Origin of the sequence: uncultured Cetobacterium sp. (genome assembly GCF_945952365.1) — a bacterium.
In the GTDB taxonomy this organism is placed as follows: Bacteria; Fusobacteriota; Fusobacteriia; order Fusobacteriales; family Fusobacteriaceae; genus Cetobacterium_A.
The window spans coordinates 1-49144 of record NZ_CAMFHX010000018.1 but is presented as its reverse complement, the minus strand read 5'-3'; the positions used below and the strand labels follow the sequence as shown (position 1 = coordinate 49144).

Below are 49144 nucleotides of genomic sequence, written 5' to 3'. Positions count from 1 at the left end.
AACTTAGTTTAATAGTAAAATCTATAAAAGTCAAAACTTATTTTTGAATTTTATAGATTTATTTCAACTGTTAAAAGCCCCCTATATATTTTTTTCTAAAACTGCTAGAAACTCATCTCTAGTGAAATTTAAAGGTATATCAGAGTACGCAGCTGAATCTAAAATTTTATCTATAACAGCATCTTTTTTCTTTAGATACTCCTCTTTTATAACTATCTCATTTAACTTAGTTGGAAGTTTAATTTTTTCGTAGAAAGCTTTTAGTTTTTCCAACTCTTCAAATTTTTTCTCAAGCTCTAGTTGAACTAAAATTCCAAAAGCTACGACTTCGCCGTGAAGATGCTCTTTTTCAACTCTTTTAATCTGAGTTAGAGAATCAAAGATTGAGTGAGCTAAAGCTCCATTATATTTAAAATCGATAAGATTTGAAACCATCCCTGTAGTTACTAAGATAACTCCTGCTACCTCTTTAAAATCTTCAGTGACCTCTGTGGCTAAAAGAGCTGAGGAACCGTAGTTAATCATAGATTCTTTGCAAAGGTGAGATAGCTTTTCTCCCATAGTTGTATTGAAGTTAAGTCTTTCACCTTCGGCTTTCATATTCATCTCGTAGTACTTAGCAAGAGTGTCGCCAATACCAGCCCAAAGATATCTTTTAGGAGCTGTTAATATGGTTTCAAGATTTATAAATGTCTTATGTGGGGGTCTTTTCAAGAAGTATAGCTCTTCGAATACATGTTTTTCATTATACATAACAGAGATATATGAAACCGCAGCACAAGTAGATGCTATAGTTGGAACCGTGAAAAGTGGGATGTTTAACTTATCCATTAAAACTTTTGAGGCATCGATGGATTTTCCACCACCAACTCCGATGATAAGATCGTAGGTGTTCTCTTTTAGATTGTTTAAGATGGAGTCTATAATGTCATGACAACACTCATCTCCGTAGTGAACAAAGTGAAAATTTTTATTTTCTAAAACTTTGAAAAAATCATCTTTAATCGCGAGTAAAGATTTGTCACCATGGACAATTAAAATATTTTTATAATTTTCAATCTCTTCACTAAGGCTCTTCCAAATAGAAGTTTCCATATACACATCTGTTAAAATCATGAATCTTACCTCCCCAAAAAATAAAATTAAAATTTAAATAGTTATATCATAAAACGAAGCATATGTAAAAGAAAAATTAAAAAAATATTTTTTTAAAAAATAAAAATGAAAAAAAGATTGACAAAATTGCAGAAAATGATTATCATTTTCTAAACATTTGTTGAGGGGGCGGTTTCGTGAAAAGAGCACTATTACTGTTATGTTTAGTTTCAAATTTAGCTTTTGGAAAAGATGTGTTTAAAATTGGAGCTACTCCAATACCAGCGGGGGAGATACTGAATGAAATAAAGGGGGATTTAGCAAAAGAGGGATTGAATATAGAGATTGTAGAGTTTACGGATTACATAATGCCAAATTTAGCCTTGGCTGATAAATCTTTAGACGCTAATTTTTTTCAACACAAACCCTATTTAGCTAACTTTGTGAAAGAGAAAAACTTGGATTTAGTACCTTTAGAGGATATCTATGTACCACCATTAGGGGGATATTCTAAAAAGTACAAATCAATAGAAGAGCTGAAAACAGGGGACACCGTAGCTATACCAAATGATCCTACAAATGGTGGAAGAGCCTTAATTTTACTTCATAACAACGAAGTGATTAAGTTATCTGATCCAAATGATTTGATGGCTACAGAGTTTGATATTGTAGAAAATCCAAAAAAATTGAAGGTTGTTTCACTTGGAGCAGCACAGCTACCAAGAGCTCTAGATGATGTAGATTTAGCTATTATCAATTGCAACTATGCTTTAGATGCAGGGCTTTCGCCTCAAGAGGACTCTCTAATCGTAGAGGGAACAGAGAGTGCTTACGGGAATGTGGTAGCAGTTAGAAGAGGTGACGAAACTAAAGAGGAGATAGCAATTCTAATGAAAGTTCTAAGGAGTGATAGGGTAAGAACATTCATATTAGAAAAGTATCAAGGTGGAATTATACCACTATTTTAAATTCTTTGGGAGGTCGTTATGAAAATTTTAAAAATGAAAAAGGTTATGAAGGGGATTTTTTTATTATTGATTGGAATTATTATGTTTAGTTGTGGAAGCAAGAAGGAATCTGCAAAGAGTGATAGAGTTTTTGTAATAGGAACGAATGCAGAATATCCACCATTTGAATATCTTGAAAATGGAAAAATATCAGGATTGGATCCAGATATAATTGAGGCTATATTTCAAAAGTTAGGTTATCAGTATAAATGGGCAAACATGGAGTTTGGAGGGCTTATATCTGCACTTCAAACAGGAAAGATAGATATTGTTATAGCTGGGCTGAGTATAACTCCTGAAAGAGCTAAGATGGTTCAATTCACAGCACCGTATTTGACATCAAATGTAGCAATTATAACAAATACAGTAGCTCCAATTAAGGGTATGGACGATTTGGAAAATAAAAAGTATGGAGCAGAACTAGGAACAACAAAAGAAGCGACAGCAAAATCGATAGCAGGAACAACAGTAGTTCCATATCAAAATAATACTTCAGCACTATTGGCCTTAAAAAATGGTCAGATAGATGGGATTGTTTTAGATGAAAGTGTGGCTTATGAATATGTAAATAATAACTCGGAACTATCTTTAGTTGGTGTTTTGGAGGGAGAGCCAAAAGCTATTGCTTTATCTAAAAATGATAAGGATTACGATAAGATAAATACAGCTCTATTAGAGCTTATAAAAGATGGGAAGATTGAAGAGTTAAAAAAGAAATATAATGTAAACTAGATTGAAGTATGAAAAATGAGAGCCAGATAATGACTCTCATTTTTTTGATGAGATTTTTAGAATATGATATAATATATAAAAAAAGGATGTGATAGTATGTGTACAGTTTTATTCAAATTGATGAGTAGAGACCCGAAAGAAGCAGAGTACTATAGATTACGTCAAAACGCTATGAGTGAAAGAATGAATGCTCTTTTAGAAGCTGAGGATAAAGGTGTAGCAAAGGGTGAAAAACTGGCGAAATTAGAGATAGCTAAAAATGCTCTTCAAAATGGATTGAGCTCTGAAATAATATCAGGTATAACAGGATTAAGTATAGAAGAGATAGAGTTACTGAAGTAAAAAGTTGTAGACTAAAAAAGCTAAATAAAAAAACTCCTTAGATTTTTAAGGAGTTTTTTTTTATAAATATTTTGTAGTTGTATTAATAGTGTTAAGTTTATTGGCTCCGATTTCGAAAGCTCTTTTTTCTATAATGTCATGAACCTTAGAACTGTTGTAAAAGTCAATAACTATAACATCAGAGTTAATCTTTTCATCACTTATAATAAGGTCATACTTCTCATACTTTGTTATAATATTTTTTTTATGGAAAAAAGTTGCTTCAAGTTCGAAATTTACATGTGGAACTAATTTTGTTAATGTTTTTTTGAATACATTGTGGTCACTTGCACTCACTTCATTAAAAAGAAGCAGTACATTTTTTATATTTGTAAAATTTTCCTCTATCAATGCTCTTCGAAGAACAAAAATAATAGAAAACTTATCTATTAGATATAAATCACAAGAGTGATCAGAAAGTATAGTTTCTAATTTATGTAAAATAATTTTTTGTGTTTTATCAAATTTCACACTTTTTAGTTTTAAGATTTTATTTTCAAATTTAAAGAAAGAAAGATAAAGCTTGCTAAAGAGCATTTTTTCCAAATCAGGATTTAAGAATTTAATTCCAAACTGCTCTTTTAAATCTTTCATAAAGTTTAGTGTTTTATCTCTTAGGCTATCCTCTAAAATATTGTCATTACTATTTAAAGCACTTAGAAAAAATGCTAACTCCTCTTTATATTTAGGTGTAAAATCTTTACCATATTTGTTTATAAGAGACATAAGATTTTTGAACTCAGATGTATCTCGATACTTTTCCTTTTGAAAATTTAAACCATCAAATAGGTCTGTACAGACCTCTAAAGAACATATAAATGATAATAGGAAATAGTTTATAGAAATCTTAGAGAACCTTAATATAGGATATAGTTGACTTAGCCTAACTTTAGTATCGAATTTCTTAATACTTTTCAACAGAGCTTTAAGTGGTGGAACAAGAATATCCTCTTCAATAAAAAGTTTCATAACTTTTTTATAAAATAGATGTTTATCAAGTTCACTCAATTCAGTTATAGATAAACCTTTCCCATGTAGATATTCATATTTAGAACCATTTTTAGCAAATGTATCTTTAACACTTTGAAAACATCTAAGGATAGTGCTTCTAGAAATATCTAAAATTTCTGTTTCTTTCTCTAAATTTAAGAAACCATGTGAAATAAACTTTATATAAAGATAATCAATTTTTTCTTCGGATGTTAAAACATTGAAGTTTTTAAATAAAGTTTTCCACTCATCTTTAGATAAGACGAGATTAAAAGCGTCATCTATCTTTACTATAGTTGGTAAGTTAAGTGAAGCTAAAAAGTCATTGATTTGAGTAATGGTTTTTAAAATTGAACTCTTTTCTACTTTTAAATACAGGTGCATATCTTCTATTGACATCTCACTTTGAGATAGAATCTTTAAAATATTAGCAGCTGTGTTATTCATTCAGCATCCCCCCTTAATATACTTCTTCTAACATTATAACTTTAGAATCTCGGTAAGTCAAAAAAATTTATTTCATCTGTGGAATTATTCACAAGGTTAATTAATTTATTATATGACTAGCATACATCACGGATTCCTGTTATAATATTAGGAAAATATATAGATAACGGGAGAAAGAAAAATGGCATTAGAAGGAGTTATAAAAAAATCAAAGGAGAACACTAGGCAGTATATATATAGAGTCCTTAGAGAAAACATAATGACTTTAAACTTAAAACCTGGAGAGTCTATAGGAGAGATAGAGTTAAGTAAGGTTTTAAATGTAAGTAGAACACCACTTAGAGAAGCGATAGTTCAATTGATAGAGGAGAAGCTTTTAGAAGTTTTTCCACAAAAAGGTTCGTTTGTATCAAAAATTAATTTGAACTTAGTTGGTGAGGCGATATTTGTAAGAGAGACATGTGAGAGCAGAATTTTGAAGATGGCTTGCCAAGATGAAAATGAGGATAATGTTGATGAATTGATTAGTAAGTTAGAGAAAAACATAGAGTATCAAAAGATAGTTTTAAATTTTAATGAGGATTTACATGAGTTCTTTACTTTAGATAATGAGTTTCACTACATTCTTTTCGATCACTACAATAAAAAGAATAGCTGGAAAGCTATAAAAAGACTTTCGACACACTACGATAGACTTAGACTTTTAGATGCTTTAGAAAAAACAAATATTAAAGCAACTTTAGATCAGCATATAGAGTTAGTAGAATTAATAAAATCAAAAAATATAGAGAAAATAGAGAGCTCAGTTGAAAAGCATCTTTTAAACTATAAAGATATGATAAAAAAATATGAGCAGAAATATCCAGAATATTTCTGTGATAAATAAAAATTTAAAAAAATAAATAATTAAAGACACCTGAAATTCGATTGAAAAATCTGAGTTTTCAGGTGTTTTTTATTTTAAAACGAACGCTAAAGTTCTAAAATAGAACGAAAATTTTTGTTGACAAAATAAAAAAAACTAGTTATCATACTTGCATACAACTAATACAAAATGTTTGAAGGAGTTTCCTATGAGAAAATTTATGGACTCAGACTTTTTATTAAAAAGCGATGTTAGTAAAAAGTTATATGAATATGCAGAAAAAATGCCAATATTCGATTATCACTGTCACCTTAATCCAAAGGAGATAGCAGAGAATAAAAGCTATGAAAATATAACTCAAATCTGGTTATACGGAGACCACTATAAGTGGAGAGCTATGAGAAGTAACGGAATCGATGAAAAGTATATAACAGGAGATGCAACTGACTTTGAGAAGTTCTTAGCTTTTGCAGAGACGATGGAGTATGCTTACGGAAATCCACTTTTCCACTGGTCACATTTAGAGTTAAAAAGATACTTCGGAATAGAGGAAGTTTTAAATAGAAAGACAGCAGAGGTTATCTGGAATAAAGCAAACGAACTTTTAAAAACAGAGGATTTCAGAGCTAAAAAACTTATTGAAAGATCAAATGTAAAAGCTCTTTGTACAACTGATGATCCAATCGATACATTAGAGTACCACCAAGAGATTTTAAAAGATGAGAACTTCAAAGTTAAAGTTCTTCCAACGTTTAGACCTGATAAGGCTATCTACTTAGAGAAAGAGGATTACCTAATCTGGCTTAAGAACTTAGAAAAAGTATCAGAAGAGAAGATAGAAACTTTTGAGAAGTTAGTAGCAGTACTAGAAACTAGAGTAGAGTATTTCAAAGCTAACGGATGTCTAGTTACAGACCACAGCTTAGAAGCACCATTCTTCACTAGAGATAGTGAAAATAAAATTGAAGAGATTTTCAAGAAGAGATTAGCAGATGAAAAGCTGACTAAAGAGGAAGCAGATATCTATAAAACAGAGATATTCCTAGCTCTTGGAAAGATCTACTACAAAAATGATTTAGGAATGCAACTACATATGGGTGCTCTTAGAAACAACAACGAAAGAATGTTTAAGAGATTAGGAGCAGACGTTGGTTTTGACTCAATAGCGGATAATAACTACGGAGAGGTACTATCAAAGTTATTAAATAGCTTAGATGTAAATGGAGAACTTCCAAAAACAATCCTTTACTGTTTAAATCCAAAGGACAATGAAGTTCTTGGAACGATGATTGGAAACTTCCAAAACAGTGATACTCCAGGAAAGATTCAATTTGGATCTGGATGGTGGTTTAATGATCAAAAGGATGGAATGATTCGTCAAATGACAGCTCTATCTCAACTTGGACTTTTAAGAAGATTCGTAGGGATGTTAACAGACTCAAGAAGCTTCCTATCTTATACAAGACATGAGTACTTCAGAAGAATACTTTGTAACCTTGTAGGAACTTGGGTAGAGGATGGAGAGGTTCCATATGATGAGGAGATTTTAAAAGCTATGATTGAAGAGATATGCTTCATCAATGCAAAGAACTATTTTAAGTTAGAAATTTAATTAATATATAGATATTTTAAGGAGGCAAAAGTGAAATTATCATTTAGATGGTATGGAGAAAACGATCCAGTTAAACTGGAATACATAAAGCAAATCCCTACAATGGATAGCATCGTAACAGCTATATACGACGTTCCAGTTGGAGAGGTTTGGCCAATGGAGAAAATATTAGCTTTAAAGGAAACAGTTGAGAAAGCTGGATTAAAGTTTGATGTTATAGAGAGTGTGCCTGTTCATGAGGATATCAAATTAGGTATCGGAAGAAGAGATGAGTTAATCGAAAACTACAAGCAAAACATAAGAAATTTAGGAGCTGCTGGAGTTAAAGTTATATGCTACAACTTCATGCCAGTGTTTGACTGGACTAGATCACAGTTAGATAAAGAGTTAGAGGATGGATCAACAACTCTTGTTTATTACAAGGACCAAGTTGATGCATTAGATCCATTAAACAGTAACCTATCTTTACCAGGATGGGATTCAAGTTACACAAAAGAGCAGTTAGCTGAGCTATTTGCTGGATATAAGAGTATTGGAGCAGAGGGGTTATGGGCTAATTTAGAGTACTTCTTAAAAGAGATTATTCCAGTTGCTGAGGAAGCGGATGTAGATATGGGTATTCACCCGGATGATCCACCTTGGCCAATCTTCGGTCTTCCAAGAATCATAACTTCTGAGGAAAGTATCGATAGATTATTAAATATCGTAGATAGTAAAAACAACGGATTAACTCTTTGTACAGGGTCTTTAGGATGTGCTAACTTCAACAATATGGAGAAATTAGTAGATAAGTACAGTGCAATGGGAAGAATCCACTTTATTCACGTAAGAAACGTAAAGCTTCTTGAAGATGGTGTAAGTTTTGAAGAGTCAGCTCACTACTCAGGATGTGGATCGTTAGATATCGTTGATATTATAGCAGCACTTCATAAGAATAACTTTACAGGATATTTAAGACCAGATCACGGAAGAATGATTTGGGGAGAAACAGGGAAACCAGGATACGGATTATATGACAGAGCTCTTGGAGCAAGTTATATCACTGGAATCTGGGAAACTCTTTCTAAGTTAAAGTAACATTTATTAACAAAAGGAGATAGGACATGAAATTAAACTTAAAGGATATAAAAAACATAGATGGTTCATTAGGGGTAATCGTACCAAAATATGATATTGAAAAAGTAAAAGAAGCAACATTAAAAACGCCAAAGTGGTTACACTTTGGTGCTGGAAATATCTTTAGAGCATACATGGGGAAAGTAGCACAAGTTTTAATTGAGAAAAATCTAGAGAACACAGGGATTATTGTAGCAGAAAGCTTTGATACTGAGATTATTGAAAAAGCTTATACACCATTTGATAACTTAACTATCTTAACGACGTTAAATAAAAATGGAGATTTCAAAAATGAGATTTTAGGAAGTATAGTAGAGTCAATAGAAGCTACAACTGAAAACTTCTCAGCTTTAGAGGCTATTGTAAGCAATCCATCATTACAAATGGTAAGTTTCACAATAACTGAAAAAGGATATAACTTAAAGGATCCAGCTGGAAACTACTTCGGTGTTATTTTAGAAGATTTCAAAAATGGGTACCACTCTCCAAAACATGTGATGACTTTAATTACAAGATTACTTTATTCAAGATTCAAAACTAATGGAGCTCCAATAAGTTTAGTTAGTATGGATAACTGTTCTGGAAATGGGGACAAGATAAGAGCGGCTGTTTTAGAGATAGCTTCAGCTTGGAACACTAACGGTGGAGTTGAGACTGAGTTCTTAACTTACTTAAAAGATGAATCTAAAGTTGCTTATCCTGTAACGATGATAGATAAGATAACTCCAAGACCAGCTGAAGAGGTAAAAGTAGCTCTTGAGAACTTAGGGTTTGAAGATATGTCACCAGTTATCACAAATAGAAATAGTTTCGTAGCTCCTTTTGTTAATGCAGAGATTCCTGAGTACTTCATAGTTGAGGATAAATTCCCTAACGGAAGACCAAAGTTAGAAGAAGCAGGAGTATTTTTAACAGATAGAGAAACTGTTGAAAAGACAGAGAAAATGAAAGTTACAACTTGTTTAAATCCATTGCATACAACACTAGCAATATTTGGATGTATTCTAAATAAGAAATCAATCTATGATACTGCAAGTGATGAAGATTTAAATAGATTAATAAAAGAGGTTGGTTATAACGAAGCTTTACCAGTTGTTGAAAGCCCAGGGATAATTGATCCAAAAGCCTTCATAGATGAGGTTATAAATGAAAGATTCTTAAATCCATATATTCCAGATCAACCAGAAAGAATAGCTACAGATACTTCTCAAAAGATAGCTATCAGATTTGGAGAGACTATAAAGTCATATATGGCTGATGAAACTTTAGATGTTAAATCATTAAAATATATTCCGCTAGTTTTAGCTGGATGGTTTAGATATCTTTTAGGGGTAGATGATAAAGGATTAGAAAGATCAATTAGTAGCGATCCAATGTTAGAGATGCTTAAGAACGAATTAAGTGGAATCGAGTTTGGGAAACCAGAAACTTATACTGGACAACTGAAGAATGTACTTACAAATGAAAGAATATTTGGAGTAAATTTAGAAGAGGTTGGTCTTTCAGAATTAATAGAGAATTACTTTGTGGAAATGTTATCTGGGGAGGATGCTGTTAGAAACACTTTACACAAGTATCTAGAATCAAAGTAATTTAAATTAAAGGGAGTTTAGAAAGATGAAAGTAATGAAAAAGGTTTTAACGGGGACTATGGTACTTGCTATGGCAGCTCTTTTCACATCTTGCAATAAAGGAGATGCAAAAGAGATCATAAGAATTTCCCATAACCAAGCTGCAGATTATCCAACAAATACAGGACTACTTGCCTTCGAAAAATATATCGAAGAACACTTAGGTGATAAGTATGACGTTCAGATATTTCCAAATGAGCTATTGGGTTCACAGGTAAATACAGTTGAGTTAACTCAGACAGGGGCTATTAATTTTACAGTTGCAAGTAATGCAATATTAGAGAGTTTTGATAATATATATCAAATCTTTAACTTACCATATCTTTTTACAAGTACAGAGCATTATCATGCTGTTATGGACAATAAAGATATTATAGAACCTATATTTAAATCTACAAAGAAATCAGGATTTGAGGCAGTAGCTTGGCTAGATGCAGGAACAAGAAACTTCTACACAGTGAAGAAACCTATTCTTACACCTGATGATTTAAAAGGTATGAAAATTAGAGTTCAACAAAGTGCTTCTAATATTAGAATGATGCAACTATTTGGTGGATCAGCAACTCCAATGGGGTTTGGAGAGGTTTATACAGCCCTTCAGCAAAGTGTTATTGATGGAGCAGAAAATAATGAACCAGCATTAACAAGTAATAAGCATGGAGAGGTAGCAAAATATTACTCTTATAACATGCACCAAATGGTACCAGATATTGTTATAGGAAATGAAAAGTTTTTAAGTTCTCTTTCAAAAGAGGAGAGAGAGATTTTTGATAAAGGATTCCAAATCATATCTCAAGTTCAAAGAGAAGCTTGGGGAGCATATGTAGAGAAGTCTATCAAAGGAGCAAAGGAGATGAACGTACAGTTCTTCCATCCTGATGTGTTGGCATTCCAAGAGAGAGTTTTACCACTTCATCAAGAGGTGTTAGTAGCTAGTCCTAAATTAGAACCTATATACAATCAGATTCAAGAGATTGGAAAGTCTATGATAGGAGGAAAAGAGAATGAGTAATACTAGAAAAGTTTTAGATAGAGTTATCTTAGGAGCTTGTGTAGCACTATTTATGTTTATGACAGTGATAGGAACTTATCAAATCTCATCAAGATATATTTTTAAATCACCAAGTACAGTTTCAGAGGAGCTTATATCGTACTCTTTCGCATGGATGGCAATGCTAGCAGCGTCGTACATCTTTGGAAAAAGAGATCATATGAGAATGGTTTTCTTTATAGATAGATTAACTCACAAAGCTCAAGGGTTACTTGGAGTTTTCAGTGAAGCTGCAATATTTCTATTCTCATTAGGAGTTTTAGTAAGAGGAGGGTCTTCAATAACAACTTTAACTATGACTCAAACAACTCCAGCTCTAAGAATATCTATGGGATATATATACGCTGTTCTTCCAATTTGTGGAGTAATCATCTGTATGTATTCTCTGCTAAATATAAAAGATATCTTAGAACATTTAAAGGAGGAAAAGTAGAATGGTTTTAACAACAGCTCTAATTATGTTTAGTGTTCTGATAGTTACACTAATTTTAGGATTCCCAATAGCTATAAGTATAGGTATCTCATCTATACTTGCTATTTTACCATCACTGGCTTTTGATAATACACTTATCACAGGAGCTCAGAGAATATTTTCTGGAATATCTAACTTTACATTGATAGCGATTCCTTTCTTCATCTTAGCTGGAAACATTATGAATCAAGGTGGAATAGCTAAGAAACTAGTTGCGTTTGCACAGTCTTTAACTGGAAGAGTTCCAGGATCACTTATGCAAACAAATATACTTGCAAATATGATGTTTGGAGCTATATCAGGGTCTTCGGTTGCAGCATGTGCAGCTATGGGTGGAATATTGCTACCTATGGAAGAGGAAGAGGGATATGACCCTAAATTAGGTGCTACAGTAAATATAGCCACAGCACCAACAGGACTATTAATTCCTCCTTCAAACTCACTGATAGTTTACTCTTTAGTAAGTGGAGGAACGTCGGTTGCAGCTCTATTTATGGCTGGATATATTCCAGGTGTATTATGGGGACTTGGTTGTATGATTTTAACGTTCTTCTTAGCTAAAGGAAGAGGAATGAAAGGTAAATCATCAACAAAGCTAGCAGTAGTTTTAGCGACGTTTGTAGATGCAATTCCATCATTAGCTTTAATAGTTATTGTTATAGGTGGAATTATTCAAGGGATATTTACTCCTACAGAGGGGTCGATAGTTGCAGTTGTATATAGTTTATTGCTTTCTATGCTTTTCTATAGAAGTATCAATTTAAAGCAGTTAGTGACTATATTTGAAGAGAGTGCAAAAATGACAGGAATAATTGTTTTCCTAATTGGAGTATCTACAATTATGTCGTGGGTAATGGCCTTCACAGGTGTACCTCAAGCAATCTCTAACTTGATTTTAGGAATTACAGACAATAAATATATAATTCTTCTACTTATGAATATTTTACTGCTGTTCGTAGGAACTTTTATGGATGTAACTCCAGCAATATTAATATTTACACCTATATTCCTTCCAATAGTTAAAACATTCGGAATGACACCAGTTCAATTTGGTATTATAATCGTATTTAACCTTTGTATAGGAAATATAACACCACCAGTAGGAAACACGCTATTCGTAGGTGTAAAGGTAGCGAAATTAAAGATGGAAGATGTTATGAAAGAGATGATAAAGTACTATGCAGTAATAATATTTGTGTTACTATTAGTAGTTTATGTTCCAGAGCTTTCAACAGCATTACCAAGATTAATGGGATTAATAAAATAAGATAGATTTAAAGACTAAAGGCGATCCGATTTGGAATCGTCTTTTTTGTACTTTTATTGAAGAATAAAAGACGAAATACATATCAAATTTGCAAGTAGAAAAATAAAAAATGGGTTATATAATTAAAAATACAAATATGTTATTATAAATTAATATAAATAACTAATTCTAATATTAGAATTAATTTTTTATATTTATAAAGAGATTTGTAAATAAGTTGCCTAATCCTAATAATATATACAATTGACAAGGTGGATTTAAACCACCTTGTCTCTATTTAAGGCTAAATATTGTTGCAAAAATATGCTAAATGAGTTATAATAATACCGAAAGATAAATAGGCAAAGTAGAGGAAACTCTATGACGCAAAGCTAAAGGGCCTTTAAAATGGCAGCCAGTTGCACTTAGTTATGAAAAACTCATAATGTGGGTGTTTTTTTTATTCATAAAAATACATCTGTTTTATAGAGTGAAAAACTTTTAATATTAGGGGTGTTACTATGTGTAAAAAGATGGAAATAAAAAATGAATTAAAGAAGTATCATATTAATTATACTCAAGAAGAGATATTATTTACGATAAATGAAACTCCAGGGATAACATTATGTCAATTGACAAAATTAATGCATTTATCAAAAGGAGCGGTTTCTTTATGTTTAAAAAAGTTAGAAGAGGAAAAGCTTATTCAAAAGTTTGAAACTTTTGATGACAAAAGAATTTTTAAAATTCATCCAACAAAAATTGGAAAAGATTTATATAATAAAATTAAATTTATTAAAATTATAAAGATATAAAATTATAAAGATAAAAAATTATAAAGATAAAAAAACTCCTTTCTTATGAAGGAGTTTTTTATGATACTGGTAGTTTACAAATTTTTATAAAAGGGTATTTAGAATCTGAATATAACTTTTCAAAAGTTATAACACAATTAATATCTGAGTTTGAAAGATGAGTTTCTAACTCATAAGGCTTTATAAAATCAAGAATATTCATATTTTCTTTTAAAAGCAATCTATTTTTTATAATAGGAAAAAGAAATGTAGGAATACGATCAAAGACCACAAGGGTATTTTTGACACTGCTTAAACTCTCTTCATGAAAACTCCAGATATATAAAAAGATAACATTTGAAAACTGTATATTTTGATAGATTTTTCTTAGAGTAAAGAAAAGTTGAACACAATTCAATCTATCTTTTTCAGGCAGATTAAACTGAAGGAACTCTAAATCACAAACTTTTAAAAGAATACTTTTCTGATGAGCTAAACGTACTTTATTGACAAATTTTTCTAAAAAATTTGTTTTAGTTATTGTAAGAGAAAGATTTTTAAAAACCATAGCTTTAATTTTATTTACCTCTTTTGAGAGAAATTCATGCTCGGGATATAAAATTCCATCACAAAACTTTAAAGTATCTAAAAATATATTTAAATTCTTTAAGAGTATCTTACCAATAAAGGATATTTTTAAAAAGTTATAGCACGATTTTAATTTAGATGTAGCAATAATTTCTCCGAAATGAACTTTAAACTCTTCAAAACTTAAAGAATCTATTGTAGGTTTTTCAGAATCAGCTAAATTTCCATATATTATAAAAAATGCCTTTAGAAGATCTTTGTTTTGAGAGAAATGATCAAAACTATATTCTATTATAAAGGTATCGATATCAGTGTTTAATTTTTGGTGAAATTTATTATCAAAGAACTCTAGATAATCTTTTGTGATTAGACTAGGAAGATCATCAAACTCAACAAATAGTTTATAAAGGTATGATAAACTAGCTAATTTTAAATTTTTCTCACTTCCTGATACAGATATTCCTTTTGCATTTGAACTATTAACTTCAACATTATATATAGCTAAAGCTTCTTTAACTAAAATTAAGTCACATCCAATAACCCTTCTAGAGATTTGAAGTAGATTAGCTAAGTTATTTAGATTAGCATATCTATCTCTTAAAAGAATCAATATCAAATAAAGAACTCGATTTTCTTTTGTAAAACATTGCTCTTTTTTTAATAGAGACAAAATATTTTTATCTTTATTGATACAATCAATCATACTTTGTATCGAGAGCTTCGAGTCTTCTGAGTTTATAAATGAGTAAATTTGTTTTATATAAAGATTAACATTTTGCTTGTTCATTTTTAAAAATTCGGCTATAAAATCTGTTGTTTTATATGTGGTATATCCTAATAATTTACAGATTCTTATATGCGTTGTATTGATATTTATTTTCATATTGAATCGCTCCTTAAAATTATTATTTCATCGGGGAATATTATACCACGAAAAAAGTATCAAATCAAAAAAAGTCTTAACTATAAGTTAAGACTCTTTAAAACCTCTTCTAAAATATGATTATCAACAAGGTTTAAGATATTTAAATAATTATATGAGTTTAAAAGTTTTACATTTTGATAGATATAACTTTCATCACTTAAAATTAGATTATATTTACGGTTATATATGGTTGTATTCAATTTATAAAGAAATCCAGGTTCAATGTGGAAATTTATATCAGGAGCTTTAACTTTTAAATTATTTTTTAAGTAATAGTCGTCAGATATTGTAACTTCATTGAAGAGCAGAAGAACATCTTTTACCATATCTTTATTATGTTCAATCATAATTTTCTTTAAAATACTTACAATTGAGATTTTATCGTGAAAGAAAAGTTTAAAGTCTAACTCTTTCAAAATATTATCTAAAAGAGATAATAGCTTTTCATCAGATTCTCCAATAGGTATATTTTTAACTTTTAATATTTGATTCTCATATTTAAAGAAAGATATGCATATTTTTCTTAAAAGAATTGTTTCTAAATTAGAGTTTAAATTAGTGATATTTAATCGTTTTTTGATTTTTGATACAAGCAAATTCCCTTTATTGCCAATATTTTTTTCAAAAAATGAAAGGTTATTTTTAATATTTACAACGAAGGTGAAAAGCTGATTTTGGTAATCTTCATCATAGTCGTTCATAGTTTTGCTTATAAACGATCTCAAATCATTATAATCATTATAATTTAGAGTAGAAACTTTTAAGTCAAATCCTCCAAGAGTTTTATTTAAAACAAATAGAGTTGATAAAAAAGAGATAATAAAGTTTGTGCTCGAGACACCTCCCTTTTTTAAAACTAGGTATAACTTTTCAAAAAGTTTCATAAAATCATACTCTGCTAAAACTGTTGTTAAAAGAGAATCTTTTTTTAAAGTAAAATCCCCATTGATAAAAAATTTGACAAGTTTTTTACAAAATATATATTTACATTCATCAGAGATAAATGTCACTCTGATCCCTTTTCCACTTTGATATGTATAAGTTGTATCTGTATTATCTAAGATTATTTTTATCTCTTTAAAGTATCTGACAATAGAGCTTCTAGAAAGATTTAGAATTTCTTTTTCTACTTCTAAGTTGATAAATCGATTGTGTATAAACTTTATAAAAAGATAATCTGAAATTTCATTAGATGTGATAAAATCTTTCTGAGAAAATATATTTTCCCATTGTTTTCTAGTTAAATTTAAAGAGAATTTCCCCTTTTCCACTTGAATAGTGTTAAAAGAGTTGTCTTTTAAGAACTCATTTATTTGAATTATATTCTTTTGAATAGAGTTCTTTTCAACATTTACATAAAGAGCAAGTGAGTCTGATGAAAAATCTCCTTGCGATAAAAGTTTTAAAATATTTACATTTGTAGAATTCATAGTATTCCCCCCTTTTTTAGTAATACTAGCACCGTTACATAGTAGCATATAAAATGCAACAGGAAAATATGAAGAATTTCATAAAAAATGAAGAAAAATGGGTAAAAAAGTTCATATTAAATAAATAAAAAAGGTATAGAATGACCTATACCTTTTAGAATGATGGGGGATTTGAAACCCATAAAACTTTAGCAATACCCTTTCCACAATTAGAAAGATAGTGATTTTTTCCAGAACTATAGTAAAAAGATTCTCCTTTTTTAGCTTTAAAAATTTTGTCTCCTAAGTGGATATTGATCTCTCCCTCTAGAATATATCCAAACTCTTGACCATCGTGAGCTATCTCCTCTTTGTATCTTCCACCCTCTTCTATAGTTAGAAGAATAGGTTCCATCTGATTTTTTTGAGCATTTGGAATAATCCATTCAACTTTATACTTTAACTTTGAGTCAATAACTTCAAATGCATCATCCTCATCAAAGACGATTTTCTCTTCGCCATCATCACTAAAGAAATCTTTTAAATTTGTTCCAAGACCCTCAAGAATATCTCCTAGATTTGCAATAGATGGAGATGTTAAATCTCTTTCTACCTGAGATATAAAGCCCTTTGAAAGCTCGCAACGACTAGCTAACTCATCTTGAGTAAGATATTTCTCTTGTCTCAGTCTTTTTATTTTTTTTCCGATTTCCATTCAAATCTCTCCTTAAATTATCGATAATTACAGTATATTCTCTTTTTTAAAAAAAAGCAATTGACAAAAACATTAAAATTTAATATCATATTGTAAAAGTTAAAAATATTAAACTTTAAATATATTTTTTTAAACAAAAGTTTAATATTTTAAGAATTTAATTTAATTTTTTGTTAAAATAATGTAAAAAATTTGTTAAGAAACTGAATTGGGGAGGAAAAAATTGAAATTAGAAACACTTGGAAGACACATTTTAATTGAATTTTACAACTGTGATGAGGAGATACTAAAGGATCCTGTTCTTGTTGATAAACATATGAATGAGGCAGCTAGAATAGCTAATGCTACGATAGTAGAATCGGTATTTCATCACTTTAATCCATACGGAGTATCGGGAGCTGTAATTATATCTGAATCACACCTTGCTATACACACATGGCCAGAATATGGATATGCAGCTGTAGATGTGTTTACTTGTGGAGATAAAATAAATCCATGGACAGCCTTTAAATTCTTAGAGGATGTATTTAAGTCAGATAGAAGTGAATCGATAGAGGTACCTAGAGGAATGGTTGAAAAAATTAGAAACTATTCTAGTAAAGAGTTAGGAAAGATTACCTTCAAACCAGAGGAGGAGTAAAATATGCTAGATTTATGGTTTACAGAAAAATGGTCAGAGAACACAAAGTTTTCTATAAAAGTTAAAGAGCATCTATATTCAGAGGAGACACCTTTTCAAAAGATAGATTTCTTTACATCGGATGAGTATGGAAGATTTTTCACATTAGATGGAATGGTTATGATAACAGAGAAAGATGAGTTTATATATCATGAGATGATAACTCATGTACCTATGTGTACAAACCTTAATATAAAAAAAGTTTTAGTTATCGGTGGAGGGGATGGAGGAACTGTAAGAGAGCTTACAAGATATAACTCTATTGAAAAAATCGATATGGTTGAGATAGATGAGAGAGTTGTAAGATTGTCTCAAAAGTATCTGCCGTTCACTTCAGATAAGTTAGAGGATGAAAGAGTTACTTTGATTTTCGACGATGGATTAAAGTTTGTTGAAGAGTGTGAAAGTGAAGCTTACGACCTTATTCTAGTTGATTCAACAGACCCAATATCTGTTGGAGAGGGACTGTTTACAACTGAGTTCTATAAGAACTGTTTCAGAGTCTTAAAAGAGGATGGGATTTTAGTAAATCAACATGAGTCACCTTATTATGAGAGATATGCAAACGAGATGAAAAAAGCTCATGAGAAGATAAAAAATATCTTCCCAATTGCAAAGGTATATCAGTTCCATCAACCGACTTACGCTTCGGGGCATTGGTTATTTGGATTTGCTTCTAAAAAGTATGATCCAACTTTAGATTGTAATGAGAGTGCATGGAACACTTTAGGATTAGAAACAAACTACTACAACACAGATATTCAAAGGGCAGCTTTTGCACTGCCAAATTATGTAAAAAAGCAGTTAGAAAAATAAATAAAATTTATATATATTTAATAGAGGTGAAGGTAGAATCTTTCATCTCTTTTTTTGAGGATTTTTAGCCAATATATTGTATAATAGACAAAGAAGTAATCAAGATTTATAGGAGGAATTTATATGATTTTAATAGTTGTTTTAGTGTTGTTAGCATTATTAGTAGCTTATGGAGTAGGGATTTACAATAAGCTTGTAAAAGAGAGAAACTTTGTGGAAGAGGCATTTTCAACAATTGATGCTTATTTAAAGAAAAGATATGATTTGATTCCAAATTTAGTTGAGACAGTAAAAGGTTATAAAGATTATGAAGGCGGAGCACTAGAGAGAATAATAGCTGCTAGAAACAGATATATGAGTGCTACAACAACAGAGGAAAAGATAGAGAATGAAAATATGATAACAGGTGCACTAGGAAGATTGTTCTCTATAACAGAGGCTTATCCAGAGTTAAAAGCCAATCAAAACTTTATGAAGCTTCAAGATGAGCTAGTTAAAATAGAAGAGGACATTTTACAGGCTAGAAAATATTACAATGGAAGTGTAAGAGTTTACAATACTATGTGTGAGACTTTCCCTAGCTTAATAGTTGCAAACAACTTTGGATTTAAAAAGTATCCGTTCTTTAAAGTTGAAGAAGAGGAAAGACAAAATGTTAAGGTACAGTTTTAGCTTATTTCTACTTCTAGTTACTTTAACAAGTAATCTGTTTGCAGATTCTGGGTATGTTATAGATAACTATCGAGTGGATATAACTATAGATGAGAAAAATATATATAAAATAGAAGAAGATATAAATGTAGATTTTAAAGAGCCAAGAAGAGGTATATACAGAGTCATTCCTGAGGTGTTTAATGGACGTGAGATAAAAGTTAATGATATAAAAACGAATGTTCAGACTCATGCTAAAGATGAGGGTGATTATATCTATTTGAGAATGGGAAACCCAAATCTTTATGTAACTGGAGCAAAAAATTATCTTATAAAGTTTAACCAGAACTTAGGATGGGATAGAGAATCAAATTTTGATGAGGTCTATTACAACTTAATTGGAAATGATTGGGATACAGCTATAAAAAAGTTGGAGTTTAACATAACTCTTCCAAAAGAGTTTAATGCTAGCAAAATTAATTTTACTTCAGGAGTACGTGGTAGTAGGAACAATAAAGGTGTGAAATGGAGTGTTTCAGGCAATACAATTTCTGGATATACATTAGAACCTTTAGGACCTAAAGAGAGTGTAACGATAGCTCTGTCGCTTCCTGAAGGGTATTTTGATTTTAGTGCAGAGAAAACTATGTTTTACATTTTGAAAACTTTACTGTATATAATCTATATAGCTGTTCCAACAATAGCTTTTGTAGTTTGGAAAAAGTTTAGAGATGAAAAGCAGGTTATTCAAACTGTAGAGTTTTATCCACCAGATAATCTAACACCAACAGAGGTAGGCTATTATATAGATGGAGTTATTCATAGTAAAGATATGACAAGTTTAATTTTCTATTGGGCTGATAAGGGATATCTGAAATTGAACGAGATAAAAGGTAGTGGACTTTTCTCAAAAGATGATTTTGAGATAGAGTTTTTAAAATCTAGCAATGATATTTCAAAAGAGTTTGAAAACTATATGTTTAGAGCTTTGATGAGCTTTAAAAATAGTGATGGAAAAGTAAGGATATCTAGCTTGAAAAATAGATTTTATAAACATATAGAAAAAGCTGCAGAAGTTTTAGAGATAGATTTAATTATGAGTAAGAAAACTCTTTATGATTCAAAATCTTTAAGAATAGGAAACAGCGTAAGAGCTTTAATATTTGTGGTGATTTTTGCTACTATTGTATATTTAAACTATTTTAAAATTCAGAACCTAGTAGAGTTAGGATTAACTATAATTTTAGCGTTTGTATCGATTTTGATAACAATAGGTATCAGTGGAAAGATAAAAAGTCGAACTGATTATGGTCGAGAGATTCTTGGGCGTGTAGAAGGGTTTAAAAGATTTTTAGAAACTGCTGAAAAGAGAAAGTTAGAGATGTTAATACACGAAAACCCAGGATATTTCTATAATGTACTTCCTTATACAATAGTTTTAGGTGTGAGTCAGGTTTGGGCTGATAAGTTTAAAGACCTTCAGATTCCACCACCGCAGTGGTATGGAGGAAGTAATATAGGTAACGCCTTTATGATGGCTTCGTTCATGAGAGGCATAAATAACTCCATGGGAGCATTGAATGATAGTATGCTTTCATCACCGAAAGCACCGACTAACTTTGGAGGGGGAGGGTCATCTATGGGTGGCGGTTCTTCTGGAGGCGGAGCTGGTGGAGGCGGAGGCGGAAGCTGGTAGCCTAAAAACGAAGTAATTATACAAAAACAGTGGTAATAATTTGACCGGTTCTATAAAATTTGATATAATATAGTTCATTAAAAAGAAACGGGAGGATGGATGCGAAAGGTTTTTGTATTTTGTTTTCTTTTATTAACTCAAGTTATATTTTCAGCTACGTATATACCTAAAAATACAAAGGAAGAGAAGATATTAGAGAGTTATAAAGGACGTCGGTTGGTTTTGGGATTGAAGTCATCAGAGTTTGAAAGCTCTATAGTTGATGGGGAATCATTGAATATTTTAATAGAGGAGATGCTAAAGAGTTATCTTAATCTGAATATAGAGATTGTAAAAGCTGATTGGAATGAAATCTTAACACTTTATGATGCGAAAAATTGATATTATTGGAATGATGTCACAAAGTGAAGAAAGAAAGAGAAATACGTCTTTTAGCTTACCAATTTATGATGATTTGATATATATATCCTCTTCAGTTGAAGGGAAAGTAGATTCAAATAGAATTGAATCTTTAAATGGAAAAGAGATATATGTAACTGAGAATTCAATTTATAAAGTATATTTAGAGAAGTTTTTAAGATATAATGATATAGATGCAAAAATAGTAGAAGTAAAAGATAGTTATGAAATGAAGGATGAGATATTTTTAACATCTAAATATAATCTTGTTGGATGGGAAAATGGACTAAAGGTAGGATATTTACCCGATACATCAATAGCATTGAGAAAAGATTTAGCAGATTTAACAGAGATTATAAATAATGCACTTTTAGAAAAGTATCAGGGAGAAATAAATAGATTTTTAGAAAAAAGAAATCATATAACGTATAAAAATAAATTTTTAAACTCTTTGAGTGAAGATGAAAAAAAATATTTACAAATTTTACCACAGGTGTCGATAGCTTTAGACCCGAATTATACATTGAGTTATTACTCTAAAAATTTAAATAGGGTTGTTGGTGTAATCCCATTTTTTGTAAACAGTTTATCATCGAGAACTGGAATTAAGTTTAAAGTAGTCAATGATAGGAATAATAACTGGGATCATGTATATACCGATTTTTTATCTAGAAAAATAAGAATTGTTCCTCTTGCTGAGAATAAAGATTGGAACGATGAACTGATTTTTACAAAACCTATATACACTCCAATACTATATAAAATATCTAGTTTTTATACTCATAACACGAAAGTTGGAGTTGTTAAAGGATCAGTTGAGGAAAGTTTTGTGAGAGAGTTTTATATGGATGAGGATATAAAATTATATGGTGATTATGACCAGTTGGAAAAAGCTTTAAATCGACACGAGATTAATACAGCTTTACAATTTGATATAAATAAAATGGATACCAGTAAATTTAGAGTGGATGAATTTATTAGAATTCCAATATCTTTAGCTCTTCATAAAGAGGATGCTATTTTAAGAGATATTATAAATAAAGGAATTAAAAATGGACTTAGTTTGAAAAAAGTAGAAGAGGAAGCTGATATAATAAAAAAGCAAGAAGCTTTTAATGAGTATCAAAAGTTCCAAGTTACAAATAAAATTTTATATATTTTATTAGGAGTTTCAAGTTTATTGGGAATGGCTTCTATTTATAAGATTCTTTCAAATTATAAGGTAACAAGAGAGTTGAAAAAGGATTTAACAACAGGATTACCAAATAGAACAGAGTTTTTAAACTTTATTTCAAAGAAAAAAAATCTGAAAGGTTATGCAATAACAATGGATATTGATAACTTTAAAGAGATAAATGATAAATATGGTCAGGCTTCAGGAGATTATCTTTTAAAATCTGTTGCTGGATGTTTAAAAAAGATATTTCCAAATCAAGATATATTTAGACTTTCAGGAGATGAGTTTGATCTCTTTATCCAAGAGGAGTTTATAATCGAAAGATTAAATTTATTAAAAGATGAATTGAAAGCTTTAAAGCTAGCTTATCAGCTTGATTTGAGTATAGGTTACTACAAAAAGGATACTCTAGAGGAGTTAGAAGAGGCTTTTAAATATGCTTATATGGCTATGGAAGAAGCTAAAAAGAAAAATGGAACTTACTATTTAGAGGCTACAGAGGAGATTTTAAAAAGAAAGAAAAGAGAGTATTCGATAAAATCACTTTTAAGAACCAAAAATTTAGCGGGACTTTATGCAGTTTATCAGCCAAAATTTGATATAAAAACTAAAAAAATTATTGGTGGAGAAAGTTTAGCTAGATGGGTAAGTGACAATTTAGGATTCATCTCTCCAGCTGAGTTTATTCCTATAGCTGAGAATATAAATTTGATTCATTTAGTAGATTATAAAATAGCTGATGAAACAATAAAGTATGTTAAGTATCTAAAAGAGAATAACTTAGTTGATGATAATTTCAAGCTTTCTTTCAATCTTTCAATGAAAAGTTTAGAGAAAGATGATGTAGTTCAAAATATAAAAGAACTTTTGGAAAAAAATGATGTTCCAGGGAAATGGTTAGAGGTAGAGATAACAGAGTCTATTTTTTCTAAAAATTTAAAAACTACTCTTTTAAAGATAGATGAGTTAAAAAGATTGGGATTATCTTTAGCTATGGATGATTTTACAGCAGGGCATTCAACAGTGAGTTTGCTACCGCTGCTACCTTTAGAAGTTGTGAAATTTGATAAGGGTATATTAGATGCGATTGGAACAAAAGATAATTTGGTAGCTTCAAATATCTATAGTGCACTTATAGGTCTTGTAAAAGATTTAAATGTGGTTATAGTAGCAGAAGGAATAGAAACTGAAGAGCAACTTCTATTTTTACATAATTCAAATGTAAGAATAGGGCAGGGATATATTTTTAGTAAACCAATAACAAAAGATGAATTTGAAAAGAAATTATAATATTTTTTAGAAAAAGGTTATAGTAGTTATAACCTTTTTCTAATATTTTTATTTGACTCTTGGTTCAACTGGGCTTTACTTTTTGGAAAAATGTGCTATACTAAAAATGAACAAAAAACAAAGTAGTGTAAAAATAACGGAGGTGTTCACATGAAGCTGTCTAGCTATCTATCGGAAAAGGTAATTATTCCAAACATTAAAGGGAGTAATATAAACGAGTTGGTAGAGAATATGTTGAATCAATTAGTTGAAAACAATAAGGTTTTAAAACTAGAAAAAGAGATTATGAAAAAGGCTGTTTTAAAGAGAGAGGAAGAAGCATCAACATACTTAGGTTATGGAGTAGCTATCCCACACGCGAGGTTAGAGCACTACGATGATATATTAGTGGCAATTGGTTTCCCAGAAAAGCCTATTAAAGTAAAAACTTTAGATAATAAAGAAGAGGATTTAAAAATCGTTATTCTTGTGCTTGCTGATGTATTAAAAAGTAAAAAAATATTGAAAATAATGTCAGGAATCTCTAAGTTAGCTATGAAAAATAGAGATGTTTTAGATAAAATAATAGCAGGAAAAGATCCTATTATAACAATGAAAACTTTACAAGCTGCAAATATAGAGATAGATCACAACATAACAGCTGAAGATTTAATGACAAACCTACCTGCACCAGCAAGTGTTGGCAACACACTTGAAGATATAGCAAAGAGAATAATTATGGAAAAGGTAAGTGGAATTCCTGTTGTGGATAAAAATAATAAGTTCTTAGGAGAGATAACTGAAAGAGAGTTAATCGCCTTTGGAATGCCAAAGTATACAACAATTTTAAATGACTTAAACTTTATGACTGTTGGAGAGCCTTTTGAGAACTACCTAATAAATGAGAAAACAACTACGATAGCAGAACTTTATAGACAAGATGGAGTTGTGACTGTGGATAAAGAAGCTTCTTTAATGGAGGTTTCATATCTATTTATGAATCGTGGAGTTACTAGAATATATGTTATTGAAAATGGAAGGTATCTTGGAATTATTCTAAGATCGGATATTATAAGAAAAATATTACATATATAAAAGGAAGTGAGTTTATGTTAAGCTTAGTATTAGGACTCTCTATATTTATTGCAGTGTTCTACTGTATAATAACAGAGAAGGTGCCTGGGGCGTGGGCTACTATGATTGGTGGTTTAGCTATGTCTATGGTTGGTTTATTTAATGAAGAGGAAGCACTGCACGCAGTGGCAAGTAGATTAGAGATTTTATTCCTACTAATTGGTATGATGATAATGGTTCATTTGATATCAGAAACTGGTGTTTTCCAATGGTTTGCAATTACGTTAGCAAAATTTGTTAGAGGGGAACCATTCCTTCTGATAGTATTTTTAGCGATAGTAACTGCTATATGTTCGGCGTTTTTAGATAATGTTACAACTATCTTACTGATGGCGCCAATATCAATTTTACTTGCGGGAGAGTTAAAGTTAAATCCATTCCCATTTGTAATAACAGAGATAATGGCTGCAAATATAGGTGGAAATGCAACACTAATTGGAGACCCTACTCAACTTATCATAGGGCATGAAAGTGGTCTTGGATTCAATGAGTTTCTATTCAATACATCACCAGTAGCTATAATATCGATGGTAGTTTTACTTGTGAATGTGTACTTTATCTACGGAAAAGATTTCCATGTTTCAACAGAGTTAAAAGCTAGAATTATGGAAATGAACCCTTCTAGAACTTTAAAAGATAAAAAGTTATTAAAAGAAGCTGGAATTATATTCTCACTTGTTATTCTTGGATTTATATTGAATAACTTCATCAATAAAGGACTTGCAATAATATCTTTAAGTGGAGCGATACTTCTAGTAACACTAGCTAAAAGAAAGCCAGCAGACATATTTAAGCATGTTGAGTGGGACACTCTATTCTTCTTCATAGGTCTGTTTATGATGGTTCTTGGAATTGAGAAAATCCACGTTATAGATGTTATTGGTGAACAGATGATAAAGCTGACAAAAGGAAACTTTGGATTAGCAACTTACTCTATAATGACAATCTCAGCTCTATTTACATCGGTTATTGGAAATGTTGCGAATGCAGCAACAGTTTCTAAGATTATAGATGTTATGGCACCAACATTTAATGGGGTTCATACAGATGCTCTTTGGTGGGCATTATCATTTGGATCATGTTTAGGTGGAAATATCTCAATACTAGGTTCGGCAACAAATGTTGTAGCTGTAGGAGTAGCAGGAAAATCTGGTTGTAAAATAGATTTCGTACAATTCTTAAAGTTTGGAGCACTAATAGCTATACAAACTCTTGTGATTGCTGGTATCTATCTAAAGCTTAGATATCTATAAACTTATTTGTAATAAAAAAATAAAATTCCCTCTAGTAAAAGTACTAATAAAGGTATATAATGTCTGAGCATTATTTAACATGTTAGTATAACGGAGGGATTTTTTTTATGAAAAAAAATATGGGTTCAAAGAGTGGTGGTGCTGTCTTAGGTGCCGCTTTTTTAATGGCGACGTCAGCAGTAGGACCGGGCTTTTTGACTCAAGCATCGATTTTTACAGAGCAGTTTAAAGCAAATTTTGCATTCTCAATCTTACTATCAATAGTTATAACATTGATAGTTCAACTTAATATCTCAAGGGTCATCGGTGTTTCTGGGATGAGAGGGCAGGATTTGGCAAATAAAATTGTTCCAGGTTTAGGATATTTGATTGCTATTTTGGTTGCTCTTGGTGGATTTGCTTTTAATATAGGAAATGTTGGAGGAGCTGCACTTGGATTAAACGTACTTTTTGGAATTGATTTAACTTATTCAGCACTGATAGCTGGAGGGATAGGAGCTTTGATTTTTATCTCGAAAGATGCAGGAAAGTTTATTGATAAGTTTACAAGAGTGCTTGGGGTTTTAATGATTTTGGTTATATCGTATGTGGCTTTAGAGAGTAAACCACCGATAGCAGAAGCGGCATATAGTGCTATTTTTCCAGAGAGTTATAGTGATTTAAGTTTTTCACTGCTGACACTACTTGGTGGAACAATAGGAGGCTATATAATATTTGCAGGAGGACATAGACTTTTAGATGCGAATATTAAAGGTGAGGAAAATCTACAAAATATAAATAGAAGTTTACTTATAGGTGTGAGTATAGCTTCGGTTATAAGAATAGCTCTTTTCTTAGCGGTTTTAGGGGTTGTATCTTCTGGAGCAAAACTTAATCCAGATAACCCACCAGCTTCAGCTTTTATGCAGGGAGCGGGATATATAGGTTATAAAATATTTGGAGTTGTAATACTAGCATCATCGTTAGGAACGATAATAGGCGCTGCGTATACATCTATCTCATTTTTGAAAACTCTTTTCCCATTTGTATTAAAATATGAGAAAAGATTCATAATAGGATTTATTTTACTTTCAACAATTGTTATGGCAGGAATTGGAAAACCAGTATCACTTCTAGTTTTAGCGGGTGCATTGAATGGTCTTATTTTACCAATAACTTTAGGAATAACCCTGCTTGCTTCTAGAAAAAAGGAGATAGTAGGTAACTATAGACACTCAACAATTTTAACTATATTCGGTGTGATTGTTGTTTTAGTTATGGGATATGAAGGAATATCATCACTAGATAGTATATTCTCAATTCTTTAAAAAATGAAGCGTATCAGAAACTAATATAATCTGATACGCTTTTTTTATTGGGGTTATAATATTGTTTTTGAAAAATTTAATGAGAGATAAAAATTTTATCAAACTCTTTATGATGAATTAAGAATATATCTACAAGAGCGGGGTCGAAATGTTCACCACGTTCTTTTTTTATTATCTCAACAGCGACCTCATGAGTAAATCCATCTTTATAAACTCTCTTTTGACGCAGGGCATCATACACATCAGCTAAAGCAACAATTCTAGCTTCTAAAGGGATAGCATCAGTAGATAAACCAAACCAGTAACCTTTTCCATTCCATTTTTCATGGTGGTAAAGAGCTATATTTTCAGCAATTGATCCAAGTTGCATCTTTTTAATGAGTTCTTTTCCAAAAATAACATGTTTTTTCATCTCTTCGAACTCTTCAGAGGTAAGTTTACCTGGTTTTTTAAGAATCATATCAGAGATAGCTATTTTTCCGACATCATGTAAGGAAGCATATTCTCCAATCTCTTTTATAAATTTACTAGAACATTTTAGCTTTTCAGCTAAAAACTTTGAATACAGATTGACTCTTAAAATATGATTACCTGTATCCTCATCATTGAGTTCATTTGCAGCCTCGAAGCTTTCAACAAGAGCTTTTGTAATACGCTTCTCTTTTTTTGAAGCGATAGTAGCTTTTCTTAAAAGATAGAAAAGTGTAGCTATTATTATAAAAAATGTTGAGAGCATTAAGAGTAAATATTTATAGTTAGGAGATAATTTTTTAGATACTGAAAGCTCACTTTGTAATATTCTACTTTCAGCTAGATGATTTGGGAAAAGTTTATCGACTAACTGAGCTAAATCGGCATCTTTTTTTATTCCAAAGCCAATCGTATTATTTCCGCCTAAAAAACCAGCAACTTTTATTTTATTTTCTAAATATTTATTTGCAACCCCCATAGAGATTATTTTAAAATCACCAATTATATAATCTACTTCATTTCTTAATATAGCATTTAAAGCCTCTGTAGTATCTGGGTATATTTTATAAAAATCAAAATTGTGTAAAAAGTTTAGTAAGTTGGTATCGATATCTTCAAAAGAGATTATTCCAACTCTTTTATTTTCAAAGCCTTGAAACGAATCTATAAAGTTTGCATCATGTTTAGAAAATATTCCAATTTGAATCTTATAATATGGAATATAATATAAGTTTTGTTTATTTTTATTTTGGTTACTTTGAAACATTTTAGAGTCGATAGCTTTTATATCATAATTCTCTGAATCCGATGTAAAAATTATAGGTAGGCCAGTTAGCTTAGACAACTCTTCTAAACGGTCGATAATATACCCACTATATTTATTTTTTGATCTATAAAAAATAGGTAGCATATCATCTATATCAGGAATAAGAACTTTAATATTTGAGTAGCGTCTTTTAATACGTGCTAATAGCTGTTGATTACTCAGTAGTTGCCTATAAAAATAGGGTCGTTCATTTTTTAAAATATCAGCAACTTCTTTTGTACTAAATTCAAGTTTAAATTTAGTAATAATTTTCTCCAATGTAGGATGATTTTTATTTACTGCCATCCAAAGTTGTGAAGGCGGAACATTCTCAAAAGGTGTAAATTTATATGTTTTTAAAATATCATTGCTACTCTTACCAATGAGAGCATCAATAGTGTTATTTTTTAATGCCCAAAATCCAAAATTTCCATTATCAGCGATAGAGATGACGTTATTTAAATGAGGATAAAATTGGTTTATTAGTAAAGAATCGGATGATGTTGGTATCATTCCAACTTTATATTTTTCAAGATATTTAATATCAATTAAGGTTTCATTTTTAGAGTAAACTCCTAAAGTATATGAATTTAATGTGGGCAAAAAATTGTAATTTTTTTTTCGATTGATTGATTTGCTGACATTAAATATAATGTCCCCTTCCCCTTTATTTAATAGATTTAACATATCATCTCGTTTTAAAGTTTGAAATTTAAAGTTAAGTCCAGTTTCTTTTGAAATTTTTTCGAAAAAATTTATATAAACACCACTTAATACACCAGCTTCATTTTCGTATAAATAGATGTGCTTAGGATTGTAAGCGTTTATAGTGAAAGTAGTCTTTTGATTATCTTTAATCCAATCAATCTCTTCTGTAGAGAAATTTATGGAGAAAATATTGATATATATGATTAAAAAGCTAATAAGTAATTTTAAAAGCATAAACCCCTCCCCTGGAATTGAAGACCTTTTTCTCATTATATCAGAAAAAATTGAAATCTTATAATACTTTTTGGAGAAGAGGGCCTAAAAAAGGCTATCTTGTTGCAATATAAATTGGAGATAGTCTAGTTATTTTATTTGTATAAAATTTAAAAAATGAAAAATATTTTCCAAAAAAATGAAAAACACTTCACTAATGAAAAAAAAGAGTTACAAAATTATCTCAGAATAAAATGGCATGAAAGACAGAGTGACTAAAAAATATTTGGAGGGGAACATGAAGATATTGAAAAAAATATTTTATGGATTGATGTTTAGCTTACTTTTTACAAGTACATTTGCTTTTAATATAGGGATAGCACCCACAGGGTTTTATACATCGTTAGATAAAAATGAAACTCATGAAATTATGGTTACAAATAATACGGTATATCCAATGAGAATAGAGATTGATATAGAAAAAGATCCAGGCTGGGAAAAATATGATATGGGAGATATGATGAGAATATATCCTAAAAATTTAACTTTAAAGCCAAATGGAAGTAGAAGTGTACGGTTCGCTGTGAGAGGAACAAAGGATTTACCTGAGGGTGAATACAAAGCTAAATTAATTTTTAGAGAGCTATCAGGAACATCTAAAGGAAACGTTGAAAAAGTTCAAACAGATACAGGAGAAGAGATAGGAATAGAGTTTGAATTATTAACAGAGATTCATATAGCAGCTTATGGATTGAAAGGTGAAAGAAAAATTGGAGCGCAGTTAACTAATACAGAGATAAAAAAAGAGGGCAATGGAAATAGAAAATTAGTTGCAAACTTTAATTTAAGTGGAAATAGTGCACTAGCTGTGCTTGGAGATATAGAGTATTTAGATAGCAGTAGAAAGAGAATTAAAAAAGAAGAGGTTAAACTTGGAATAACAACAAGAGAAGCTAAGACAAAAATAGAATCAGAGTTAGCAAATATACCAAATGGAAGCAGATTCATAAAGGTAGATTTTAAAGATAAAAGTGGAATTAGACTTGGTAGTAAGGAACTACCCCTATAACTAGTAACTCAACAAAATTGAGTATAAAAACAAAAAACAGTGGAGGTATTAAAATGAAAAAATTATTATCAGTTTTATTTATTTTAGGTTCAGTAGCAGCTTTAGCAAATGAAAGTGTATCAACTCTTCCTACAGATGTAGACCCTGCGTTCTGTTTTTCAAACCCTTGTAGTGCTGAGGATACATTTAATGTAAGCGTTAAAGTACCTGAGCAATTAGTGATTAAAGTGGATGATATCAATTTTGGATTATGGTGTGGTACAAAAACTGTAACAAAAGACTTTAGTAATACAGTTAAAGTAACAGGTGAAGTGGATCAAGATGTAAAATTAGGATTTAAAAATAATGGAACATTAACTTTCAAAGATGGATTTGTGACTAAGTTTACAGGTAAAGTAGCATTTGCTGGTGGAGCTGAAGAGACAGTAACATTGACAGGTGGAGCTGCTCAAACAGGATTAAAAGTAACTGTAAATAAACCAGGAGTAACTGGATTGTTAACTGCAGGAAAAACTTATACGGCTTCAGCAACAGTTGTTGGATCTTACGACGGATTCTAGTAAGTTTTAGAAAAAGATAGATTAGGGCATAGTTCGAACGCTATGCCTCTTTTCATATAGAGGGTGGTGAAAATGAAAAAACTATTATTTGCGATATTTTTGTTGGTATCAAACTATATATTTACCTCTGATGTAGTTGGCCAGATATATAATCTAGAAAAAAGTGGAACTAGTTATAGAGGAAGAGTTGATGCTCGTGTATTTAATTATAAGAAAAATTTCAATATAAAATTTATTCCTGAAAGAAACATTGAGATTTTAAGAGTAAATGGAATTAAAAAAGAAAACAATGTCTACAGAGTTGAGGATGGAAATTTGAATGTAGAATTTATTTATAAATCGAAGATAAACTCAGTTGAGGAAAAAATAGTGATAGGACGAATTGAATACTTGGATGAAGTATCCAAAACAGAGGTTTTATTTGGAGAGGTAGCTGTAGAGTTTAGAAAAAAAGGAGATTTATCTTTGAAAGTAAAAGGAGCTATGGAGTTTGGATTAATCCCATCAAGGGTTCCTAAAAATGGAGTAAGCAGTAAAAAAAGTCCTGAGATTACAGTGGATTTGGGAATTGATAAAAAAGATATTGGAAACACAAAGTTATATTTTCAATATCCAAAACAGGTAGTTATGGCAGATGGGCAACTGATTGTTAAACTAGATAGCAAAAATAAAGTCGATTTTAAGAGTGAAAAAACTGATAGAGGTGAAAAAGTTAATGTGTTAGGTTTTTTCCCAAAAAAAGATAAAGTAAAAGAGAGAATAATTTTAGATGGAAGGGTTTACTCAACTGTAAATAGTGTTAGGCCTGGTGATTATAAAGAAACAGTTACAGTAAAAGCTTTTTACGAATATTTAGATTATTCAATAGAAAAAAATGACCCTAATAGAAAAGTGATAATAAGAAGATAGGGGAGGATAATATGCAAAAAACAGTGGGTATCTATATTTTATCTTCAATATTATGTTATGGAAGTCTGGGTTTTGAAGGTGAATATAAAAATAATATAAATTTATACGAAGAGATAATTAAAGAAAATATTGGAAAAGAGTATTTAAATAATAACTTACAAATTGATGTAAAAATAGTTGAATCTTTAAATATTATTGTAAATAAGAGAGCTGCAATTGATGAGATATATTTAGAGAACAACCACTTAGAAAAATTAGTTAAAATTGAAGGTAGTGCAGCGGAAAATACCTCTTTAAAACTAAAAGAAGAAAAAGTAAAAAAAGTTGTTGCTAGTTGTGATAACTCAAAATGGTGAAATAGGAATGAAAAAGGGGGAGAAAATGACACGACTACAAAAAACAATTTTGATATTTTGTATTTTAAAAGCCTCTCTTTTTTCTGCTCCAGAGGAAGCATTTATTGAACTGGAGATGAAGGGGCAGAAGAATGAATTTTATAGAGTCCTAATAGATGATGAAACAGAGGAGATTTATATAGGAGTGGCAGAGTTTATAGATTTTACTAAAATAGATGGACTTCGTTTTGATCGGAAAAGAAGAAGGATTAAAGGAGTCTTAGATGCAGAGAAAGAGGTTGATATAAGGATACCTCAAAGTACATCAATAGAGTTAGATGATGATATATTTATAAAATTAAAAGATTTACAACAATATTTTTATATACCTAATTATCAATGGGATGATGAAAGGTATATATTAACTCTTTTTCCAGACTTTAAAACCCCTAGAGAGTATTCTTTAGAATTGAATAATCAAAGAACAAGACTTGCAGTGGCCAAAAAAGAGGAGGCATTAGAGGAGGGGGGAGAGTATATTTTTAATAAAAAACAACTTTTATCTCCAGGAATGGTAAAGTTTATATATAGTAATACAGATATAGAAAAGAACGATTACTCTTTTGATATAGACTATGGAACAGAGCTCTTATATGGAGAGTTTGAAGTGACTCAAAAAATATATCCAAAAAGTGAATTAGACTATATTAGGTTGAGATATAAGGAAGTTTTTGGAGAGTATTATTTGACTTTTGGAGATTTTTACTTAGAAAGTGATTCTATATTTGATGCAGAGAGAAACCTTAGAGGTGTTAGTTTTTCTAAAAATGAATACTATGGAATAAGAGTCGACAATAGAACGGTAATCGAGGGAGAAGCTCAAAATGCAAGCTTGGTTGAACTGTATAGAAATGGTAGCTTAGATGATTTTGAGATTCCTACAGGAAATAGGTTTAGATTTATTCCATTAAATATGTCATCTTTAGATAGCTATACAATAAAGATTTACTATAGAGATGGTCGAGTAGAGGTAAAAGATATCTATGTTCTAGGAAATCAAAATATATTGAACAAAGGTGAGAATGACTTTGTAATTCAAGGTGGAAGAGGAAACGATGAGAAGAAAAATCAGTATTTAGCAAAGTATAAGTATGGTTTAACTGAAAATTTAACAACAACAATAGGAACATCATTTTTAGAAAATAGAGATAGTATTAAATACGAAGTTTTAGAAGGTGGATTGGCTTATAGATTTGGATTGGAGAAGTATCCAACCCTAATTTCAGGAACTCTCTTAGAGGAACTCAACTCTGAGAGTCAAGGTTTTAAAGGGGTTTTAGAGCAAAAGTTACCTTGGGATAGCAATCTGATTGTAAGATATGAAGATTACAATAAAGAGATATCGGATAGATTAAGAAAAGATTACTCGTATAATATAGATTTAAGTAAAAGCTTTAGGCGCTTCACAAGTAGTATAGGTTACTTTAATAACACCTATGAAGATGAGAATCTTTATCAGATATATTTAAATTTAGATTATAATATAAGTAGGAACTTTAGAATGAGTTTATCAAACGAGTATTATGAATATTCATCTACAGATGAGATAAGTTCAAATGGATACGGAACACAGATAAAACTAAACTATAATGGGATAAGAGGAGTTGCAGCAATTTTAGAAGGAAAGATAAATTATCAAGAGGACAAAGTAGCAGATGATGAGATAAAACTGAGTTTAGTAAAATCTCCATCAGAAAGTGGCTTCTTTAAAAATGTTGATACTACACTTGAAGTTGGACACTCAAGAGAAAAGGGTGGCTTCTTTGAAATAAGATTTACATATCTATTTGATAATAATATCTACATAGAGTTCCCAGATATAAAAACGGATAATAAAGAAACAATAATAGGGGCAAGAGTAGAAAAAACAGTTTACTTAGGAAATCCATTACTGCCTATAAATAACAATAATGTAACAGATGGCTGGGTAGAAGGAAAGGTATTTGTAGATGAAAATGCAAATGGAGTTATGGATGAAAATGAAACTGTGTATGAAGGGGCAGAGGTAACTACATCAGGAGGAACAGGGACAGCAAAAGAGACTGGTAAATATATAATTGGAAATATAGGTGCAGGAGAATTACATACAATAGATATTAACAGAGAGTCGATTGACCCTATGCTTATCCAAGGGAAAGAGATGATAAAATATAAGGGAGCTGTATCTTCAGGAGTAAAAGTCGATATTCCATTAGTTCCGGTTTCTATGATAAGTGGTTATATTCACAGTGATATGACAGTAGAAGAGAGAAGATATGATGGATTAATTGCAAACTTAGATGTAGTTTTAAAAAAAGGTGATGAAGAGATAAAAAGATCAGTAACTGAAATTGATGGATACTATTTCTTTGAGGATATCTTACCGGGTGAATATATTGTAGAGATTATTCCTAATAGTAGAAGATATAAGGGGGAGTTTGATAAAAAAGATTTAAAAGTAAAAGTAAAATCTGGTCGTGAGGGGGATTATTATGAAGATAATAATTTCTTGGTAAAATCAATAGAGCTTATAGAGGATGAAATTTTAGAAGATGTAGTAGAAAAAGAGGAGGGGTTAAAGAGTGAAGATGTTATTTAAAATATTTATGATGATATTTTTTACATTTAGTTTTTCATTTGGTGAGGAGAGGGATCCTAGAGAGCAGAAATTGACGTATCTTTTAGGAGAGAGAGTGGACAACTTTGAAGTGAAAACTTTAGATGGAGATAAAACAATAACTTTAGAGGAGTTGAAAGGAAAAAAGGTATTTTTAAACTTTACAACAACTTGGTGTCCAGATTGCATAGAGGAAAAATTAGTATTTAATAAAGAGTATGAAGAGAGATATAAAGATAGAGATGATATTGTATTTATAATAGTTTTTGGTCCATATAGAAGTGATAATAAAGAGAAAGTAAAAGAGTATATGAAAAAGAATAGCTTCAGTTTCCAGCCTTACTATGACGGTCAAGAGATGGAGCTTTATAAGCAGTTTGGAATTATAAATATTCCAACAACATTTCTAATAAATGAAGAGGGTGTTCTTGAAGATGTAAATGTTGAATCGGGATATAAAAATATAAAATTTTTTAAAAAGTAGGAAATATTTAAGTGTATTAGAATAAAGGAATAGTGTAATAATATTTTGAGTATATTTTGGCAAACTACGGGAAACTGTAGGACGCAAAGCTATAGGGCCTTTAAAATGGTAGCCAGTTGCACGTTGGATATATAAATCCGGGGTGTATTTTTTTTCACCTAAATGTTCTTTTGTTTATAAAAATAAAAAAACCTTCATAGAGAATAGTGTTATGAAAGGTAGTATAATTAAGATAGTTAAAATAAATTATATGGGGTGGAGGTAAAAAAAGATGGTTATCAATGAAAGGTGTATTAATATTTTATCTGTTTTAAATGAAGCAAATGGATTTACATTAAAAAAATTATCTGAAAACTTTAACGTACATATAAGAACGATAAGGTATGATATTGATAATATTAATTACATTTTAAAAAGTTATAAATTGGATCAAATAAAGAAAACGGATGGTGGAGGTTTACAGGTAAATTTGAAAAGTAATGATTTGAATAAAATTATTTCTGATTTTGGTGGGATGTTTTCAGAAAATAGGAAAAGTTATTTAAAGTTAAAAATTTTATCTAAGCAAATGGTAAACTTAACTAAAGAAGCTGAATTTTTAAATGTCTCAAGAACAACTTTGAAAAAAGATATGTTAATAATAAAAAGTGAGTTGGAAGTTAAGGATGTTTTTATTCATAAATTTGCATCAAAAGGAGTCTCTGTAATAGGAGAAGTACAAAATATTGTGGACGCTTTAGAAAAGGAGATTCATAAAGTGATTGATAAGCAGTTTGTAAACTTACCAAACGTTTTAAAAGATTTAATAGGAAAAATTGTGGGTGATATAACTCCAGCAGTTTTAAAAACAAGAATGAAAGAGGTTTTAGGTGACAATTATAGTTTAATAGAATACAATAAAGTATTTTGTAAGTTAGCGGCTTTAAATACAAGAGATAAATTAGAGAAAAATAAAACAGGATATAATATGGAAGAGATTAATAATTTTATATTATCTTCTCAAGGTGAAGAATTTATATTAAAAAATTCTTTGCAAGATAGAAAAATATCTAAGAATGGCAGTTTAGAAGAGGTAAAAGGTATTTTAAAAGAAATTATTGATACCTTAGAAATAGAGGCAGATGACGAAGTTTTAGAAAAATTATTAAATGAACTTGGAGATATAAGAGAAGCATTACCGATTCCTGAGAAGATGTGTGAAACAAGTTTTTATAAAGATTTTTCAGATAAAATAAAAAGTGATATTTTAATTGAAAAAGATATTCGAAGTATATTTTATTTATTATATAATCAGCTATCTTTAAAAAAATATTCTGATTTTAAAGAGTTTAAGGTACTTTTTATATGTGATGAATTGGAATTTATAAAAGACCTCATACAGACAAAATTAAAAGATATATTTGAATTTAAAAAAATTGATAAAATATCATCTCATATATTTGAAATTTTTGGTGTAGATGATGAGTATGATTTAATTATAACTAGTGGAAATATTAATGAAACTTTGGAAACGCCTGTTTATAAAATTAGTAGCTTTCCTTTAGAGAGTAATTTTATAGATTTGAAATTTTTTCTTTTAAAGAACATTAAAAATATAAAAAACTTATAGTTGCTATAAAGATTCCTAATCGTTTATTTTGAAGATTAGGAATCTTTTTTTATTCAGAATCTTTTTTAAAAAATCCTTTTTTTTCATACGTTTGAATTAGAGAGCGAATAAAGTTAGCATTTTCTGAAGCACCATACAAAAAATCGAGCTCATGAGCTAAGCTTAAGAGTTCATCTTTAGTTGATTTGTAAGGCTTTAATGCACGATATATTTGTAGGATACGCTCATCTGAAACTTTAATAAATTGCTTCGATGTTTTTATATTTTTATCCATAGTTTCTCCCTATCTTAAATAGTACAATATTTTTGATATCGAAATTTTTTTACAAAATAGAACTTCTGTTTCCTTTTTTCTGAAATAAAAAATATGTAGTGTTTTTTTATTTTTGATAACTATTTCCAAAATAATGAAATATAAAAAAGGAATGAAAGAGAACATAAAGAATATATTTTGAAACGTATAAAAATATTAAGGAGGAACTATGGGGACAACGGGGACATATAAACGGTTTTCAGCACTATTTATTTTCTTATTAAATTCTATATTTTTATTGGCGGCTCCAGTAGTAACAATTCAGAAAGTTAATACATCGGGAGTTGTACAATCAAATGAGTATGACACAGGAGAAACATTAAGATTTAAGGTACGGATTGCTAATCCAGGACCAACAGCATTAACAAATATAAAAATAGAAGCGCCGCTGAGTGGAATAACTTCAACATTAGATGGAGGAGGTGCGGGAGCGGCTTTTTCTAATTTAGTAAACCAAGTTAGTGATAGTAGTTTAGGCGCTATAGCGGGTAGCGTACCATTAAATGGTGATTTTTCAGTTAATGGTGTAGATATACCAGTAGGAGGATTTGTAGAGTATTTCGTGAGAGGAACTGTAAATAATTTGGTAAATGGTCAATTAACTCCAGTTGTAACTGTAAAAGAAACTAACAATACATCTATTGGAACTGGAAATATTACTTTAACAAGAGTTCCTTACACATACACAATAGGAAAGACATCACCAATAGCTTATTACGAAAAAGAGGGAGTTGTAACTTATAAGGTAACAATAACAAATACAAGTTCAACAACTACAATAAAAGATTTTAAAGTAGAGGATATTTTACCATCTGATTTAACAGGGGCAACTATAACTGCGACTAGTACAGGATCAAGTACAGCAGGAAGTTTTTCACCTTCTGGAAATTTAATTGCGACAGGAATAGAGATTAGTCCTTTAGGAAAAGTAGAATATACAATAACTGCAAATGTAAAAGCAGGGGTAACTACTCCAATAGTTAATACTGCAACAACTACAGTGAGAGGTCAAACAGAGAGCTCACTACCTTTGACTTTAAATTTAGCAACTTACGACTATTCAATTATAAAGACAACGACAACAACAAATTATACACCAGGTCAAAACTTAACATATAAAGTAAGAGTTCAGAATAACTCAAGTACTGTAGGAATTACAAAAATGAAAATTGAGGATATTCTTTCAACGATTACAGGAACTGCGGCGAATGGTTCTGTAAAATCAGTTTTTGTACCAGGAACAATAACAACAACAGCGACTGCATCAGGAGGTAGTAGTGCAGGATTATTCTCACCAACAGGCAATTTATCAGCTACAGATGTAAGTATAGCCACAAACTCTTTTATAGAGTATACAATAACAGGAAAAGTAAACGATGATATTGTTGGTGTATTTGAAAATACAGCAAAAGCAACCGATAGAAATAATGTTGAAAAAGTATCGACAATAACTACAACATCAGTAGCCCCAGTGATGAACTTGACTAAAACGCAAAACCCAACGAGTTATAGACCTGGACAAACAGTTACTTATACAGTAACTGTTAGAAATACAGGAACAGGAATAGCTTCTAACTATTTAGTAGAAGATTTATTGGCTGGAATAACAGGAAGACTTGGGAATAATGGAACTTCGTCAGCGACAGATGTAGCATCTTCAGGATTACTTAATACTTGGACTGTAAATGCCGCTTTAGCTGCAGGATCAACAAAATCTTTGTCAGATATAATTAGTAATGGAGGAACTACATCTAATACAAATTTATTGGATATAGTATCAGTCTTCCCTGGAGAAAGTATAATTTATACAATAACAACAGTAGCAAAAGATTCTGCAATTAGTAATATAGTAAATGTTGCTAATTTGAAGAAAGATAATGTTTTACAAAAAACAGCAACGGTTACAACAACACCTGTTGCTTTGGCAAATAATAGTACTGTTGTTATAACAAAAGTTCCAACACAGATAGAATATAAACCAGGAGATGTTATAACTTATAACTTAACAGTAACTAATCCAAATAACAATTTTATGAATGATATTACTATAACAGATTTGATAAATTCAATAAAGGCAACACAAATAGATGGATCGTTAGCTCCAGCATTTGATAGTTGGGATTTATCTGTCTTATCTACATCAGGAGTAGGAACAGCATCTGGAACAGTAAATACAACAAATAATACAGGAGATTTGATTTTAACAGCAGATATTGGACCAAATGGAAGTATAGTTTATGAAATAAAAGCAAAAACAAAACTTACAACTGTTGGCTTAATACAAGATAATACAACAATATCAGGGGACAATGTTGTAGAAACAGGACCTGGAGTAAAAATGTCTACTCCAATTTTAGAAGTAGCTAAAAATGTTAATACTACAGAATATGTTCCAGGAGGAACACTAATTTACACAATAGATGTTGATAATCCAGGAGATGGATATGCTACTAATGTAATGATTACAGATAAGCTAAGCTTGGTAACAGCTCAGTTAATAGATGGAACAACAGGACCTGCATTTAATTCTTGGAATATAACTTCGAAAATATATGATATATCTGGAAGCACACCAGTACTTGTAAATAGTGTTTTAGATCCAACAAGTGCAGGAACATATTCACCAACAGCAGATATAAATATAACAAATGCAATTTTAGGACCAAACAGAAGAATAACTTATACAATAGAAGCGGTTTTAAATCCTAAAGCAAAAGGTGCTATTAAAAACTTAGCAACAGTAAATGGAGCTGTTTATTCTGATAAAGGATCACAGACAAAAGTTTCAAAAATAAGTATAGAAAAAACGACACCAATATCAACATATGTTGCAGGAGGAACAACAACTATAACATATGATGTAGTTGTAAAAAATGATGCTACTGCAGGGGTTGCTATAGGAGTAAAAGTTGAAGATAAAGTATCAGAAGCTATTGCAGCTCTTTTAAGCAATGGTACAACAACAACAGCTTTTAGTAGCTGGACGATATCGGCTCCTGTACTAACAGGAAGTGAAACAAAATCAACACTAACTACCGGTATTAGTAATGTTGATTTAGTTGACACAGTTAATATTTCACCAGCTGGATCTGTAAAATATACAATAACAGCAACATTAAAAACACCAACATCAACTAATATTTTATACGGTCCAATAACTAATACAGCAAAAGCCGATGGTTTAATTGCTTCTGCTACATCAACACCTAAATTACCAAATTTAAATGTATCTAAAACAGCAATATCGGGAACGTTTATACCTGGTGGAACTGTATCATTTAAAGTTGTTGTAAGTAACAATGGACAGGGATATGCAAACGATGCTTTAATTAAAGATATTTTAAACTCAACATATTTTGAAAATATAGAGATAAATGGAACACCAACAGGGTTAGGAACGACAACAGGGATAAGTAATCCTATAAATACTGATTTAAATGCAGTTGTAGATATAGCACCTGGAGGAAAAGTTGAGTATACAATTACAGCTAAAGTAAAAGCTAGTTACTTAGGAAATACAGTTTCAAACACAGTAGAAGTAACAGATACTCAAAATAATTTAACAACAACGACATCAGCAACAATAACAAAAAATGGAGGCTCAGGAAATCTTCTTGATTTTGTGAAAAGAAGTAACAACACCATATTCGAACCAGGAGGAACAATAACTTACTTTATAGATGTTATAAATAGATTAGGTTCAGAAAAAGTAGTTACAGTAAAAGATGTTCTTAGCAATATAAAAGCAACTTATGCAAATGATTTAGCACTTGAAAATGTAACAGATATGCCTAATCAGCCAGCATTTGATACATGGAATATATTTAGAGATTTAAATAATTCAAATCCAACATCTGTTTTGGGAAGTCCAAAGACAGATTTAAATGATACTATAACAATACCAGGTAATTCAACTATGACGTATAAAATAGTTGCGACAGTTAATCCTAGAGTTGTTACAACTCAGCTAACAAATATAGCAACTGTATTAGAGGGCACAACTTTAATCGGAACAAGTTCTGTGCAACATAACATAGTTCCACCAGGTGGAGGAGTTACTAGAGAAGTTAATAAGTCAACATATATTCCAGGAGTAGATACTATAAAATATACAATAACAGCAACTTCTACAGGTCCTGGATATCAAAATAATTTGAGTATAAATGAGCTTGTAAAAGACTTAACAGTACCACTTATAGATGGAACAGTTGGAAATCCATTTAATGGAGTATTTACAGTTACAAAAATTGTAACAAACGAAACAGATGGAACAGAAACTGTTTTTACAGTTGGACCAGCAAATAATGAAAATCTAATTGGTTTAGTGGATGTTAAACCTGGGGAAAAAGTTCAATACGTAATAGAAGGTTTAGTTCGGAAAGATGCAATTGGAACTATTAATAATAACGGTCTAGTAACAGTTCCTTTTAGATGGAACTTGCAAAATACAAAGAGTGTATTACCTAGTAAATATGAGCCTGGGGGATATATAACATATACAATAACTATAAAGAATAATAGTAATGGTAATGCTCAAAATATACCTGTAAGTGATGACTTCAATGTAATTAAAGTTACAGATTCAACAGGAGCACTTGTGTCAGCTTTATCAGATATAACTGTTGATTTAGCTAACAGTACTGCAACAGGATTTAAAGCAGATTTAGGAAATCCTACTATAACTGCAGGAGTATTAACTGCAACTCCAGATATACCGATAGGTGGAGTTATAGTTTATAAAATTAAAGCTAAAGTAACAGATAAAGCTGTTGGTTTTATTACAAATACAGCTATTGTAGATGGAGATGCAGTATCAAACCAAGTAGGACCATCGATAGATAAACCTGAAATTAAAAAAGAAGTTTTAAAATTCTATAAACCAGATGGAACAACAGTTATAACAAATAGATATATGCCGGGTGGTTTTATAGAGTATAAAGTAACTCTAAAAAATACAGGAAAAGGAATCTTAAATAATGGAACTTTCCTAGATGAGATAGGTGCAATTACGGCAAACTACGCAACAACAGGAGTAACAGGACCAGCTTTTGATAGTTGGACAATAACAAAGTTAAGTGAATCAGGAGCTTCAACAGTGGCGGATATAAATAATACAATCCCTTTAGGAACAGAAGTTTTAAATTCTGCAGCAAAGCCTAAAATAGAAGGGCTGATGGATATTCATCCAGGTGGAGAGATTGTTTATATAATAAAAGCTAAAATAAATGAAAATGTAGTTGGAAACATTACAAATATAGCTAGTTTAAATGGATTAAAATCAAGTGTAACTTCACTTATGCAAAATCCAACGATTGTTCACACTAAAAAAGTATTTGAAGAAAATGGAACAACAGTTAAAACAACTTTTTTACCAGGTGATAAAGTTGTTTATAAAATGAGAATTGAAAATACTGGTTTAGGTACGAGTGCTTCAAAAACTTATACTGATATAGTTGCTAATATAGTAGGAGAGATTGCTGAAACTGCAGGATCACCAGCAATTCCAACAGCGAATGTATTTGCTAGTTATACAGCTAGTTTTACAACATCTGGTGGGAATGTTACAACTATAGGATCTGCTGGTTTAAATCAAACAATTAATCTTCCAAATTCGGTTACAATAGCTCCGGGAGGATGGATTGAGTTTAGAATAGATGGAACATTAAAGGATACAATTATAGGTAGATTTACAAATAGATCAACTTATGACGGAAATAACCAAGATGTAAGTCTAAATCCAGTACCACCAGTAATAACAGCTAAGAAAACTCTAACGAAGTTAAATGGAGTAGATTTTGTAGCAGGAATGACATATGCTCCAGGAGATTCTGTGGAGTATAAGGTTGAAATTGAAAATATTGGAAGTAGCTTCTTCAATAACTTATCTATTGGAGATAATCTTGATGCAATAGTTACTAGCTTAACTGGGGATAATACAGGAAAGGCTCTTGAAAATATAGTGATATCAGCTCCAGTTGTGACTAATACACTTTCAAAGCCAGTTTTAACAGATATAAAATCGCTAGCTTCAAATACATCTACAAACTTAGCTGTTGAAGTTGATTTTGCACCAAAAGATAAGATTGTTTATAAAATAACAGGAAATATAGTAAAATCAGCAATTGGAAGTATACCAGCAAATATTGCGATAATAAATTTAGTAAGTTATCCAAGTAATCCAATAAACCCAAAGGTACCAATAATATCTTCTAAAAAAGAGTTAATAGCCCCAGCGAATAAAATTTATGGGCCAAACGAAGTTGTAGAGTATAAAATTACAATAGAAAATACTGGTGAAGGTTTTGGTAATGATATAAAAATAGTTGATTTGATAAGTGATATTAAGACGACTCTTTTAAATGGTAGCCAAGGACAAGCTTTTGCAAACTGGACAATAACAAGCCTTATAACTCATAGTAATACGGCTTTTAACGGTCAGACAATTTTACAAAATGCTTTGGCGGATAATACGAATATCAATACAGAAGTGGATATAGCACCAAGCGGAAAAGTTGAAATTACAATAAAAGCAACAACATCTAGTTTAGCAGCGGGTGAGATTGTAAATATTGCAAAAATAGATAACGTGGAGAAGTCAAGCGATAAAATTAATCCGAGAACAGCAGTTGTTGAATTTAATAAAGTTCCTTTAATAACAGGAAATACTACATATACTCCAGGTGGAGATATTGGATTTAGATTAATTCTTAGTAATACGAGTATGAATGCAATTGCAAAAGATATTGATTTAATTGATTTAGTAAGCAGTATAAAAGTCGACTCATCAACTGGTGGACAAGTAGAAGCTTTTGAACCTGGGTGGATATATGAGATTGTAAGTGTTAGTGGAGATACGACTAAATTTGCAACTTCAGGAATTATGAATGGAGCAGATATAAATACAGGAAAAGTTACTTTAGGACCAGGTGAAGTTGTAGTTGTTAGAATAAAAGGAAAAGCAGTGAATACAGCAATCGGGAACATTGTAAACACAGGAAATGCAATATATAATGGGATTGATTTAGGACCAAAAACAGTTACGTTGACACCAGCCCCAGGAATTGCAGATTTAAGCAAAGTTGTAAATAAAGAATCGTATACAGTAGGTGGAAAATTAATCTATACAATTGTTGTGAAAAATACAGGAACAGGTTATTTAAATGATGTTACGATAATAGATGATTTAAAACTAATTGAAACAGAATTAGCAACTACGGGAGTTGGAAAAGCTATAGATAGCTTTAATGTGGTAACTCTAACAAAAACAAATGCAGCTACAATTATAACTAGAGATACTACATATGCTAATGGATTTAAGGCAACTGGGGATATTTATCCAGGAGATACTGTTACTATAGTAATAGAAGCAACACTAAATCCTCTAGCAGCAGGGAAGATAACAAACATAGCTAAAGTTTTAGATTCATCAGGAAATGAATTTAGTGAAGATAAAACAAACAATACTACAACAGTAAATCCCTTACCAGCAATTGTACAAATATTAAAGACAGTTGATAAAGCAACATATATTTCAGGGGATACTTTAACTTATAAAGTTGTTGTTGAAAATACAGGAACAGGTTGGGCAAATGGAATAAAAGTTACAGATGATATATCTGGAATTTTAGCAGATATAGGTGGAGCATCTGTTGGTGCATTTGAGTCATGGACAATAGCAGCAAATAAAGTTGCTGGAAGTGATAAGGTTGTACTAGATAATTTAGAGCTAACAAATACTGCAACATTAACATCAAACAGTAATTTAGATGCGAAAGTTTCATTAGCACCTCTTTCTGCAATAGAATTTACAATAGTAGCAAAATTAAAAGCTAATACAACAACAGATATAAAAAATATTGCAAAATATCAGTATGATCCAAATAATCCGAGTAATCCAACGACGGATCCAAAATTAAGTAACGAGGTTATAACAACTCCAAAGGTAACAGAGTTAACAATAACTAAATTACAGAATAATCTAAGAGAAAGATCTGGGTTTACAGCAAACCCGGTTCAATATTGGTTAGATGACGTTATTTTATATCAAATTGTTGTTCAAAATGGTGAAAATGCAATAAATAATTTTGAGATAGTTGATAATATACAACAAATTTTAGTTGGAGGAAGTGGAGGAAGTAATATTCCTGCATATTCTCAGTGGTCAATAGATAGTATTGTTTATTCTGATGGAACAGCAGGGCCAATAAGTGCCCAGCCATCGGGAATAGCAACACAACCATCAGGAGAAAATATTTCAGTTAAAACAAGCTTGAAAGCGGGAGAAAAAGTAACTGTTACGATTAGAGCTCAAATAACAAAGGGAGATGAAACTAATCTGAATTTTCCACAATCAGTTATAAAAAATACAGCTTCAATAGTTGTTGAAGTAGCAGATGAAAATACAGTAACAGAAAACTCGAATGAAGTTATCTTTACTCCTTATCCACCAGTACTGGAGAGATCAAAAACAATAACTAGCATTGGAGGGGTAGATTATACACCTGGAATGACTTATTCTCCTGGAGATAAAGTTGTTTATACAATAGGTCTAAGAAATACTGGGAATGGAGTTGCAGATAATATAACAGTAAAAGATGATATAGCATCTGTAGTTACAGAGTTAGCAGGAGGAGCAGTAGGGTCAGCATTTAGTACTTGGACAGTAACCTTAGATAAATCACCAGCAGCTAAAGTTGATGGAACATATCCATTATCAAGTCCAGCAGTGATAGATGATATCGTTGATTTAGGACCTGATAAATATGTAAACTTTATAATAGAGGCGACAGTTGCAACTAATGCAATTGGAACGATTTCTCCAAATATTGCAATAATAAATGGAGAGGATAAAGTTACTCCGCCTATTCCACCGAAAGCAGGAACAGCACCGAGTTTAACTAAAAAAATAGTTGTGGAAGACTCTAGATTAGATAAATCTGAATATAGTGCAGGAGATACAATAGTTTACGAAGTTACAGTTTCTAATTTAAATGATAAGATTTGGCTTAATGATGTAAATGTAGTGGATTTAATAAGTGATGTAAAAGCTTTAAATCTAGCAGGAGTTGAAGTTGCAGCATTTAAACCAAATTGGAAAATAGAGATGTCTAACTTAAAAGCAGAAACTATATTTAGTGGAACTTATCCTAAAAATAATGTGAATTTAAATGAAACTATGGATTTAGCTCCAGGAGATGTAGTTAAGTTTAAAATTACTGCAACTATAAATGAGAATATAGTTGGAAAAATAATAAATACAACTACTGGGACATATAAGAAAAATAAAACAGAGACACCTCCATTAGAACCAGTAAGTGTGGAATCAGATTCAAAAATAGGTTTAGCAAAAATAACGAAATCACCATTTGAAGATTTTTATTCTCCTGGTGGAGTTATAGGATTTGATATTGTAATAGAAAATATTTCAACAGAGTTAATAAATGATTTAAAATTAACAGATTTAATAAGTAAAATAAAAGCAAGTAAAATTGGAGAACCAAATCCAGTACCAGTATTTAAATCTGATCCTCCTAATTGGACAATAACTTATCAGGTTGTAGGGGATACTGTGAATACAGATGCAACATTAATTCCAGCGACGGGGGATATAGATGCAGTAAATCTTGATATTGGAAAAAATACAAAAATTATAATTCAAATTAGAGGGACAGCAGCAGATAGAATATATGGAGATATAATAAATACTGCAAGCTATGAATATCCTGATACTAATGAGAATAAAGAAGTTACTGCAGTAATAAAACCAAAGGATCCTGTATTAACATTAGTAAAAAATGTAAATACACCAGAGTATGGACCACAGGATGAAATTGTTTATACAATTGAAATACAAAATACAGGAATAGGAGCTGCAATAGGAGTTGAATTAGAAGATGCAATAGGAGCTTTAGAAACAACTTTAGTAGGAATAGCAGCTCCAGGAACTGGATTAGCTTTTACTTCATGGACAAGAGAGTTGACATCTGTACCAGTAACTTCATCAGTAGTATCAGAAATTACAGATGGTGATACTTATAAAGCAAAGCTAGATATAGCTCCATCAGATAAGATTATAATCACTTTAAGAGGAGTTTTAGATGAAAGAGCTTACGGTAAAATAGATAACTTAGTATTACTAACTTATAGAGACGGACAAAATACAGAGAAAAAATTAGAAGCTAACGCTGAAACAACTGGAAAATCATCAGAATTATTCATAAGAAAAACAATAAATAAAAATGTTTATGAAGATGAAGATACATTAGTGTTTACAGTATTGCTTCAAAATGCTGGATTAGGATGGGGTAATAATATCGTAGTTGAGGATAAAATTAGTGAAATTTTAGATACTATTATAGGTCCAGCGTTTGAGTCTTGGACTATAAAAGTTACAAAATCATCAGAGTTATCTTCAGTTACAACAAATCCAGAATCGACAGATCCACCAACACCAGACAATAAAGATTTAAATGTACTTGTAGATATAGCACCAATAAGTCAGGTTGGATTTGAAATAACAGCAAAATTAAAACCGAATGTAAGCTCAATAATAAGAAATACTGCTTATATGCAAAAAACACCTGATTCACCAAAAGAGCCAAGTCCAGAAGTTATTGCGGAACCGACTGATGGAACAATCTCTATAACAAAGAGTGTAGAAGAATCTGTTTATGTTGTGGGAGAAAAACTAACTTATATTTTAGAGGTTAAAAATAGTGCGAATATACTTGCAAGAGATGTAATTATAAAAGATGCTTTAAATAGCATAAAGGTAGTTACAAACTTAGGGACAGAAATAAATCCATTTACATCTTGGAAAATTGTAAGCATAACACCTAGTTCATCGACATTGCCGTTGACAACGCCAATAAGTATATTACCAGCAATAGGGATAGATGGAACAACTGATATAGAGATAAAAACAAACATAAAAGCAAATGAAACAATAGCTATAAAAATTGAGGCGATAGTTGCTTTAGGAGATGAGCAAACTGGAGTTCCAACAGGGATGATAGAAAATAAGGCTATTGTAACTTATGAGGAAAAAGAAATTTTTGATACGGCTAAAACAACGCCGGGAGAACCTTTATTATTGACAACTAAAGTTATTAAATCATTAGCTGGAAATACTTTTGAAAATCAAAAGTATAATTCTGGAGATGAGTTAGTATATGAGATAACTGTTCAAAATAATGGTGGAGGAATGGCGAAAGATGTAAGTATAATTGATTCAATTTCAACTATGGCTACAGAATTAGCTGGTGGAACAACAGGACCTGCATTTGAAACATGGAGCACTGTTATAACAAAATTAAAACCGACAACATTAATACAGCCATCGGCAGTATTAAAAGATACGGATATAAATTTAATTGCGGATATAGATAAAGGTGAAAAGATTGTAATAACAGTTACAGCTAAAATAAATTCAAAAGCAGTAGGAATTATACCTAAAAATATAGTAACAGTTGGACAAGATCAAAAAGAGACACCAGAAGTGGATCCAGAAAAAGGAGTTTTAGAATTCACTAAAACAATAATAGATGGAACTGACT

The 49144-nt window shown here is 30.8% G+C and carries 35 protein-coding genes and 2 riboswitches; of the genes, 28 read left to right on the top strand and 7 right to left on the bottom strand.

Annotated elements, in window-relative coordinates; translation table 11 throughout:
• Window positions 1-81: 81 nt before the first annotated feature.
• Window positions 82-1116: an iron-containing alcohol dehydrogenase gene (locus tag Q0O83_RS07765; RefSeq protein WP_294095932.1), complete on the bottom strand. Its 1035-nt coding sequence runs from the start codon at window positions 1114-1116 to the stop codon at window positions 82-84.
• A gap of 194 nt (window positions 1117-1310) precedes the next feature.
• Here Q0O83_RS07765 and Q0O83_RS07760 point away from each other — a divergent pair, with 194 nt between their 5' ends.
• The 3 genes from Q0O83_RS07760 to Q0O83_RS07750 all read left to right on the top strand — a co-directional run bounded on the left by Q0O83_RS07760 (window position 1311) and on the right by Q0O83_RS07750 (window position 3176).
• Window positions 1311-2063: a MetQ/NlpA family ABC transporter substrate-binding protein gene (locus tag Q0O83_RS07760; RefSeq protein ID WP_366515957.1), complete on the top strand. Its 753-nt coding sequence runs from the start codon at window positions 1311-1313 to the stop codon at window positions 2061-2063.
• An 18-nt stretch (window positions 2064-2081) separates the two neighbouring features.
• Window positions 2082-2834 (top strand): transporter substrate-binding domain-containing protein, encoded by a 753-nt coding sequence (locus Q0O83_RS07755; protein WP_294095925.1) that lies wholly within the window; start codon window positions 2082-2084, stop codon window positions 2832-2834.
• 96 nt (window positions 2835-2930) lie between these two features.
• Window positions 2931-3176 (top strand): hypothetical protein, encoded by a 246-nt coding sequence (locus Q0O83_RS07750; protein WP_294095922.1) that lies wholly within the window; start codon window positions 2931-2933, stop codon window positions 3174-3176.
• A 60-nt stretch (window positions 3177-3236) separates the two neighbouring features.
• On the opposite strand, the gene Q0O83_RS07745 is transcribed toward Q0O83_RS07750, so the two are convergent.
• Complete coding sequence (locus Q0O83_RS07745) at window positions 3237-4652, bottom strand: hypothetical protein (protein ID WP_294095920.1); 1416 nt, start codon at window positions 4650-4652, stop codon at window positions 3237-3239.
• A 181-nt stretch (window positions 4653-4833) separates the two neighbouring features.
• On the opposite strand from Q0O83_RS07745, the gene Q0O83_RS07740 reads away from it, so the two are divergent.
• The 8 genes from Q0O83_RS07740 to Q0O83_RS07705 all read left to right on the top strand — a co-directional run bounded on the left by Q0O83_RS07740 (window position 4834) and on the right by Q0O83_RS07705 (window position 13460).
• Window positions 4834-5538, top strand: a complete 705-nt coding sequence (locus Q0O83_RS07740) for a GntR family transcriptional regulator (protein WP_294095918.1) — start codon at window positions 4834-4836, stop codon at window positions 5536-5538.
• A gap of 187 nt (window positions 5539-5725) precedes the next feature.
• Window positions 5726-7129 (top strand): glucuronate isomerase, encoded by a 1404-nt coding sequence (gene uxaC / locus Q0O83_RS07735; protein WP_294095913.1) that lies wholly within the window; start codon window positions 5726-5728, stop codon window positions 7127-7129.
• A 30-nt stretch (window positions 7130-7159) separates the two neighbouring features.
• Complete coding sequence (gene uxuA, locus Q0O83_RS07730; RefSeq protein ID WP_294095911.1) at window positions 7160-8206, top strand: mannonate dehydratase; 1047 nt, start codon at window positions 7160-7162, stop codon at window positions 8204-8206.
• A 26-nt stretch (window positions 8207-8232) separates the two neighbouring features.
• Window positions 8233-9837 (top strand): mannitol dehydrogenase family protein, encoded by a 1605-nt coding sequence (locus Q0O83_RS07725; protein ID WP_294095909.1) that lies wholly within the window; start codon window positions 8233-8235, stop codon window positions 9835-9837.
• A gap of 25 nt (window positions 9838-9862) precedes the next feature.
• A complete protein-coding gene (locus tag Q0O83_RS07720; protein ID WP_294095907.1) occupies window positions 9863-10888 on the top strand; it encodes a TRAP transporter substrate-binding protein in 1026 nt (341 codons plus the stop codon).
• A complete protein-coding gene (locus Q0O83_RS07715; RefSeq protein WP_294095906.1) occupies window positions 10881-11360 on the top strand; it encodes a TRAP transporter small permease in 480 nt (159 codons plus the stop codon). The genes Q0O83_RS07720 and Q0O83_RS07715 overlap by 8 nt, the downstream gene beginning before the upstream one ends.
• Window position 11361: 1 nt before the next feature.
• Window positions 11362-12666, top strand: a complete 1305-nt coding sequence (locus Q0O83_RS07710; RefSeq protein ID WP_294095905.1) for a TRAP transporter large permease — start codon at window positions 11362-11364, stop codon at window positions 12664-12666.
• Window positions 12667-12996: 330 nt separating this feature from the next.
• A riboswitch (cyclic di-GMP riboswitch) is annotated at window positions 12997-13072 on the top strand.
• Between the two features lie 94 nt (window positions 13073-13166).
• Window positions 13167-13460, top strand: a complete 294-nt coding sequence (locus Q0O83_RS07705; RefSeq protein ID WP_294095903.1) for a MarR family transcriptional regulator — start codon at window positions 13167-13169, stop codon at window positions 13458-13460.
• A gap of 58 nt (window positions 13461-13518) precedes the next feature.
• Here the strand turns inward: Q0O83_RS07705 and Q0O83_RS07700 are convergent, their stop codons facing one another.
• From Q0O83_RS07700 to Q0O83_RS07690, 3 genes are all read right to left on the bottom strand, one after another.
• Window positions 13519-14910: a hypothetical protein gene (locus Q0O83_RS07700; RefSeq protein ID WP_294095901.1), complete on the bottom strand. Its 1392-nt coding sequence runs from the start codon at window positions 14908-14910 to the stop codon at window positions 13519-13521.
• A gap of 80 nt (window positions 14911-14990) precedes the next feature.
• Entirely contained in the window at window positions 14991-16382 is a 1392-nt protein-coding gene (locus Q0O83_RS07695; protein ID WP_294095900.1) for a hypothetical protein, read from the bottom strand.
• Between the two features lie 154 nt (window positions 16383-16536).
• Window positions 16537-17076, bottom strand: coding sequence for an XRE family transcriptional regulator (locus Q0O83_RS07690; protein WP_294095897.1), 540 nt, complete (start codon window positions 17074-17076; stop codon window positions 16537-16539).
• 223 nt (window positions 17077-17299) lie between these two features.
• Between Q0O83_RS07690 and speD the strand changes: the two genes are divergently transcribed.
• From speD to Q0O83_RS07645, 9 genes are all read left to right on the top strand, one after another.
• Window positions 17300-17716 (top strand): adenosylmethionine decarboxylase, encoded by a 417-nt coding sequence (speD, locus tag Q0O83_RS07685; protein ID WP_294095896.1) that lies wholly within the window; start codon window positions 17300-17302, stop codon window positions 17714-17716.
• A 3-nt stretch (window positions 17717-17719) separates the two neighbouring features.
• Entirely contained in the window at window positions 17720-18571 is an 852-nt protein-coding gene (gene speE / locus Q0O83_RS07680) for a polyamine aminopropyltransferase (protein WP_294095894.1), read from the top strand.
• A 123-nt stretch (window positions 18572-18694) separates the two neighbouring features.
• Complete coding sequence (locus Q0O83_RS07675) at window positions 18695-19243, top strand: LemA family protein (protein ID WP_294095892.1); 549 nt, start codon at window positions 18695-18697, stop codon at window positions 19241-19243.
• On the top strand, window positions 19224-20918 hold the full coding sequence (locus tag Q0O83_RS07670) for a DUF2207 domain-containing protein (protein ID WP_294095890.1): 1695 nt from the start codon (window positions 19224-19226) through the stop codon (window positions 20916-20918). Before Q0O83_RS07675 ends, Q0O83_RS07670 begins: the two co-directional genes overlap by 20 nt.
• Window positions 20919-21017: 99 nt before the next feature.
• Entirely contained in the window at window positions 21018-21299 is a 282-nt protein-coding gene (locus Q0O83_RS07665; protein ID WP_294095887.1) for a hypothetical protein, read from the top strand.
• On the top strand, window positions 21283-23784 hold the full coding sequence (locus Q0O83_RS07660) for an EAL domain-containing protein (protein ID WP_294095885.1): 2502 nt from the start codon (window positions 21283-21285) through the stop codon (window positions 23782-23784). The genes Q0O83_RS07665 and Q0O83_RS07660 overlap by 17 nt, the downstream gene beginning before the upstream one ends.
• 150 nt (window positions 23785-23934) lie before the next feature.
• Window positions 23935-24858: a CBS domain-containing protein gene (locus tag Q0O83_RS07655; protein WP_294095884.1), complete on the top strand. Its 924-nt coding sequence runs from the start codon at window positions 23935-23937 to the stop codon at window positions 24856-24858.
• 14 nt (window positions 24859-24872) lie between these two features.
• Window positions 24873-26150 (top strand): ArsB/NhaD family transporter, encoded by a 1278-nt coding sequence (locus tag Q0O83_RS07650; RefSeq protein WP_294095883.1) that lies wholly within the window; start codon window positions 24873-24875, stop codon window positions 26148-26150.
• Window positions 26151-26257: 107 nt separating this feature from the next.
• Window positions 26258-27457 carry an NRAMP family divalent metal transporter gene (locus tag Q0O83_RS07645; RefSeq protein ID WP_294095882.1) on the top strand — a complete coding sequence of 400 codons (1200 nt, stop codon included), beginning with the start codon at window positions 26258-26260 and terminating at the stop codon, window positions 27455-27457.
• Between the two features lie 76 nt (window positions 27458-27533).
• On the opposite strand, the gene Q0O83_RS07640 is transcribed toward Q0O83_RS07645, so the two are convergent.
• The gene (locus Q0O83_RS07640; protein ID WP_294095881.1) at window positions 27534-29675 is read right to left on the bottom strand and encodes an HD domain-containing phosphohydrolase; all 2142 of its coding nucleotides are present in this window, start codon (window positions 29673-29675) and stop codon (window positions 27534-27536) included.
• Window positions 29676-29952: 277 nt separating this feature from the next.
• On the opposite strand from Q0O83_RS07640, the gene Q0O83_RS07635 reads away from it, so the two are divergent.
• The 7 genes from Q0O83_RS07635 (at window position 29953) to Q0O83_RS07605 (ending at window position 37276) form a co-directional block, all read left to right on the top strand.
• The gene (locus Q0O83_RS07635) at window positions 29953-30723 is read left to right on the top strand and encodes a hypothetical protein (RefSeq protein ID WP_294095878.1); all 771 of its coding nucleotides are present in this window, start codon (window positions 29953-29955) and stop codon (window positions 30721-30723) included.
• Window positions 30724-30776: 53 nt separating this feature from the next.
• On the top strand, window positions 30777-31283 hold the full coding sequence (locus tag Q0O83_RS07630) for a hypothetical protein (protein ID WP_294095876.1): 507 nt from the start codon (window positions 30777-30779) through the stop codon (window positions 31281-31283).
• 72 nt (window positions 31284-31355) lie between these two features.
• The gene (locus Q0O83_RS07625; RefSeq protein WP_294095874.1) at window positions 31356-32192 is read left to right on the top strand and encodes a hypothetical protein; all 837 of its coding nucleotides are present in this window, start codon (window positions 31356-31358) and stop codon (window positions 32190-32192) included.
• Between the two features lie 11 nt (window positions 32193-32203).
• A complete protein-coding gene (locus tag Q0O83_RS07620; RefSeq protein WP_294095872.1) occupies window positions 32204-32548 on the top strand; it encodes a hypothetical protein in 345 nt (114 codons plus the stop codon).
• 25 nt (window positions 32549-32573) lie between these two features.
• Window positions 32574-35165 (top strand): hypothetical protein, encoded by a 2592-nt coding sequence (locus tag Q0O83_RS07615; RefSeq protein ID WP_294095870.1) that lies wholly within the window; start codon window positions 32574-32576, stop codon window positions 35163-35165.
• Entirely contained in the window at window positions 35155-35667 is a 513-nt protein-coding gene (locus tag Q0O83_RS07610; protein WP_294095935.1) for a TlpA disulfide reductase family protein, read from the top strand. The genes Q0O83_RS07615 and Q0O83_RS07610 overlap by 11 nt, the downstream gene beginning before the upstream one ends.
• Window positions 35668-35715: 48 nt before the next feature.
• Window positions 35716-35791: riboswitch (cyclic di-GMP riboswitch) on the top strand.
• 147 nt (window positions 35792-35938) lie between these two features.
• Complete coding sequence (locus tag Q0O83_RS07605) at window positions 35939-37276, top strand: HTH domain-containing protein (protein WP_294095867.1); 1338 nt, start codon at window positions 35939-35941, stop codon at window positions 37274-37276.
• Window positions 37277-37325: 49 nt separating this feature from the next.
• Here Q0O83_RS07605 and Q0O83_RS07600 read toward each other — a convergent pair whose 3' ends face one another.
• Window positions 37326-37550, bottom strand: coding sequence for a diol dehydratase small subunit (locus tag Q0O83_RS07600; protein WP_294095865.1), 225 nt, complete (start codon window positions 37548-37550; stop codon window positions 37326-37328).
• A gap of 208 nt (window positions 37551-37758) precedes the next feature.
• Here Q0O83_RS07600 and Q0O83_RS07595 point away from each other — a divergent pair.
• A partial coding sequence (locus tag Q0O83_RS07595; RefSeq protein ID WP_294095863.1) for a hypothetical protein occupies window positions 37759-49144 on the top strand: 11386 nt, incomplete at its 3' end.

Coding starts and splice junctions, on each gene's coding strand:
- Q0O83_RS07640 (WP_294095881.1), bottom strand. CDS start 29,675: ATGCTTTTAAAATTACTTATTAGCTTTTTAATCATATATATCAATATT.
- Q0O83_RS07755 (WP_294095925.1), top strand. CDS start 2,082: ATGAAAATTTTAAAAATGAAAAAGGTTATGAAGGGGATTTTTTTATTA.
- Q0O83_RS07675 (WP_294095892.1), top strand. CDS start 18,695: ATGATTTTAATAGTTGTTTTAGTGTTGTTAGCATTATTAGTAGCTTAT.
- Q0O83_RS07660 (WP_294095885.1), top strand. CDS start 21,283: ATGATGCGAAAAATTGATATTATTGGAATGATGTCACAAAGTGAAGAA.
- Q0O83_RS07720 (WP_294095907.1), top strand. CDS start 9,863: ATGAAAGTAATGAAAAAGGTTTTAACGGGGACTATGGTACTTGCTATG.
- Q0O83_RS07600 (WP_294095865.1), bottom strand. CDS start 37,550: ATGGATAAAAATATAAAAACATCGAAGCAATTTATTAAAGTTTCAGAT.
- Q0O83_RS07765 (WP_294095932.1), bottom strand. CDS start 1,116: ATGATTTTAACAGATGTGTATATGGAAACTTCTATTTGGAAGAGCCTT.
- speE (WP_294095894.1), top strand. CDS start 17,720: ATGCTAGATTTATGGTTTACAGAAAAATGGTCAGAGAACACAAAGTTT.
- Q0O83_RS07670 (WP_294095890.1), top strand. CDS start 19,224: ATGTTAAGGTACAGTTTTAGCTTATTTCTACTTCTAGTTACTTTAACA.
- Q0O83_RS07650 (WP_294095883.1), top strand. CDS start 24,873: ATGTTAAGCTTAGTATTAGGACTCTCTATATTTATTGCAGTGTTCTAC.
- Q0O83_RS07705 (WP_294095903.1), top strand. CDS start 13,167: ATGTGTAAAAAGATGGAAATAAAAAATGAATTAAAGAAGTATCATATT.
- Q0O83_RS07665 (WP_294095887.1), top strand. CDS start 21,018: ATGCGAAAGGTTTTTGTATTTTGTTTTCTTTTATTAACTCAAGTTATA.
- Q0O83_RS07690 (WP_294095897.1), bottom strand. CDS start 17,076: ATGGAAATCGGAAAAAAAATAAAAAGACTGAGACAAGAGAAATATCTT.
- Q0O83_RS07750 (WP_294095922.1), top strand. CDS start 2,931: ATGTGTACAGTTTTATTCAAATTGATGAGTAGAGACCCGAAAGAAGCA.
- Q0O83_RS07745 (WP_294095920.1), bottom strand. CDS start 4,652: ATGAATAACACAGCTGCTAATATTTTAAAGATTCTATCTCAAAGTGAG.
- Q0O83_RS07605 (WP_294095867.1), top strand. CDS start 35,939: ATGGTTATCAATGAAAGGTGTATTAATATTTTATCTGTTTTAAATGAA.
- Q0O83_RS07695 (WP_294095900.1), bottom strand. CDS start 16,382: ATGAATTCTACAAATGTAAATATTTTAAAACTTTTATCGCAAGGAGAT.
- Q0O83_RS07620 (WP_294095872.1), top strand. CDS start 32,204: ATGCAAAAAACAGTGGGTATCTATATTTTATCTTCAATATTATGTTAT.
- Q0O83_RS07715 (WP_294095906.1), top strand. CDS start 10,881: ATGAGTAATACTAGAAAAGTTTTAGATAGAGTTATCTTAGGAGCTTGT.
- Q0O83_RS07645 (WP_294095882.1), top strand. CDS start 26,258: ATGAAAAAAAATATGGGTTCAAAGAGTGGTGGTGCTGTCTTAGGTGCC.
- uxaC (WP_294095913.1), top strand. CDS start 5,726: ATGAGAAAATTTATGGACTCAGACTTTTTATTAAAAAGCGATGTTAGT.
- Q0O83_RS07635 (WP_294095878.1), top strand. CDS start 29,953: ATGAAGATATTGAAAAAAATATTTTATGGATTGATGTTTAGCTTACTT.
- Q0O83_RS07630 (WP_294095876.1), top strand. CDS start 30,777: ATGAAAAAATTATTATCAGTTTTATTTATTTTAGGTTCAGTAGCAGCT.
- Q0O83_RS07740 (WP_294095918.1), top strand. CDS start 4,834: ATGGCATTAGAAGGAGTTATAAAAAAATCAAAGGAGAACACTAGGCAG.
- Q0O83_RS07700 (WP_294095901.1), bottom strand. CDS start 14,910: ATGAAAATAAATATCAATACAACGCATATAAGAATCTGTAAATTATTA.
- Q0O83_RS07615 (WP_294095870.1), top strand. CDS start 32,574: ATGACACGACTACAAAAAACAATTTTGATATTTTGTATTTTAAAAGCC.
- Q0O83_RS07625 (WP_294095874.1), top strand. CDS start 31,356: ATGAAAAAACTATTATTTGCGATATTTTTGTTGGTATCAAACTATATA.
- Q0O83_RS07710 (WP_294095905.1), top strand. CDS start 11,362: ATGGTTTTAACAACAGCTCTAATTATGTTTAGTGTTCTGATAGTTACA.
- Q0O83_RS07725 (WP_294095909.1), top strand. CDS start 8,233: ATGAAATTAAACTTAAAGGATATAAAAAACATAGATGGTTCATTAGGG.
- Q0O83_RS07655 (WP_294095884.1), top strand. CDS start 23,935: ATGAAGCTGTCTAGCTATCTATCGGAAAAGGTAATTATTCCAAACATT.
- Q0O83_RS07610 (WP_294095935.1), top strand. CDS start 35,155: ATGTTATTTAAAATATTTATGATGATATTTTTTACATTTAGTTTTTCA.